Source organism: Bradyrhizobium sp. 142, from assembly GCF_023074015.1.
In the GTDB taxonomy this organism is placed as follows: Bacteria; Pseudomonadota; Alphaproteobacteria; order Rhizobiales; family Xanthobacteraceae; genus Bradyrhizobium.
Map to the genome: position 1 here is coordinate 1 of NZ_JADPKQ010000118.1, position 53,196 is coordinate 53,196.

At 64.2% G+C, this 53,196-nt stretch carries 44 protein-coding genes and 3 pseudogenes; 20 read left to right on the forward strand and 27 right to left on the reverse strand.

Annotated elements, in window-relative coordinates; genetic code table 11:
- Positions 1-132: 132 nt before the first annotated feature.
- The 9 genes from lpdA to IVA82_RS11915 form a co-directional block, all read right to left on the reverse strand.
- Positions 133-1,554 (reverse strand): dihydrolipoyl dehydrogenase, encoded by a 1,422-nt coding sequence (gene lpdA, locus IVA82_RS11875; RefSeq protein WP_247383774.1) that lies wholly within the window; start codon positions 1,552-1,554, stop codon positions 133-135.
- Between the two features lie 17 nt (positions 1,555-1,571).
- Complete coding sequence (locus tag IVA82_RS11880) at positions 1,572-1,805, reverse strand: hypothetical protein (RefSeq protein WP_247383775.1); 234 nt, start codon at positions 1,803-1,805, stop codon at positions 1,572-1,574.
- A 21-nt stretch (positions 1,806-1,826) separates the two neighbouring features.
- Positions 1,827-3,170, reverse strand: coding sequence for a pyruvate dehydrogenase complex dihydrolipoamide acetyltransferase (locus IVA82_RS11885; protein ID WP_247383776.1), 1,344 nt, complete (start codon positions 3,168-3,170; stop codon positions 1,827-1,829).
- Positions 3,171-3,231: 61 nt separating this feature from the next.
- Positions 3,232-3,684, reverse strand: coding sequence for a nucleoside deaminase (locus IVA82_RS11890; RefSeq protein ID WP_247383777.1), 453 nt, complete (start codon positions 3,682-3,684; stop codon positions 3,232-3,234).
- Between the two features lie 2 nt (positions 3,685-3,686).
- Positions 3,687-3,989, reverse strand: a complete 303-nt coding sequence (locus IVA82_RS11895) for a DUF5076 domain-containing protein (protein WP_247383778.1) — start codon at positions 3,987-3,989, stop codon at positions 3,687-3,689.
- A gap of 3 nt (positions 3,990-3,992) precedes the next feature.
- Positions 3,993-5,384, reverse strand: a complete 1,392-nt coding sequence (locus tag IVA82_RS11900) for a pyruvate dehydrogenase complex E1 component subunit beta (RefSeq protein ID WP_247383779.1) — start codon at positions 5,382-5,384, stop codon at positions 3,993-3,995.
- A 29-nt stretch (positions 5,385-5,413) separates the two neighbouring features.
- The gene (gene pdhA / locus IVA82_RS11905) at positions 5,414-6,436 is read right to left on the reverse strand and encodes a pyruvate dehydrogenase (acetyl-transferring) E1 component subunit alpha (RefSeq protein ID WP_247383780.1); all 1,023 of its coding nucleotides are present in this window, start codon (positions 6,434-6,436) and stop codon (positions 5,414-5,416) included.
- Positions 6,437-6,690: 254 nt separating this feature from the next.
- On the reverse strand, positions 6,691-8,208 hold the full coding sequence (gene adh / locus IVA82_RS11910) for an aldehyde dehydrogenase (RefSeq protein WP_247383781.1): 1,518 nt from the start codon (positions 8,206-8,208) through the stop codon (positions 6,691-6,693).
- 184 nt (positions 8,209-8,392) lie between these two features.
- Positions 8,393-9,352, reverse strand: coding sequence for a GAF domain-containing protein (locus IVA82_RS11915; protein WP_247383782.1), 960 nt, complete (start codon positions 9,350-9,352; stop codon positions 8,393-8,395).
- 286 nt (positions 9,353-9,638) lie between these two features.
- On the opposite strand from IVA82_RS11915, the gene IVA82_RS11920 reads away from it, so the two are divergent.
- Positions 9,639-10,655 carry an ABC transporter substrate-binding protein gene (locus IVA82_RS11920; RefSeq protein ID WP_247383783.1) on the forward strand — a complete coding sequence of 339 codons (1,017 nt, stop codon included), beginning with the start codon at positions 9,639-9,641 and terminating at the stop codon, positions 10,653-10,655.
- On the opposite strand, the gene IVA82_RS11925 is transcribed toward IVA82_RS11920, so the two are convergent.
- The 4 genes from IVA82_RS11925 to eno form a co-directional block, all read right to left on the reverse strand.
- Positions 10,656-10,973 (reverse strand): septum formation initiator family protein, encoded by a 318-nt coding sequence (locus IVA82_RS11925; RefSeq protein WP_247383784.1) that lies wholly within the window; start codon positions 10,971-10,973, stop codon positions 10,656-10,658.
- 228 nt (positions 10,974-11,201) lie between these two features.
- Positions 11,202-11,753, reverse strand: coding sequence for an NAD(P)H-dependent oxidoreductase (locus IVA82_RS11930; protein ID WP_247383785.1), 552 nt, complete (start codon positions 11,751-11,753; stop codon positions 11,202-11,204).
- A 210-nt stretch (positions 11,754-11,963) separates the two neighbouring features.
- Positions 11,964-13,097, reverse strand: a complete 1,134-nt coding sequence (locus IVA82_RS11935) for a zinc-binding dehydrogenase (RefSeq protein WP_247383786.1) — start codon at positions 13,095-13,097, stop codon at positions 11,964-11,966.
- 32 nt (positions 13,098-13,129) lie between these two features.
- Positions 13,130-14,413 carry a phosphopyruvate hydratase gene (gene eno, locus IVA82_RS11940; protein ID WP_247383787.1) on the reverse strand — a complete coding sequence of 428 codons (1,284 nt, stop codon included), beginning with the start codon at positions 14,411-14,413 and terminating at the stop codon, positions 13,130-13,132.
- A gap of 176 nt (positions 14,414-14,589) precedes the next feature.
- Here eno and IVA82_RS11945 point away from each other — a divergent pair, with 176 nt between their 5' ends.
- Positions 14,590-15,567, forward strand: a complete 978-nt coding sequence (locus tag IVA82_RS11945) for a lyase (protein ID WP_247383788.1) — start codon at positions 14,590-14,592, stop codon at positions 15,565-15,567.
- A 124-nt stretch (positions 15,568-15,691) separates the two neighbouring features.
- Complete coding sequence (gene queF / locus IVA82_RS11950; RefSeq protein WP_247383789.1) at positions 15,692-16,153, forward strand: preQ(1) synthase; 462 nt, start codon at positions 15,692-15,694, stop codon at positions 16,151-16,153.
- Between the two features lie 23 nt (positions 16,154-16,176).
- On the opposite strand, the gene IVA82_RS11955 is transcribed toward queF, so the two are convergent.
- From IVA82_RS11955 to IVA82_RS11980, 6 genes are all read right to left on the reverse strand, one after another.
- Positions 16,177-17,409, reverse strand: coding sequence for a biotin/lipoyl-binding protein (locus tag IVA82_RS11955; RefSeq protein WP_247383790.1), 1,233 nt, complete (start codon positions 17,407-17,409; stop codon positions 16,177-16,179).
- Entirely contained in the window at positions 17,402-17,854 is a 453-nt protein-coding gene (locus tag IVA82_RS11960; protein WP_247383791.1) for a hypothetical protein, read from the reverse strand. The genes IVA82_RS11955 and IVA82_RS11960 overlap by 8 nt, the downstream gene beginning before the upstream one ends.
- Positions 17,855-17,970: 116 nt before the next feature.
- A complete protein-coding gene (gene glsA / locus IVA82_RS11965) occupies positions 17,971-19,845 on the reverse strand; it encodes a glutaminase A (RefSeq protein WP_247383792.1) in 1,875 nt (624 codons plus the stop codon).
- Positions 19,846-19,949: 104 nt separating this feature from the next.
- Positions 19,950-21,158 carry an MFS transporter gene (locus tag IVA82_RS11970; protein WP_247383793.1) on the reverse strand — a complete coding sequence of 403 codons (1,209 nt, stop codon included), beginning with the start codon at positions 21,156-21,158 and terminating at the stop codon, positions 19,950-19,952.
- On the reverse strand, positions 21,158-22,021 hold the full coding sequence (gene kdsA, locus IVA82_RS11975; protein WP_247383794.1) for a 3-deoxy-8-phosphooctulonate synthase: 864 nt from the start codon (positions 22,019-22,021) through the stop codon (positions 21,158-21,160). The genes IVA82_RS11970 and kdsA overlap by 1 nt, the downstream gene beginning before the upstream one ends.
- A gap of 122 nt (positions 22,022-22,143) precedes the next feature.
- Positions 22,144-22,470, reverse strand: a complete 327-nt coding sequence (locus IVA82_RS11980) for an NIPSNAP family protein (RefSeq protein WP_148740169.1) — start codon at positions 22,468-22,470, stop codon at positions 22,144-22,146.
- Between the two features lie 211 nt (positions 22,471-22,681).
- Here IVA82_RS11980 and IVA82_RS11985 point away from each other — a divergent pair, with 211 nt between their 5' ends.
- The 3 genes from IVA82_RS11985 to IVA82_RS11995 all read left to right on the forward strand — a co-directional run bounded on the left by IVA82_RS11985 (position 22,682) and on the right by IVA82_RS11995 (position 25,492).
- Complete coding sequence (locus IVA82_RS11985) at positions 22,682-23,356, forward strand: response regulator transcription factor (protein ID WP_247383795.1); 675 nt, start codon at positions 22,682-22,684, stop codon at positions 23,354-23,356.
- Complete coding sequence (locus IVA82_RS11990) at positions 23,353-24,729, forward strand: HAMP domain-containing sensor histidine kinase (protein ID WP_247383796.1); 1,377 nt, start codon at positions 23,353-23,355, stop codon at positions 24,727-24,729. The genes IVA82_RS11985 and IVA82_RS11990 overlap by 4 nt, the downstream gene beginning before the upstream one ends.
- 100 nt (positions 24,730-24,829) lie before the next feature.
- Positions 24,830-25,492 (forward strand): rRNA adenine N-6-methyltransferase family protein, encoded by a 663-nt coding sequence (locus IVA82_RS11995; protein WP_247383797.1) that lies wholly within the window; start codon positions 24,830-24,832, stop codon positions 25,490-25,492.
- Positions 25,493-25,496: 4 nt separating this feature from the next.
- Here IVA82_RS11995 and IVA82_RS12000 read toward each other — a convergent pair whose 3' ends face one another.
- From IVA82_RS12000 to tpiA, 3 genes are all read right to left on the reverse strand, one after another.
- Entirely contained in the window at positions 25,497-27,128 is a 1,632-nt protein-coding gene (locus IVA82_RS12000) for a CTP synthase (RefSeq protein WP_247383798.1), read from the reverse strand.
- Between the two features lie 166 nt (positions 27,129-27,294).
- The gene (secG, locus tag IVA82_RS12005) at positions 27,295-27,681 is read right to left on the reverse strand and encodes a preprotein translocase subunit SecG (protein ID WP_148740160.1); all 387 of its coding nucleotides are present in this window, start codon (positions 27,679-27,681) and stop codon (positions 27,295-27,297) included.
- A 154-nt stretch (positions 27,682-27,835) separates the two neighbouring features.
- The gene (tpiA, locus tag IVA82_RS12010) at positions 27,836-28,591 is read right to left on the reverse strand and encodes a triose-phosphate isomerase (RefSeq protein ID WP_247383799.1); all 756 of its coding nucleotides are present in this window, start codon (positions 28,589-28,591) and stop codon (positions 27,836-27,838) included.
- A 222-nt stretch (positions 28,592-28,813) separates the two neighbouring features.
- Between tpiA and IVA82_RS12015 the strand changes: the two genes are divergently transcribed.
- Genes IVA82_RS12015 through moaC form a run of 4 tightly spaced genes read left to right on the forward strand, consistent with a single transcriptional unit; the run spans position 28,814 to position 33,108 of the window.
- Positions 28,814-30,712, forward strand: coding sequence for a peptidylprolyl isomerase (locus IVA82_RS12015; RefSeq protein ID WP_247383800.1), 1,899 nt, complete (start codon positions 28,814-28,816; stop codon positions 30,710-30,712).
- A gap of 18 nt (positions 30,713-30,730) precedes the next feature.
- Positions 30,731-31,744 carry an anthranilate phosphoribosyltransferase gene (trpD, locus tag IVA82_RS12020; RefSeq protein WP_247383801.1) on the forward strand — a complete coding sequence of 338 codons (1,014 nt, stop codon included), beginning with the start codon at positions 30,731-30,733 and terminating at the stop codon, positions 31,742-31,744.
- Between the two features lie 7 nt (positions 31,745-31,751).
- Complete coding sequence (gene trpC / locus IVA82_RS12025; RefSeq protein WP_247383802.1) at positions 31,752-32,573, forward strand: indole-3-glycerol phosphate synthase TrpC; 822 nt, start codon at positions 31,752-31,754, stop codon at positions 32,571-32,573.
- Between the two features lies 1 nt (position 32,574).
- Positions 32,575-33,108 (forward strand): cyclic pyranopterin monophosphate synthase MoaC, encoded by a 534-nt coding sequence (gene moaC / locus IVA82_RS12030; protein ID WP_247383815.1) that lies wholly within the window; start codon positions 32,575-32,577, stop codon positions 33,106-33,108.
- Positions 33,109-33,121: 13 nt separating this feature from the next.
- Here moaC and IVA82_RS12035 read toward each other — a convergent pair whose 3' ends face one another.
- Complete coding sequence (locus IVA82_RS12035; protein ID WP_247383803.1) at positions 33,122-33,715, reverse strand: CGNR zinc finger domain-containing protein; 594 nt, start codon at positions 33,713-33,715, stop codon at positions 33,122-33,124.
- A gap of 137 nt (positions 33,716-33,852) precedes the next feature.
- On the opposite strand from IVA82_RS12035, the gene IVA82_RS12040 reads away from it, so the two are divergent.
- The 3 genes from IVA82_RS12040 to IVA82_RS12050 all read left to right on the forward strand — a co-directional run bounded on the left by IVA82_RS12040 (position 33,853) and on the right by IVA82_RS12050 (position 39,479).
- Positions 33,853-35,262, forward strand: coding sequence for an amidase (locus tag IVA82_RS12040; protein WP_247383804.1), 1,410 nt, complete (start codon positions 33,853-33,855; stop codon positions 35,260-35,262).
- A gap of 2 nt (positions 35,263-35,264) precedes the next feature.
- Positions 35,265-36,518 (forward strand): MFS transporter, encoded by a 1,254-nt coding sequence (locus tag IVA82_RS12045; RefSeq protein WP_247383805.1) that lies wholly within the window; start codon positions 35,265-35,267, stop codon positions 36,516-36,518.
- Positions 36,519-36,758: 240 nt separating this feature from the next.
- Positions 36,759-39,479: an EAL domain-containing protein gene (locus IVA82_RS12050; RefSeq protein WP_247383807.1), complete on the forward strand. Its 2,721-nt coding sequence runs from the start codon at positions 36,759-36,761 to the stop codon at positions 39,477-39,479.
- A gap of 138 nt (positions 39,480-39,617) precedes the next feature.
- Here IVA82_RS12050 and IVA82_RS12055 read toward each other — a convergent pair whose 3' ends face one another.
- Positions 39,618-40,952 carry a S41 family peptidase gene (locus IVA82_RS12055; protein ID WP_247383808.1) on the reverse strand — a complete coding sequence of 445 codons (1,335 nt, stop codon included), beginning with the start codon at positions 40,950-40,952 and terminating at the stop codon, positions 39,618-39,620.
- A 305-nt stretch (positions 40,953-41,257) separates the two neighbouring features.
- On the opposite strand from IVA82_RS12055, the gene IVA82_RS12060 reads away from it, so the two are divergent.
- The 6 genes and pseudogenes from IVA82_RS12060 (at position 41,258) to IVA82_RS12085 (ending at position 47,839) form a co-directional block, all read left to right on the forward strand.
- Positions 41,258-42,385: an alpha-hydroxy acid oxidase gene (locus IVA82_RS12060; RefSeq protein WP_247383809.1), complete on the forward strand. Its 1,128-nt coding sequence runs from the start codon at positions 41,258-41,260 to the stop codon at positions 42,383-42,385.
- 14 nt (positions 42,386-42,399) lie between these two features.
- Positions 42,400-43,024, forward strand: a pseudogene (locus IVA82_RS12065) (HAD family phosphatase).
- Positions 43,025-43,587: 563 nt separating this feature from the next.
- Positions 43,588-44,799, forward strand: coding sequence for a gephyrin-like molybdotransferase Glp (gene glp / locus IVA82_RS12070; RefSeq protein ID WP_247383810.1), 1,212 nt, complete (start codon positions 43,588-43,590; stop codon positions 44,797-44,799).
- A 175-nt stretch (positions 44,800-44,974) separates the two neighbouring features.
- Complete coding sequence (gene lexA / locus IVA82_RS12075; protein WP_247383811.1) at positions 44,975-45,676, forward strand: transcriptional repressor LexA; 702 nt, start codon at positions 44,975-44,977, stop codon at positions 45,674-45,676.
- Between the two features lie 566 nt (positions 45,677-46,242).
- The gene (locus IVA82_RS12080; RefSeq protein WP_187435911.1) at positions 46,243-46,677 is read left to right on the forward strand and encodes a hypothetical protein; all 435 of its coding nucleotides are present in this window, start codon (positions 46,243-46,245) and stop codon (positions 46,675-46,677) included.
- A 220-nt stretch (positions 46,678-46,897) separates the two neighbouring features.
- Positions 46,898-47,839 (forward strand): GAF domain-containing protein, encoded by a 942-nt coding sequence (locus IVA82_RS12085; protein ID WP_247383812.1) that lies wholly within the window; start codon positions 46,898-46,900, stop codon positions 47,837-47,839.
- Between the two features lie 9 nt (positions 47,840-47,848).
- On the opposite strand, the pseudogene IVA82_RS12090 reads toward IVA82_RS12085, so the two are convergent.
- From IVA82_RS12090 to IVA82_RS12100, 3 genes and pseudogenes are all read right to left on the reverse strand, one after another.
- Positions 47,849-48,921: pseudogene (locus IVA82_RS12090) on the reverse strand (ComEC/Rec2 family competence protein); the annotation flags it as partial.
- 119 nt (positions 48,922-49,040) lie between these two features.
- Positions 49,041-49,490, reverse strand: a pseudogene (locus IVA82_RS12095) (site-specific integrase); the annotation flags it as partial.
- Between the two features lie 1,040 nt (positions 49,491-50,530).
- Positions 50,531-52,096: a hypothetical protein gene (locus tag IVA82_RS12100; protein WP_247383813.1), complete on the reverse strand. Its 1,566-nt coding sequence runs from the start codon at positions 52,094-52,096 to the stop codon at positions 50,531-50,533.
- 239 nt (positions 52,097-52,335) lie between these two features.
- Here IVA82_RS12100 and IVA82_RS12105 point away from each other — a divergent pair, with 239 nt between their 5' ends.
- A complete protein-coding gene (locus IVA82_RS12105) occupies positions 52,336-52,707 on the forward strand; it encodes a hypothetical protein (RefSeq protein ID WP_247493308.1) in 372 nt (123 codons plus the stop codon).
- Positions 52,708-53,196: the final 489 nt, after the last annotated feature.

A 53,196-nucleotide genomic window follows, 5' to 3' on the forward strand; every position in this document is an offset into this window, starting at 1 on the left:
TCACCACAAACTCAAACCCAAAGCCTCCCATTGCCGCGACCGCAGTGGCAATCTCACCGACAAAACCCGCAGAAATCGAATGGGTCACAAGCTCTCAGGATGACGGGTCAAGACGGTGTGCCCGTCCGATCGTCAAAGATTCAATACCCTTCCATAGGCATCGAGCACCGCTTCCTTCATCATCTCCGACAGGGTCGGATGCGGGAACACCGTGTGCATCAACTCTTCTTCCGTGGTCTCAAGATTCATTGCGACGACGTAGCCCTGGATCAGCTCGGTCACCTCTGCGCCGACCATGTGCGCGCCGAGCAGCTGCCCGGTCTTCTTGTCGAAGATCACCTTGACCAGGCCCTGGTCCTCGCCGAGCGCAATGGCCTTGCCGTTGCCGACGAATGGGAAGCGGCCGACGCGGATTTCGCGGCCGTTCTCCTTGGCCCTGGCTTCGGTGAGACCGACCGAGGCGACCTGCGGCTGGCAATAGGTGCAACCCGGGATCAGGTTCTTGTCCATGGGATGCGGATGCAGGCCCGTGATCGCCTCGACGCAGATCACGCCCTCATGCTCGGCCTTGTGCGCCAGCATCGGGGGTCCTGCGACGTCGCCGATGGCGTAGATGCCGGGCACGTTGGTCTTGCCGTAGCCGTCGATCACGATGCAGCCGCGGTCGGTTTTGACGCCGAGCTTTTCGAGGCCGAGATTCTCGACGTTGCCGACGACGCCGACGGCGGAGATCACGCGCTCGAACTCGGTCGTGGCCGGCTTGCCCTTGCCGTCGTCGGTGGTAGCGACGACGCTGTCGGCCTTCTTCTCCAGCTTCGTCACCTTGGTCGAGGTCATCATCTTGATGCCCTGCTTCTCCAGACGCTTGCGCGCCAGGGCTGCGATCTCCGCGTCCTCGACGGGCAGGATCTGCGGCAGCACCTCGACCACGGTGACGTCGGAGCCCATGGTGTGAAAGAACGACGCGAATTCGATGCCGATTGCGCCGGAGCCCACGACCAGCAGCGACTTCGGCATCCGCTCCGGGACCATCGCCTCGAAATAGGTCCAGATCAGCTTCTCGTCGGGCTCGAGCCCGGGCAGCACGCGCGGCCGCGCGCCGGTCGCAACGATGATGTGCTTGGCCTGGTAGCTGCCCTCGCCCAGTGCGCCCTTCGGCGCCTCGACGTCGGACTTCTTCACGGTGACCTTGCCGGGTGCGTCGATCGAGGCGGCGCCCCAGATCACGCTGACCTTGTTCTTCTTCATCAGGAAGCCGACGCCGTCGTTGAGCCGCTTGGAGACGCCGCGCGAGCGCTGCACCACGGCTTTTGGATCGAACGAGACCTTCTCCGCCGACAGGCCGTAATCCTTGGCGTGCTGCATGTAGTGATAGATCTCGGCCGAGCGCAGCAGCGCCTTGGTCGGGATGCAGCCCCAGTTCAGGCAGATGCCGCCGAGATACGATTTCTCGACGATCGCAGTCTTGAGACCGAGCTGGGCAGCGCGGATCGCGGTGACATAGCCGCCGGGGCCGGACCCGATGATGATGACGTCGAAGGATGTGTCGGCCATGCGGGCTCCCGTTCAACTCAAGAGGCGCCGCGGGCGCGGCGCCTGATCAGAAAAGACCTCACCAGCCATTCGAGCATCGTCGCCAAAGCCATCACGGCCAAGGCAATCAGAACGATAGGCTGGGCGATGTTCCGTGCCAGTTGTTCACCGGCAAAGAACGCGGAGTAAAGAAAATCGAGCCCAATCGGGTTGAGCGCAACCACAGCTCCAAGCAGCAGCGATATCCATGGCCAGCGGGTACGGACATGCAACGTTGCCCCCTTTGCCGCGCGTCAGACCATCATCATGACTGGATTTTCGATCAGCTGCTTGAAGGCGCCGATCAGCTCGGCGCCGAGCGCGCCGTCGATAGCGCGGTGATCGCAGGACAGGGTCACGCTCATCATGTGCGCGATCTCGATCTTGCCGCCGCGCACGACGGGGCGCTCCTCGCTGGTGCCGACCGCGAGGATGGTCGCGTGCGGCGGGTTGATCACGGCGGTGAAGTGGCTGATGCCGAACATGCCGAGGTTGGAGACCGCGGTGGTGCCGCCCTGGTATTCTTCCGGCTTCAGCTTGCGCGAGCGCGCCCGCGCGGCAAAATCCTTCATCTCGTTAGAGATGGTCGACAGCGTCTTGGTCTCGGCCTTGCGGATGATCGGCGTGATCAGGCCTCCGGGCATCGCGACGGCCACGCCGACATCGGAATGGTGGTGCTTGACCATGCCGGATTCGGTCCAGCTCACATTGCAGTTCGGGATCTTCTGCAGCGCGACCGCCATCGCCTTGATGACGAAGTCGTTGACCGAGATCTTGTAGAGCGGCTTCTTCTCCTTGTCCTTCGGCGCGGCGGCGTTGATCTCCTCGCGGGCGGCGAGCAGCTTGCCGATTTCGCAATCGATAGTGAGATAGAAGTGCGGGACGTTCTGGATCGACGCAGTCAGGCGCTGCGCGATGGTGCGGCGCATGCCGTCATGCGGGACGACTTCGTAGGAGCCGGGCTCGAACAGCGAAAGGATCTGCTTGTCCGACATGGTCGGCGCGATCGCGGGCACCGAGGATGGGGTCGCCGCGGGCGCCTTCAGGCCCCTGCCGGATTTGGCCTGCTCGACGTCGCGCGCGACCACGCGGCCGTGCGGGCCGCTGCCGGCCACCATCGCAACATCGATGCCGGCGTCCTTGGCGAGACGGCGCGCCAGCGGTGACGAAAATACGCGGCCGCCATGGCCGTTGCCATGTGCAGCGGGAGCCGCGGCCTGCGGCGCGGGTGCCGCGGCAGGCGGCGCTTTCGCAGCAGCCGGTGCCGGCGCGGCAGCAGGAGCTTCAGCGGCTTTGGGCGGCGCAGCCGAGGCGCTTGGCTTGGCAGCCCCGGCGCTCGCGGCCTTCACATCCTCGCCCTCGCCGGCCAATACCGCGATCACGTCGTTGACCGGGACGTCCTGCGTGCCCTCTGGCACCAGGATCTTGGCGATCGTGCCTTCGTCGATCGCCTCGACCTCCATGGTCGCCTTGTCGGTCTCGATCTCGGCGATGACGTCGCCGGATTTGACCTTGTCGCCTTCCTTCTTCAGCCACTTGGCGAGGTTGCCCTTCTCCATCGTCGGCGAAAGAGCGGGCATCAGGATGTTGATGGGCATGCTGACCTCACGAAGAACTTTTCAAAACGTCGTCCTCGAAGCGAAGACGAACAGACCAGGGTTAGTTGCCGATGTCGCCCTGCCACAGCCGCTCATTGGCCGGATTGGAACGCCAATTTTTCATCATGGTGATGGAGCGGTCGTCGGCAAGGTCGATCCAGGGGATGCCGAACTTGTCGAGGATGTCCTTCGACCCCGGGAAAGTAACGGATTCTCCGATCACCACCAGCGAGACCTTGAACAAAGCGAGCGCGCCGGCGCACATCGAGCATGGCGACAGCGTCGTGTACATGACGGTGTCGTGGAACGAGATGGTGCCCGCCTCGCGCAGGCAGCTCATCTCACCGTGCAGGATGACATTGTTCTCCTGCACGCGGTTGTTGTGACCACGGGCGATGATCTTGTTGTCGCGCGTCAGCACCGCGCCGATCGGCAGGCCGCCCTGCGCGATAGACGCCTCCGCCTCGCGGATCGCCTCCAGCATGAAATCGAAATGATAGGATTCGATCGCCACGGTCAGTGCCCCTTCCCGCGCGGTGTCGTCGTGCCGGTATCGGTCGGCCGCTCGATCTCCGCCTGAAACATCTCGAGGATCCGGTTCAGGGCATCCTCCTCGGTATACTCGCTCTCGCGCGCATAGGCGCGCGCGGCGTGACGGGCGAGATCGACGAGCAGCAAGCCCCACATGTCGGGCTCGTCGAAGGCGCGCTGGAACGCCATCGACAGCCCGCCGTCCAGCACGAACACGCGCAGGATCTCAACCGCGTCCTCGCGGGTCATGACGTCGGGCGGTAGCGGCTGCTCCTTCGGGCCCGCCATGGTCTACCTGTAGCAGACGGCTTTGGCGGCTTCGACCACTTCGGCCGCCGAGGGCAGCGCGAGCTTCTCCAGGTTCGCCGCGTAGGGCATCGGCACGTCCTTACCGGAGACGCGCGCGACCGGCGCGTCCAGATAGTCGAAGGCGTTTTCCATGATTCGCGCAGCGATCTCGGCGCCGACGCCGCTCTGCGCCCAGCCCTCTTCCACCGTGACCGCGCGACCCGTTTTCTTGACGGAGTTGACGATGGTCTCGGTGTCCATCGGACGCAGCGTGCGCAGGTCGATCACCTCGGCCTCGATGCCGTCCTTGGCGAGTTCGTCGGCGGCCTTCAGCGCATAGGTCATGCCATTCGACCAGGAGATGATGGTGACGTGGCTGCCGGAGCGCACGATGCGCGCCTTGCCGATCGGGATTACGAAATCGTCGAGCTTCGGCACTTCGCCGGTGTGGCCATAGAGCACCTCGTTCTCGAGGAAGATCACCGGATTGGGATCGCGGATCGCGGCCTTGAGCAGGCCCTTGTAGTCCGCGGCCGAAAACGGCGCGACCACCTTGAGACCCGGGACGTTCGAATACCAGGACGAATAGTCCTGGCTGTGCTGGGCGGCGACACGCGCGGCGGCGCCGTTCGGCCCACGGAACACGATCGAGCAGCCCATCTGTCCGCCGGACATGTAGAGCGTCTTGGCCGCGGAGTTGATGATCTGGTCGATCGCCTGCATGGCGAAGTTGAAGGTCATGAACTCGACGACCGGCTTCAGCCCGGTCATCGCAGCGCCGACGCCGATGCCGGCAAAGCCGTGCTCGGTGATCGGGGTGTCGATGACGCGCTTGGCGCCGAATTCCTGCAAGAGACCCTGGGTCACCTTGTAGGCGCCCTGATATTCCGCGACTTCCTCGCCCATGACGAAAACGTCGGCGTCGCGGCGCATCTCTTCGGCCATGGCATCGCGCAAGGCTTCGCGGATGGTCTGCGTCACCATCTCGGTGCCGGCAGGGACTTCCGGATCGGGCGCGGCGACGACCCGCGGCGCGGACGTCGCAGCCTTGGGCGCGGGTGCCTCGGCCTTTGCGGCGGCCGGGGCTGCGGATTCTGCAGCCTTCTGCTGCTGGACAGGTGCCGGTGCCTTGGCGAGATCCGCGGCGGTCTCGCCATCGGCCAGGATCGTCGCGATCGGCGTGTTCACGGCGACGTCGGCGGTACCCTCGGGGATCAGGATCTTGCCGAGCGTGCCTTCATCGGTCGCCTCGACCTCCATGGTGGCCTTGTCGGTCTCGATCTCGGCAATGACGTCGCCTGACTTGATCGTCTCACCCTCTTTTTTCAGCCACTTGGCGAGGTTGCCCTTTTCCATCGTGGGTGACAACGCGGGCATCAGCACTTGAATTGGCATATCGACTCCAAAAGAAAGCTTGCGCGCGTTCAGCGATAAATGTCGGTCCAGAGCTCGGCGGCGTCCGGCTCGGGATCATGCTGGGCAAAGTCGGCGGACGCGTTGACGATGTCGCGCACCTCGGCGTCGATCGCCTTCAGATCCTGCTCGCTGACCTTGGCGGCCAGCAGGCGATTGCGCACCTGCTCGATCGGGTCCTGATCGTGACGGACTTTTTCGACCTCCTCGCGCGTTCTGTACTTTGCGGGGTCGGACATCGAGTGGCCGCGATAGCGGTAGGTCTGCATCTCGAGGATGTAGGGACCCTTGCCGGCACGGCACCAGGCCGCAGCCTCCTCGCCCGCCGCCTTCACGGCGCGGACGTCCATGCCGTCGACCTGCATGCCAGGAATATTGAAGGAGGCGCCGCGCTTGGAGAAATCCTGCTGCGCCGAGGCGCGCGAGACCGAAGTGCCCATGGCATAGCGGTTGTTCTCGATCACGTAGATCACCGGCAGCTTCCACAGCTCGGCCATGTTGAAGCTCTCATAGACTTGGCCCTGGTTGGCCGCGCCGTCGCCGAAATAGGTGACGCTGACATTGTCGTTACCACGATAGTGGTTGGCGAACGCAAGGCCGGTGCCGAGCGAGACCTGCGCGCCGACGATGCCATGGCCGCCGTAAAAGTGCTTCTCCTTGCTGAACATGTGCATGGAGCCGCCCTTGCCCTTGGAATAACCGCCGCGGCGGCCGGTGAGCTCGGCCATGACGCCGTTGGCCTCCATGCCGGTGGCGAGCATGTGGCCGTGGTCGCGATAGCCGGTGATCACCTGATCGCCCAGCTTCAGGGCCATCTGCATGCCGACCACCACGGCCTCCTGCCCGATATAGAGGTGGCAGAAGCCTCCGATCGCGCCCATGCCGTAAAGCTGGCCGGCCTTTTCCTCGAATCGCCGGATCAGAAGCATGTCGCGGAGCGCCTTGAGCTCCTGCTCCCGCGTAAATTCCGGGGGCGAACCGCCGTTGGTCTTATGCTGTGGGGTGCTCGCGGCGGCTTTCTTAGGTGCGGCCATAGGAATTCCGGGTCAGAGAAAACTAAGCCCTCTCTAACCCAGTTCAAACGCGCGCGAAAGCACCGGGGCGGAATGATATGACTTTCATTATGCCGCACTGCAACGTGATCGAAATATTGGAAAATCTTTGGCGCCGATGCGGCAACAAATTTAATCACAGGCGATTGACGGGGCCGCGCCTCGAAGCGCGGCGCTCGTCAGCGCCCGTTTGCCGGAGAGAGCGGCGCCAAATGACGCCGCCCGCTCCTGCCCGATCAGAAGAAGCCGAGCTTCTTCGGGCTGTAGCTGACCAGCAGGTTCTTGGTCTGCTGGTAGTGATCGAGCATCATCTTGTGGTTCTCGCGCCCGACGCCCGACTGCTTGTAGCCGCCGAATGCAGCATGCGCAGGATACGCATGGTAGCAATTGGTCCAGACCCGTCCGGCCTGGATCGCCCGGCCGAAGCGGTAGCAGCGGTTGGCATCGCGGCTCCAGATACCGGCCCCCAAGCCATAAAGTGTGTCGTTGGCGATCGCGAGCGCCTCGTCGTCGTTCCTGAAGGTCGTGACCGAGACGACGGGGCCGAATATCTCTTCCTGGAAGATTCGCATCTTGTTGTGGCCCTCGAATACCGTCGGCTGAACGTAGAAACCGCCAGCAAGGTCGCCGGTCAGGTTGGCACGTCCGCCGCCGGCCAGCACCTTCGCGCCCTCCTGCTTGCCGATGTCGATGTAAGAGAGAATCTTCTCCAGCTGCTCGCCGGAGGCCTGCGCGCCGATCATGGTGTCGGCCTCGCGCGGATCGCCTTGCTTGATTGCGGCAACCCGCTTGAGGGCCCGCTCCATGAAGCGGTCATAGATGTCTGCATGGACGAGTGCCCGGCTCGGACAGGTGCAGACCTCGCCCTGGTTCAGCGCGAACATGACGAAACCTTCAATCGCCTTGTCGTAGAAGTCGTCGTCTTCTGCGGTGACGTCCTTGAAGAAGATGTTCGGCGACTTGCCCCCGAGCTCCAGCGTGACGGGAATGAGGTTCTGGCTGGCATACTGCATGATCAGCCGACCTGTCGTGGTCTCGCCGGTGAAGGCGATCTTGGCAATCCGTGGGCTCGAGGCCAGCGGCTTGCCGGCTTCGAGGCCAAAGCCGTTGACGATGTTGAGGACGCCGGGCGGCAAGAGATCGCCGACGATCTCGGCCCAGACCATGATCGAGGCCGGCGTCTGCTCGGCGGGCTTGAGCACCACGCAATTGCCGGCGGCCAGCGCGGGTGCAAGCTTCCAGCAGGCCATCAGCAGCGGAAAGTTCCAGGGAATGATCTGGCCGACCACGCCGAGCGGCTCGTGGAAATGATAGGCGATGGTGTCCTGGTCGATCTCGCCGAGCGAACCTTCCTGGGCCCGGATGGCGCCCGCAAAATAGCGGAAGTGGTCGATCGCGAGCGGCAGGTCGGCGGCGCGGGTCTCGCGAATCGGCTTGCCGTTGTCCCAGGTCTCGGCGATAGCGAGGCGCTCGAGATTTTCTTCCATGCGGTCGGCGATCTTATTCAGGATCGCGGCGCGCTCGGCGGCGCTGGTGCGTCCCCAGGCAGCCTTGGCGGCATGCGCGGCGTCGAGCGCAGCCTCGACGTCCTGATGGTCGGAGCGCGCGATCTTGCAGACGATCTGGCCGTTCACCGGCGAGGCATTGTCGAAATACCGTCCCGAGACCGGCGCGACGAACTTGCCGCCGATGAAGTTGTCGTAGCGTGCGGCGAAGGGATGCTTGGTGACGCTGAGGAATTCCACCTTGTTCATTGATCACTCCCGATGTTTGCTGTTTGCGCAAATTCGTCGCGTGGTCGCGACTTGCGCCGACGATGTCGCGGGAGTGATGTTCTGTCAGCCCGGGCGGAAACGATGCTGGAGCCGACCTGTCGCAGTTCTGCGACAGTCGCTGCGGCTGCATGAAGGATGGATCGTGGTCCGGCGAATCGAAAATTTAGTGGTTCAGACCGAACCGGTTGAGCTTTCGGTGTAGCGTGGCGCGGCTGACGCCGAGGGCCTTGGCGGCCGCCGAAACATTGCCACCCGCGCGGAGCATCGCCCGCTGCAAGACCGCGCGCTGACCGCCGGCAAGGTGGTCGTGCGCGGTATCGCCGCCGAGGAGATCGGCCGCGGGCACCGGCTGCAACGGGCGGCCGGGTGCAATCCCAAGTCCCACCCGGGCGGACCTTGTCGCGCCGATCACGAGATCATCCGCATCGACCGCGACCAGACCGCCGCACTGGCCGTCCGTGGCTTGCGTCAGCACGATGCGGGCATGGGCGAACGCCTTGCGAAACAAATCGGCCTCGATCCGCCTAGCCGCTTCACCCGCCGCGAGCGCGATCAGATTGGCAAATGCGTCGGTGCGGTCAGCGCGGCAGGAGGAGACGTCGAGCACGCCGGCGAGACTCCCGTCGTGCTCGTAGATCGGAACGGCGGTGCAGCTCAGTAGCGTGTTGCGGGTGAAGAAGTGCTGATCGCGGTCGATCGTCAGCGGACGCTGCTCGACGAGGCAAGTGCCGATGCCGTTGGTACCCTCGTGCTCCTCACTCCAGAGCGCACCGGTCCACAGGCCCCATGACTCAAAGGTGGCATCGTCGGCCGGACTGCCGCGACGATCGACCGGCACGCCGTCGCTATCGGCAAGCAGCACGCAGCAGCCGGCGGCGCCAACCGCCTGGTAGAGCCGGTCCATTGCCCCTCGCGCGGCGGCCAGCAGCGGCGCGATGCGCTCGCGCGCCGCTCGCAACTCCGCTTCGCTCAGCCGCATCGGCGAGTGACGGCCGCCGGGATCGAGATGATGCAGCCGGGACGAGCGGCGCCACGAGGCCACGAGCGCGGAGCGAGCCGCCTGGCCTGACGCGATGGCAGCCTCGACGCGGGCCGCGTGATGCCGGGGGGCTTGCCCATTCATCGCTGTTTCCTCCGGGTGGCAATCTAGAACGTGCCGACGCTGCCTGATTGATCTGCGTCAAAACCTGGTGTGCAGCGTGGAGAAGGCATGAACCCGGGACGTCGTCGCCGTCAAGACACAACTCCTTCCCCACCTACGACCTTCGGCATGGGCGCAAGAACCGAATGGAACGCGTCGTCGCAAAAGTTGGAATGTGCGTTTCACTCAAGCCTGGAAATACAGAATAGAGCCCAGTCGGCGTGTGACCTATCCTGTCGGCACCGAGACCTCTTCGACAGGAACCGCAATGACCAGCCCGTTTGTCCTTTCAAGACGCTCCCTGATCGGCACGCTCGCAGGCGGCCTCGTAGCCTTCGGCGCGCGAGCGCAGAGCAAGCCGGGCGCACAGATCGATCTTGGCAGCACGACGCTGCGCGTGGCCTACTACAAGGGCGGCTGGCGCGCTTTGCTTCAGGCGGCCGGCGAAGACCAGACGCCCTACAAGATCGACTGGAAGGAGCTCAACAACGGCGTGCTGCATATCGAGGCGCTGAACAGCGACGCGCTCGATCTCGGCTCAGGCAGCGAGATTCCCGCGATGTTCGCCGCGCGCAAGAATGCCAGCGTACGGTTCATCGCGGTCACCCATGAGGATCTCAACACCCAGGTGACGGTTGCCGCCAAGGACGCGCCGATCCAATCGATCGCGGACCTCAGGGGCAAGAAAGTCGGCTATGTCCGCGCCACGACCGCGCATTATTTCCTGGCCAAGCAGCTCGAGGAAGCCGGCCTCTCCTTCAACGACATCGAAGCCATCAACCTGACGCCGTCCGACGGCTATACCGCCTTCGCCTCGGGCAAGCTGGAGGCCTGGGCGATCTACGGCTACAACGGCCAGCTCGCGATCTCCAAGCAAGGCGCACGCCTTCTTAAGACCGGCGTCGGCTATCTCTCCGGAAACTTCCCGATCTACGCCAATCCGAAGGCGGTCGACGATCCGCTGCGGCATGCGGCGCTGGCCGACCTGCTGCTGCGCATCCAGCGCGCCTACGCCTTCGCCAACAAGAACTTCAAGGTCTATGCGACAGCCCAAGTCGCCGAGACGCATCTGCCGATCGAAGATATCCTCGATCAGTTCACCCGCCGCAGTGCTGATTTTTCCCTCGTCGGTGTGACGCCGGATGTCCCCGAGACCCATCAAAAGGTCGCCGACACGTTTCTCAAGCTCGGGGTGCTCGACGCGCAGGTCGACGTCGCAAGGTTCTGGGATACGAGCTTCAGCGAGACGCTCGCCAGCGGCGCAGCCAGGCTAGCGACACTCTGATCAGTTCCGGCCGCTCATCCGAACGAGATCATGCGGATTGGCATAGTCGAGCTGAAAGCGGGCGCGCTCGTCCAGCATGTCGGGATCGATCTTCTCGGAGCGCAGCAGCGATACGCGCTGCTCGCTCCTGGCGCGTTCGCGCTTGAGCTGCGCGAGTTCGCTCGTCAGGGCGATGATCTCCTGGTCGAGTTCCTGGCGCGCATTCAGGCCGTATTTGCCGGTATAGGCGTTGACGCCGAAATAGCCGACGATCGCAGCCGCCATCGCGTAGAGGGCGAGACCGGTCAGGATCGATTTCAGGCGCGCGCGGGAGACCATTTTGGCAAGATGGAGCAGGTTGGTTAAGGGAGTGCTAATTTCCCCTGCCCGGTCGGTTGCATAGAAGCGCGATAAACGGGGCTCTTTCTCACTAGCCGTCATGCCCGGCCTTGTGCCGGGCATCCACGTCTTCGTCGCCACAAGGAAAGACGTGGATGGCCGGGACATCTAGCGCGAAGACGCGCTTCGCGCTCCTGCCCGGCCATGACGGGGACTTCGGTGTGGGCTTCAGCCGTGATGCTTCGCCACGTGCACGGCGAAGGCGTCGATATAGGCCTGGAGCACGGGCTTCAGCGAGTCCTTGATCAGGTTGCCGTCCGCGTCGAAGGCGTCGCCGACGGCGTTCAGGTACATCTCAGGCTGCTGCATGATCGGACCGGCAATGCCGGGCAGGATGTTCTGGAGGGTCTTTGCGGCGCTGACGCCGCCGAGCGGGCCCGGCGAGTTGGAGATGATGCCGACCGGCTTGCCGTTGAACGAGCTCTTGCCATAGGGCCGCGAGGCAACATCGATGGCGTTCTTCAACACGCCCGGGATCGCGCGATTGTATTCCGGCGTGACGAACAGGACGCCGTGCGACTTCTGGAGTTCTTCGCGGAAGGCCAGCCAGTCCGCCGGCGGCGCGCCCTCGAGGTCCTGGTTGAAGAACGAGATCCCCGCCGGCGTGACGACCTCGAGCTTGAGAGATGCCGGCGCGAGCTTGGCGAGCGCCTTGGCGATCTTCAGCGAGAAGCTGTCCTTGCGCAGGCTGCCGGCGATGGTGACGATGTTGTAGGCCATGGTTGTCCTCGAAATCTTCAGCGGGAGTGTCGCGCCGGCACTTAAGCGATCCCGGCCGATGCATGCAAGTGCATGAACCGATCCGATTTGGAAACACTGAGTTTCGCGAAAGGAGACCGTCGCCCCAAAACAATCAGGCCGCCACAAGGCGGCCTGATCATCGAATGCGATGTCGGACTGATCAGATCGTCGGATTCTGGGCCAACAGAATCATTTATTCGGATTGATGAGGAATTTTTCGCCGGTCGCCCGTTTGGCGTAGACCGCGATATTGGCGGGATCGAGCGCCTCCTGAAGCGACACCACTTTGGTGTAGTGGCTGGCAAAGGTTGTCTTCAATTCATCGACCACGCGCTGGCGAAGCTTCGCGACGTCCGCCTGCCCGATCTTCATCAGGAACGGAAACAGCAGCCAGCCGCCGACGCCCCAGGCCATGCCGAAGCCGCGCGGCAGCTCAATCGGGCGGACGTCGAGCGCGCCGTAGACGTAGACCTGCTTGTGCACGTTGGAGCCGTAGCGGCTGTACTCCTTGGCGGTCTTGTTGATCGCGGCTTCCATGCAATTGAGGATGTCGCCGGCGAGCTTGCCGCCGCCGATCGCGTCGAAGGCGATGGTGGCGCCGGTCTCGACCAGCGCCTTGGTGAGATCGTCAAGGAAGCTCGGCGCGGTGGAATCGACGACATATTTGGCGCCGAGCTTGTGCAGGATGTCGGCCTGCTCCTTGCTGCGCACGATGTTGACCAGCGGGATGCCGTCCTTGATGCAGATCTTGTTCAGCATCTGGCCGAGATTGGAGGCCGCCGCGGTATGCACCAACGCCTTGTGGCCCTCGCGACGCATGGTTTCGGTCATGCCGAGCGCGGTGAGCGGATTGACGAACCAGGACGCGCCCTCCGCTGCGGTGGTGCCTGCGGGCAGCGACTGGCAGTCCCTCGCCTTCAGGGTTCGGTACTGCGTGTACATGGCGCCGCCGATCATCGCGACGGTCTTGCCCATCAGCGCCTTCGCAGCGTCGGACGAGCCGGTCTTGATGACAACGCCTGCGCCCTCATTGCCGACCGGCATGGACTCGTCGAGCCGACCGGCCATTGCCCGCATCGCGCCCTCCCGCACCTTCGCGGTGATGACTGGAGACTCCTTCGTGCCCGACACCTTCGCCGTGCTCATGTCGGCCGCGCCAACCAAAAGCCCGAGATCGGACGGGTTGATCGGCGCCGCCTCGACACGGACGACGACCTCGTCCGGCCCGGGTTCGGGGGTCGGCACGTCGACCAGCGAGATCTCGAGCTCACCGCTCTTCTTGATCAGCGAACGCAGTTGCAGGCCGTTGTTGCCGTCGCTCATGTCGATCCTCCCTGTGTTGTCAAAGCGCCGGCTTATGCCAGCGCCTTCAGTGCCGCCTTGCCGCCGTAGAGCGCCTGCTTGCCGAGCTGCTGCTCGATGCGCAGGAGTTGGTTGTATTTGGCGGTGCGGTCGGAACGCGCCAGGGAGCCGGTCTTGATCTGTCCGCAATTGGTGGCGACCGCGAGGTCGGCGATGGTGGAATCCTCGGTCTCGCCGGATCGATGCGACATCACCGAGGTGTAACCGGCTTTGTGCGCCATCTCGACGGCGGCGAGCGTCTCGGTCAGCGTGCCGATCTGGTTGACCTTGATCAGGATCGAATTGGCCCGGCCGGCCTTGATGCCTTCCGCCAGGCGCTTGACGTTGGTGACGAAGAGGTCGTCGCCGACCAGCTGGCACTTCTTGCCGATGAGGTCGGTAAGCTCCTTCCAGCCGTCCATGTCGTCTTCCGACATGCCGTCTTCGATGGTGACGATCGGATAGCGCGAGACCAGATCGCCAAGATATTTGGCCTGCTCGGACACCGAGCGGGTCTTGCCCTCGCCTTCGTAGACATACTTACCGTCCCTGAAGAACTCGGTCGAGGCGCAGTCCAGCCCGATCACGATATCGGTGCCGGCCTTGTAGCCGGCCTTGCCGATCGCGTTCATGACGAACTCGAGCGCGGCGTCGGCCGACGGCAGGTTCGGGGCAAAGCCGCCCTCGTCGCCGACATTGGTGTTGTGGCCGGCCTTCTTCAGCTCCGACTTCAAGGTGTGGAAGACTTCGGCGCCGTAGCGAAGGCCCTCGGCGAATGAGGACGCACCCACCGGCAGGATCATGAACTCCTGGAAGTCGATCGGGTTGTCGGCATGCACGCCGCCATTGATGATGTTCATCATCGGCACCGGCAAGAGCCGCGCCGAGGTGCCGCCGACGTAACGGTAGAGCGGCATGTCGAGCGAGTTCGCGACCGCCTTGGCGCAGGCCAGCGAAACGCCGAGGATGGCGTTGGCACCGAGCCGGCTCTTGTTCGGCGTGCCGTCGAGGTCGATCATGATCTGGTCGATCTGGACCTGCTGCTCGGCATCGATGCCGCTCAGGGCCTCGAAGATCTCGCCATTGACGGCGCCGACCGCCTTGGAGACGCCCTTGCCGAGATAACGGGCCTTGTCGCCGTCGCGCAGTTCCACCGCCTCGTGGGCGCCGGTGGAGGCACCTGATGGCACGGCGGCGCGCCCGAGCGCGCCATCCTCCAGCACGACATCGACCTCGACGGTGGGATTGCCACGGCTATCCAGGATTTCGCGGCCGATGATGTCGATGATGGCGGTCATGATGGTGCACTTCCGTTCTTTAGGTTTGATCGGTTCGCCGCGGTCTTACACGGAGCGCAAGCAAATGTGAACGCTTGGGCGGCGCCCTTCGACTGACGCGTGAAGCGGCTCGGACTAAGCTTGACCCTGCCTGATCTGCGCGTCCAACCTCCATCTCAAATAGTCGGGGTAACGCCATGAATCGCCGCCAGTTTCTTGCCTCGAGCGCCGCCTTGTTCGCGATCCGCCCAAGTTTTGCGCAGGAGGGACCGTTCCGGACAAAATATTTCCCGATCAGCCCCGGCATCGGCCTGCACGACGTCACGCCCGCGCCCGACGGCACCGTCTGGTTCACCGCGCAGGGCAAGGGCATGCTCGGTAGGCTCGATCCGAAGGACGGCAGTTTCAAGACCGTCAGTCTCGGCCAGGGCGCCGCCCCCCATGGCGTGACGATCGGCCCTGATGGGGCGCCCTGGATTACCGAAGGTGGCCAGAACGCGATCGCGCGGGTCGATCCGGCGGATTTGAAGGTCACGTTGTTCCGCTTGCCGGAGAAATTCGCCTCCGCCAATCTCAACACCGGCGTGTTCGATAAGGCCGGCACCTACTGGTTCACCGGACAGTCCGGCTATTATGGCCGGCTCGCGCCAACATCCGGCGACATGACGGTGTTCAAGGCGCCGAAGGGCGTCGGGCCCTACGGCATCACGGTCACGCCCAAGGGCGACGTCTGGTACGCCTCGCTCGCCGGCAGTTATGTCGCGAAGATCGACCTGGCGAGCGGCCATGCGACCGTGGTCGAGCCGCCGACGCCGAACCAGGGCTCGCGGCGGGTCTGGTCGGATTCGAGGAGCCGGATCTGGGTCAGCGAGTGGAACAGCGGCCATGTCTCGGTGCACGATTCCGCCGATGGCTCCTGGAAAACCTGGAAGCTGCCGGGCGAGCGTCCCCGCGCCTACGCGGTCTATGTCGACGACAAGGACAAGGTCTGGCTGAGCGACTTTTCCGCCAATGCGATCGTGCGCTTCGATCCCGCCACCGAAAAATTCACCAGCTTTCCCAGCGACCGCGCCAACGCCAATGTCCGCCAGCTCGACGGCCGGCCGGGCGAGCTCTGGGGCTGCGAGTCCGGCAACGACCGCGTGGTCATGATCCAGACGACCGCAACCGGTTGACGACGGCCACAATTGCGTCCATCCCGGCGTCCTCTGGAGCGCGATCCAATCGCGCTCCAGTTTTGATTGAGCATGATCTTTTCGGAAAAAGAGGCATCCACTTTTCCGGATCATGCTCGAAAGGATGCAAACGATGGCGAAAAAATCCCTCCAGCTCGGGCGCGCGGTCGAATGGCCGCACACACCGGAGGAAGCGCAGCTCGACCGCGTGCCTAATCCGCAAATGGGCACCGACTTTCTGGTGCGGTTCACCGTGCCGGAATTCACCTCGCTCTGCCCGGTCACGGGACAGCCGGATTTCGCGCATCTGATGATCGACTACGCGCCGGGTCCGTGGCTGCTGGAGTCGAAGTCGCTCAAGCTCTACATCGCGAGCTTCCGCAATCACGGCGCCTTCCACGAAGACTGCACCGTGATGATCGGCAAGCGCATCGCCGCCGAGATCAAGCCGAAATGGCTGCGCATCGGCGGCTATTGGTATCCGCGCGGCGGTATACCGATCGACGTGTTCTGGCAGACCGGCCGCGTGCCGAAGGGGTTATGGGTGCCGGAGCAAGGCGTCGCGCCGTACCGCGGGCGGGGCTGATCTCCGGCGTGCTTGCTGGCCGATCAATGCCCGCTCAGCACGAGCGTCTGGATCGGCAGCAGCAGGGCCTGAATCCGCAACAACATGGCGTGCACAAGCCCGGTCGCATCAACGACATGCAAACCGAAGCTCTTGAACGAGCCGAGCTTTCCCGACGAGATCAGTTCGTGATTGCTGGTATAGGCGTTGGCGATACAACTGCTGCCGGGCGTCACGCCCTCCAGCCCGCCCTTGTAGATCGGCTCCATGAAAACCAGGATGGTGCCGGGACGCACGACCTGCTGCGCGTCGATCAATTGTTCGCCGCCCCTGAACTGCCCCGCTGCGATGTAGTCCTGCACGTTGGTCACGACCATCGGAATGATCGTCCACGGCTTGGAGATGCAAGTGGCCTCGGCCACCATTCCAACCTTCATGACTTGAGCCTCGATCTGCCCAAACCCTGCCATGAGCGCGCGCCGTCCCGCTCCTTCCGGGATCAGAACACCGGCTGACCGGATCATCGGATTGACGATATCGCCCGGCCGCAGGCCGAACTGCTCGACCCGCCCGTCGACACCGGCCCGAATGAACGTCTTGTCCAGATCGACCTGCGCTTCAGCCAGCGCCGCCTCGGCGCTGGCCTTCTCCGCCGGCAGCAGAGCGCTCAGTCGCGTCATGGCGGATTGCCTGGAAGCAGTCGCGGCGTCGAGAGTGCCCTGGCGCCCCGCGGCAACCACTTCGAGCTTTTCGATGTCGCGTTGCGGAACGATGCCGGGGTTGCGCTTCTGCAATTCGCGTTTGGTGTCGAGTTCGTCCGTCGCCTGCTGCAACAAGCCCTTTGCCTCCTGAAGCTGCCCATCCGCCTTCATGATATCGGCTTGCGCCGCCAGCATCGCGGCATCGACTTCGGCGATTTTGCGCTTGGCTGTCAGCAGCGAGGCTTCCTGCTTGGCGCTGTCGAGCCGGAAAAGCACATCACCTTTTTTGACGGACGCGCTGACATCGACATGAACCTCGGCGACCCGGCCGCTAACTTCCGGGACGATCGGAACGGTCCGATAGAACAACGTCGCCGACGAGGTCGACGGATGAAAATAGAAGATCATCGTGATCAGCGACACCGTCAGCATCAGGCAGGCGATGATGCCAAATCGCAGTTCAAACCAGACCGAATAGAGCGTGATTTCGTGCCCGATGCGCTTACCCTGCCGATAGCGGCGGTAGAGGTAGTCCGGAAATATGGTGAGGAGCGAACAGAGGAGCAGCTCAAGCATGGCCGTGCACCTCGCTCTTGGCGCTGCCCTTGGCATCGGCGGCTGCAGAAGTGTGCACTGCAGCGGCTTCATGTGGCGGCTCGGTCGAGGCTTGCTCCGGCGCAACACCAGCCATCTTCTCCACCGATCCGGCAATCTTGCGCAGCGGCGTGCTGAAGTCCGGCAGATCGATCATGGCGAGGAACAGGCCGATCACCCAGAACAGGTGGTTGTGCGTGAATAGCGCCAGCAGCCCCAGCACGGCCACGATCTCGAACTGCAGCTTCTGCGATTTGTGCGCCATCCGCTCCGGCAGAGTGTGCAGATGCAGATAGAAGTTGCCGACCGCGAGAACGGCGCCGATCAGAAAGATGCCGACGACAAGCATCAGGACATCCGTGTCGCCAGGTGCAGTGATGAAGGACGGCAGGTGATGGGGAGCAGCGGGATGCAGCGGTTCACTCACGCGTCACTCCCTGAAATTGTATTGGGAGCTCACCGCTCCGCGTTCATTGTTTCACAATGCGGGAACTTGGCAAGCACAAAGCCGGTGTCGGCCAAGGGCAGGCTTGCTTGCCAATTCTAATAGGCGCTCAGCAGATCGACCTTCGCATTCGCGAGCACCAGCCGCCGCGCCAGGATGGCGGCGAGGTTGCGCATGATCTTCAGCGAGGTCTCCGGGTGGAGGCGACGGTAGTCGGCGAAGCTGTCGAGCGGCAGTTCGAGGCAGGTGACGGGCGCATCGGCGAAGACGTCGGCGCTGCGGCTTTTCTCGAGCATGGCCATCTCGCCGAACGCCATGCCGGGTCCGAGCGAAGCCAGCCGCACGCCACTTCGCAATTTAACACTGACCATGCCGCTCTGGAGGAAGAACAGCGAATTGGCGGGCGCGCCAGCCGCGATGATGCGCTGGCCGGCCGCGTAGTGCCGCATGGTCGAGAGCTTGACGATGGCGGCGATCTCGTCGGCCTCGAGCTCGGCCAGCAAGGCCTGCTCGCCGAGATGCGCGCTCTCCTTCACGTCGGTGAAGCCGCCGAAGCGGTAGATCACCTGGTCCTCGGCCCACTCGATGGCGTCGTCGAGCAGCGCAAAGCGACGCAATCGGCGCGGCTCCGCGGTGCGCGCCGAGATCGCCGACCACACGGCGGACGTCTCCTCGAAGCCGGACAGAATTGTGGTGATATCGCCATTGCGGAGAGCGGTCAGAGTCTCCCCGAGCAACTCGGCGCCGGCCGCGGTGATGTCGGGGACGCGGCGGAAATCGATGATCAGCAGCGGCGCATTCGGCGGCTCGCTGGCGAGCCTTCGCGTGATGTAATCGATGGTGCCGAAACTGAGCGCGCCGACCAGTTCGAGGATGCGGACGTCGCTGTGGCGATCATCGAGGATCTGCTGCTCGTGCGGCGGGCGGCTGCGGCGCGAGGAGATGCCGTAGGCGTCGTAATCCGCCATGATGCAGGTGCGGACGTCGGCATTGCGGTTGAGCATGTGCAGGTCGAACCGCGCTGACAGCGCCTCGCAGACCTTCAGGCCGCGCACGCTGTTGAAGTGATTGTCGAGCAGCGGCGAGAAGGTGCCGAGCCCCAATTGCGACGGCAGCGCCGCGACGATGCCGCCGCCGACGCCGCTCTTGGCGGGGATGCCGACGCGATAGGTCCATTCGCCGGCATAGTCGTACATGCCAGAGCTCGTCATCACCGACAACGTGCGGGCGACGATGTGCGGCGTGATCACCTGCGCACCCGTCACCGGATTGATGCCGCGATTGGCGAGCGTAGCCGCCATCACCGCCAGGTCGCGCGCAGTCACCAGGATCGCGCATTGCCGGAAATACACATCAAGCACCGCATCGACGTCATCCGGCAGCACCGCGTAATTGCGCAATAGCCAGGCGATGGCGCGGTTGCGGTTGCCGGTCGCGGTTTCCGAGGCATGCACGGCCTCGTCGACGCCGAGCTCGCGCCCGGCGAACTGGCTGAGCTTGGAGCGCACGCGCTCGAAGGCGCCCTTTTCGTCCACCTCGTAGATCAGGCCCGAGCAGGCGATGGCGCCGGCATTGACCATGGGGTTGAAGGGACGGTTGTCGTTGGTGAGCCGGATCGAATTGAAGGCCTCGCCGCTCGGCTCGACCCCGATGGTGGCGGCGACGCGCTCCTCGCCGACCATCTCCAACGCCAGCGCGAAGACGAAGGCCTTCGAAACCGACTGGATCGTGAACGGCACCGCGCTGTCACCGACTTCGTAGATGTGGCCGTCAATGGTGACGAGCGCGATCCCGAAATGGTCGGGATTGGCGCGCTTCAGCTCCGGAATGTAATCGGCAAGTTCGCCCGAACCGTCGAGCCTGAATTCCGCGTGGCAATCGGTTAGGAAGCGCCGTAGCGGTGGCCTGGTAGGATATCCGGTTGGTCGGGTCGCGCCGGCTGCGCTGGGCGAACGGCTGGGCTGGGCGTCCACGGTCTCTCACCTCGATTTGCTCAAAATCGAAGCAATCCTCGTGCCATGCATGCGGGAAGCGGCCGTGACACTCAAACACGATGAGCGGTAGCTTGATACTTCCTTCAAGCCCGCGCGTCGGATGGTGCACGCGGCTTGAGCAACCGGGCGCAGACGACACCGAGGACCACCATGATCGCGGCGCTCGCGAACAGTGTCGGTATCTTGCCGCCATGCTGGAGTCCGAAGCCATAGGCAAGCGGCCCGACGGTCTGTCCCATGAAGAAGAAGAACGAATGCAGCGACAGCGCGGTGGCGCGCGCCTCGACCGAGAGCTCGCTGGCAAAGACCTGGAGGCAGCCATGGGCGATGTAGAAGCCCCAGCCCATCACGACGAGGTTCAGCGCCTGCACTTCCCAACGCGGACCGAAGGCCACAGTGACGAGCTGCGAGGCCACCAGCGTCATGCCCGCGATCATCATTCCCTTCATGCCCAGCCACGGCAGCAGGCGTGACACGGTCATCGTGTAGAACAAGCCGCCGACCGCAAAGCCTGCGATCACGATGCCGGCAATCGAGAGCGAGGTCTGCCCGAGCTCGAACAGGAACGAGGCGATGTAGGGAAACAGGCCGAGCACACAGCAGCCTTCGACGAACACCGCCGAATAGCAGACATAGGCGTTCGGATTCGTGAAGATGGTGCGATAGCCGGCCTTCAACGCCGACAGGCTCGTCTTCGGCGGATGCTTGACCTTCGCACCATGAAAGCCGGCCCCCACCGCGATCGATGCGACGATCACCAGCACGCCGAGCACCGCCAGCACGCCGCGCCAGCCGAGGAAATCGCCGATCAGGCCGGAGGCCGAGGCGCCGAGCAGGTTTCCGGTCATCGCGCCCGCGAGCGTCCGGCTGATCGCGACCTGCCGCTTCTCCGGCCCGACGAGATCACTGGTCAGGCTCAGCGCGACCGGAAACACGCCGCCAGAGCCGATGCCGGCGAGGATGCGACTGGCGAACAGCAGCGAGAACGAGGTCGAGAGCGCACCGAGAATATTGGCAAGACCGAGCAGCGCGAGGCAGCCGATCATCAGCCGGGTCTTGCCGAACAGGTCGGCGGCAGCGCCAACCAGCGGCTGGATGATGGAGAAGGTGAAGGCAAACACAGCGGCAAAGCCGGCGGCAGTCGCGATGCTGACGCCAAAATCCTCGGCGACATGCGGCAGCACCGGATCGAGCGCCCGCGCCGACAGCGCCGCAGCGAAGCTCGCGCCGGAGATGACGTAGAGCGCGGCCGGCAAACTGTGCTCGTGCGGCCGCGCCTCGCCTTGCTGCATCAATGCGCGCCCGCCTGAGACGAATGCTTGGCCAGCGCGTCGAACGCCATCAGCGTGCGGATCAAGCCTTCGAATTCGCGGAGCGGCACCATGTTGGGACCGTCGGAAGGTGCACGGTCGGGATCCGGATGGGTCTCGATGAAGACGCCGGCAACGCCGACCGCAACGGCCGCGCGCGCCAGCACCGGCACGAATTCGCGCTCGCCGCCCGAGGACGTCCCCTTCCCGCCCGGCTGCTGCACCGAATGGGTAACATCGAAGATCACGGGCGCGCCGGTGGTGCGCGCCAGGATCGGCAGCGCGCGCATGTCCGAGACCAGCGTGTTGTAGCCGAAGGAGGCGCCGCGCTCGGTGACGAGCACGTTCGGATTGTTGGCGCTGGTGATCTTGGCGACGACGTTCGCCATGTCCCACGGCGCCAGGAACTGGCCCTTCTTGACGTTGACGACCTTGCCGGTCGCGGCCGCCGCCAGCAGCAGATCGGTCTGCCGGCACAGGAAGGCCGGGATCTGCAACACGTCCACCGCCTGCGCCACCTCGGCGCACTGCGCGGCGTCGTGCACGTCGGTCAGCACCGGCAGGCCGAGCGACGAACGGATCTCCGCGAAGATCGGCAGCGACTGCGCAAGCCCGAGCCCGCGCGCGGCCGACGCGCTGGTGCGGTTGGCCTTGTCGAACGAGGTCTTGTAGACGAGGCCGACCTTCAGCCGCGCCGCGATCTCCTTCAGCGCAGAGGCCACCTCCAGCGCATGCTGGCGGCTTTCGAGCTGGCACGGCCCGGCAATGATCGAGATCGGCAGATCATTGCCGAATTTGACCGAACCAATGGTGACGACCGGCGCCGCTGAATTCCAAGAGCTCAAAGCCAATTTCCCTCGTTTCGCCGCGACCATAGCGGCCGAACGGGTCGGATCAACCCCATTCGGCCCGGCCATTCGAATATCATGGTTGCGCCAAAGCTCGCAGCAAGCCTGCCCCGAGCGCGCTACTTCACCGACGAGAAAGCGGTCGGCGTCAGGAGCTGGCTGACGATGTTGCCGACGATCTGGCCGTCGGCTTCAGACTTGGCCCGCGCATCCATCCAGTCCGGATCGGTCATGAACGCGCCCCATTTCTTCTCGCGCTCGGCAAGTGACTCCCAGGCCAGGAAATAGGTCAGCTCCTGGTTGGATTCGCCGATCAGCGTGGTGAAGAACCCGGCCTGGCGGATGCCGTGCTTCTCCCACAGCTTCAGTGTGGCCGTCTCGAACCGCTTCAGCAGCGCCGGCAAACGGCCCGGCACGCAGCGATACTGGCGCATTTCGTAGATCATTCTTGTTCCTCCCAGACGACGTCCGGGGGTTATAACGGCTGGCCGTGACGGTGTCTTGGGCCCTGCCCGACGCAGACCGTGGCGTCTGGCGCATGGCTCCCGGCGAATGGCCGCCGGCCCGTCTAAGGCCATCACGTCGCGCCTGGTTCCCGTAATGCTGCCGCAATGATACTGCCGCTAGAACGACTCGGTCGAGGCTCAGGTACCGATCATGCGGATTTTGCTCGTCGAGGATGAGGCCGAAATGGCCGGAGCGCTAACGTCTGCGCTCAAGCGCTATGACATGATCGTCGATCACGTGCCCACGCTGGCCGAGGCGGAAGAGGCCATTTCCGCCGACGTCCACGCTGCCGTCCTGCTCGATCGCCAACTGCCCGATGGCGACGGTCTCGCCCTGATTCCGAAACTGAGGGCGCGCGCCGACGGCGTGCCGATCATCATGCTGACGGCACGCGGCGAACTCGCCGACCGCGTCGCCGGGCTCGACCGCGGCGCGGACGATTATCTGGCAAAACCATTCGCGGTGGAGGAATTGCTAGCCCGCCTGCGCGCGGTGTTGCGCCGGCCCGCCGGGCTGCAGCCCGACATCATGCGCGCCGGCCGCCTCGCCTTCGACTTCAGCCATCGCGAGGCCAGCGTCGAGGGGGTTCCGCTCGAACTGCCGCGGCGCGAGCTCCTCGTGCTGGAAGCCCTGGTCCGCCGCATGGGCCGCACCGTGCTGCGATCGGCGCTGGAAGAAGCGGTCTACAATTTCGACGACGAGATTCAATCGAACGCGCTCGATACGCATGTATCGCGGCTGCGCCGCAAGCTTGCCGAAGCCGACGCGCGCGTGGAGATCCACGGCATCCGCGGCGTCGGCTATCTCCTGAAGAAACTGCCGTGAGCAGGCACGCCGACCCATATTACCTGCGCTCCCGGCTGAGCTGGCGCCTGCTTTCGCTCCAGGCCGCGCTGCTCGTCGCTTTGGTCGTCGTCATCATCGGCGCGCTGTGTGCGTCAGGCTTCGTGCTGGTCCAACGGGACGAAGATCGCGTTGTCGAAATCGTGCAACGCGCGCTCGCGCGCGACGCACAGGGCGGACTGACGCTGCGGCCGACGGCCGAGCTGAAACAATTGCGTGAGGAGACGCCCGACCTCTGGTTGCTGGTCCGCGACAGGCAGGGGCATTCGCTGAGCGAAGGCTCCGTGCCGGCCGAATTCGCCGGAATCGGCGGCGCCCTCGACCAGATCAGTCAGGCCCGCCTCGGCTGGCAGCTCTTCGAGGACGATCCACGCAAGCCGCCGGCGCGGTTGAAGCGCATCGAAACCGACGCCGGCAACGTCCAGGTCATCACCGCGACACAGGGAAAGCTCACCGGCGCCAAGGCGGTGTTCACGACCTCGCTCGTGTTGCTCGGCATCGCGCTCCCCGGCTTGCTCTTGATGGGGACCGCCACGTTGATCGCAACGCCGATGATCATGCGGCGCGCCTTCAGAGGCCTGGATACGACGGCGGACCAGGCGCGGCGGATCGACATCCATCAGCGCGGCGCACGATTGTCGGTGGAGCAGATTCCGCTTGAGGTCGTGCCGCTCGTGGCCGCGGTCAACGACGCGCTGGCGCGCCTCGATCAGGGTTACGCCCGCCACAAGCGCTTCGTCGCCGACGCCGCGCACGAGCTGCGCACGCCGATCGCGATCCTGAATACGCGGCTGGAGTCGCTTCCATCGGGACCGGACAAGACCCGCCTGATCGAGGACGCCGCGCGGCTGGCAACGCTTGCCGAGCAATTGCTGGACATCCAGCGGCTGGACCGCTGCGGGCATCCATTCGCGCCTGTCGACTTGGTCTGCGTCGCGCAAGCCGCCGCTGCCGACCTTGCCCCGCTGGCGATCGCCGCCGGCTACGAACTGGCCCTCGATGCGCCGGCGACGCCGATCGAGGCGGTCGGCGATGCCGCGGCGCTGGAGCGCGCGCTGACCAACCTCGTGCAGAACGCGATCCAGCACGGCCCTCGCCGCGGCACCATCGGCATTCGCGTCAGCAAGCCCGCGACCATCGAAGTCACCGACGAAGGCGCCGGCATTCCGGCCGATCAGCGCGAACAGATCTTCGAGCCGTTCTATCGGCTCACGCCGCTCGATCGTGGCGCCGGGCTCGGCCTCAACATGGTGCGCGAGATCGCGCTCCTGCATGGCGGCCACGTCTCCGTGCTGGACACAGCGAGCGGTGGCTCCTGTTTCCGGGTCACACTGCCGCCGATCCGGCAGAGCTGATTCAATCAACATGCGCAATGCTGTCGCAATGCACTCCCGCGACATTGCGAGCTGCCTCGCCTTCCGATTTGCGAGGCGCAATCGAAATGCCGGAGTGCGCATGCGCAACGATTTCTTCTCATTCTTCCTGTCCTGGATGTCGGCCCCACGTCGGGTCGGCGCGATCGCGCCGTCGGGCGCCGCGCTCGCCGATCTCATAACCCGCGAGATCACCGCAACGACCGGTCCGGTCCTGGAGCTCGGCCCCGGCACCGGCGCATTCACCTACAAGCTCATCAAATGGGGCGTGCGCCAGCAGGACCTCACGCTGGTCGAATACGGCTCGGACTTCATGAAGCTGCTGCAAGTGCGCTTTCCCGGCGCGCGCGTCTTGTGGATGGACGCGGGACGGCTCACCACAGAACGCCTCTATGACGGCGCGCCCGTCGGCGCCGTCGTCAGCGGCCTGCCATTGCTCAACATGTCGACGCGCAAGGTCGTCTCGATCATCGGCGGCGCGTTCCGTTACGTCCGCCCGGGCGGCGCGTTCTATCAGTTCACCTACGGCATGAGCTGCCCGGTGCCGCGGCCGGTGCTCGACCGGCTGGGCCTGCGCGCAAAGCTGGTGGATCGCGCCTTGCTGAACGTGCCGCCGGCCGCCGTCTACAAGCTGACGCGACGGCCGCAGATGAAGATCGTCACGGGATCGCTGGCGCCTCAGGCTTCAACGCCAGTCACGCCGGAGTCAATGCATCCCGAGCGTGGCTACATCGCCGCGCCCTGAGGCATCACACCAGGCGGCTCTGCACCATCGCTGCCTGAATGAACGAGGCGAACAGCGGGTGCGGTTCGAATGGGCGCGACTTCAGCTCGGGGTGGAACTGCACGCCGATGAACCAGGGATGATCCTCGTACTCGACGATCTCAGGCAGCACGCCGTCGGGCGACAGGCCTGAGAATTTCAGGCCGTGCTGCTCGAGGCGGTCCTTGTAGGCGGTGTTGACCTCGTAGCGGTGGCGGTGGCGCTCGGAAATCTCCGTCGCGCCGCCATAGACCTGCGAGACGCGGCTGCCGCGATTGAGTGCTGCTGGATAAGCCCCTAACCGCATCGTGCCGCCGAGATCGCCCGCCTTGGAGCGCTTCTCGAGCTCGTTGCCGCGCAGCCATTCCGTCATCAGACCGACCAGGGGCTCCTTGGTCGGGCCGAACTCGGTCGAGTTGGCTTCCTCGATGCCGACGAGGTTTCGGGCAGCCTCGATCACCGCCATCTGCATGCCAAAGCAGATGCCGAAATACGGCACGTCGCGCTCGCGCGCGAACTGCGCCGCGCGGATCTTGCCTTCGGCACCGCGCTGGCCGAAGCCGCCGGGCACGAGGATGCCGTTGACATGTTCGAGGAACGGCGCAGGGTCTTCCTTCTCGAAAATCTCGCTCTCGATCCAGTCCAGATTGACCTTCACCTTGTTGGCGATGCCGCCATGCGAGAGCGCCTCGATCAGCGACTTATACGCATCCTTCATGCCGGTGTATTTGCCGACAATGGCGATGGTGACGTTGCCCTCGGGATTGCGGACGCGCTCGTTGATGCGTTGCCAGCTCTGAAGCGCCGGCGGAATCCGCGAGCCGATGCCGAAGGCGGCGAGCACTTCGTCGTCGAGGCCTGCGTTATGGTAGGCCTCGGGCACTGCGTAGATGTTGTCGACGTCGCGCGCCTCGATCACGGCGCTTTCGCGCACGTTGCAGAACAGCCCAAGCTTGCGCCGCTCCTCCTTCGGGATCTCGCGATCGGTGCGGCAGAGCAGGATGTCGGGCTGGATGCCGATCGAGCGCAGCTCCTTCACGGAATGCTGCGTCGGCTTGGTCTTGAGCTCGCCGGCGCTCGGAATGTACGGCAGCAGCGTGAGATGGATGTAGACCGCGTGATCGCGCGGCAGCTCGTTCTTGAGCTGGCGGATCGCCTCGAAGAACGGCAGGCCTTCGATGTCGCCGACGGTGCCGCCGATCTCGACCAAAACGAAATCGTAATCATCGTTGCCGGAGAGAACGAATTCTTTGATGGCGTTGGTGACGTGGGGAACCACCTGGATGGTCGCGCCGAGATAGTCGCCACGGCGCTCCTTGGAGATGATGTCCTGATAGATGCGCCCGGTGGTGATGTTGTCGGCCTTGGTCGCGGGCCGTCCCGTGAAGCGCTCGTAGTGACCGAGATCGAGATCGGTCTCCGCGCCGTCATCGGTCACGAACACTTCGCCGTGCTGGTACGGCGACATCGTCCCGGGATCGAGGTTGAGATAGGGATCGAGCTTGCGGAGGCGGACCTTGTAGCCCCGGGCCTGCAACAGAGCACCGAGTGCCGCCGAAGCCAGACCCTTGCCGAGCGAAGAAACCACGCCGCCGGTGATGAATATGTACCGCGCCATGGGACTTAACCTCTAATCCCTCGAACCCGATTCGCCAAAGCGATTCGTATTCCGCCCCAAAGAATCTGCGGGCCTGTGGGTGAGCCAAAACAAAGTGTGGTGACAGAGCCTTGATGGGGATTGTTGATGCAGGACGCTAGCCGCCGTCCTGCATGGCCCCCCTGCTTTATTGCGAACGCGGTACCTGCGGGCCGGCGGGCGCCTGGTTCTGCTGCTGCTCGTCGGCCTTCTTCAGCGAATCCAGGATGCCGCCCGAAGTCGGCGGCGCGACCGGCGCACCTCCGGCCGGCTGGGTCTGCGACGCCGGCTGGCCAATGATCGAGGAAGGTTTGCGGTCGTAGCCGGCATACCAGGACAGGAACAGGCTGGTAAGGAAGAAGCCGGCGGCCAGGACCGCCGTGGTCCGGGACAAAAGATTCGCGGTGCCGCGGCTCGACATGAAGCCCGCGCCTCCGCCCATGCCGAGGCCACCGCCCTCCGACTTTTGAAGTAGGACGGCACCGATCATGACGGCGACGATCATGAGGTGGATGACGATGACAACGGTCTGCATAGTATCCTTCCGTCACAAGCCGATAGCGCCGGTACCGGCAGCCGATCGCGCTTCGCGGGTTTTCCTGAAGTTGCGCGGTGTTACACGATCGGAAACGGCATTGCCACCCCCGATCAGCGGGACAGTATTTGGACCCATCCCGCTCCAGCGTCAGCTAGGGGCAGCCCCTGGCAATCGCAAGGAAATCGGCCGCCTTCAGGCTGGCGCCGCCGACCAGCGCACCGTTGACGTTTTTCACCGCCATCAGCTCGGCCGCGTTCGAGGGCTTGACCGAGCCGCCGTACAGGATGCGCATCCTGGCCCCGTCTGCCTTGAACCTGGCGGTCAAAAATTCCCGGATAAAGCCATGAATCTGCTCGACATCCTTGGCGGTGGGGGTCAGGCCGGTGCCGATCGCCCAAACCGGCTCATAGGCCACGACCAGGCTGGCGGCGGTCGAGCCGTCCGGCAGTGAGCCATCGAGTTGGCCGCGCAGGATGTCCAGGGTCTGACCGGCATCGCGCTGGGTCTGGGTCTCCCCGATGCAGACGATCGCGGTCACCCCCGCCCGCCAGGCCGCTTCGGCCTTCTCCTTCACGAGGGCATCGCCCTCACCATGGTCGGCGCGGCGTTCGGAATGGCCGACGATGATGGCGCTCGCGCCTGCGTCCGTCAGCATTTCAGCTGCGATATCGCCGGTGTGAGCCCCCGAAGCCTTGGGGTGGCAATCCTGAGCCCCGACCGCGACCGCCTTGCCGCGGGCCCTGTCGGCGAAGGCCGCGATCAGGGTTACCGGCGGGCAGACCAGCAGATCGGCTCTGCCGGCCACCTCTGCCGCACTGTTGAGCATGGCGTCGAATTCGGCAGTCGAGGCCTTCAGGCCATTCATTTTCCAGTTGCCGGCGATCAGAGGTCGGATGGCATCGGTCATGTCGAATTCCAGCGAAATTGGGTTTGTGCATGCGCTAGCAGAGCTGCCGTGGCAGTTCCAGAGACCAGGGGCCTTTAACCGCAGGGCTCGAGAGCCGCCTGGCCTGAGGTTGCGGGGGGAAAGCCGCCACTTTATGATGATCTATCAATTTGGTGACGCGCTTTTGCGGAATCTGCATTAAGACGCGCTCCCGTTCCCCTCCTGCCAAACAAGTTGGACCAAATGCTCCGAGGAATGCGCAAGGCCTCATCAAACTGGCTCGGCAAGACCATTATGGCCGTGGTGATGGGCGTGTTGATCGTCAGTTTCGGCGTTTGGGGTATAGCCGACATCTTCAAGGGCTTCGGGCAGTCCACGGTGGCCAAGGTCGGCAGCACCGAGATTTCGCTGAATGAGTTCCGGCAGACCTATACTGACCGCCTTCAGCAGATCAGCCGCCAGTTCGGCCGGCCTCTCACGCCTGAGCAGGCCCGCTCATTCGGGCTCGACCGCCAGGTGCTGCAGCAGACGATCGCGGAAGCCGCTCTCGACGAAGAGGCGCGCCGGCTAAGGCTCGGCCAGTCAGATGACCAGATCCGCCAGTTCATCATGAACGACCCCAACTTCAAGGGCGTAGGCGGCAGCTTCGATCCGAATCGCTTCCAGGCGGTGATCCGCAATTTCGGCTACACCGAGCAGCGTTACGTTGCCGACCAGCGCAAGGTGTCGGTGCGCCGTCAGATCACGGGCACGATCGGCGCAGGCCTCGAGCCGCCGAAGGCGATGATCGACGTGCTAACGCGCTTCCAGAACGAGCAGCGCGCAATCGAGTTCGTCAGGCTCGACGCCGCGCAGGCCGGCCAGATCGATGCGCCCTCGCCCGAGGCGCTCGCTGCCTATTTCGAGGACCACAAGGTCCAGTTCCGCGCGCCCGAATTTCGCAAGATCGCCTTCGTCGTGATCTCGCCCGAGGAGATCGGCAAATGGACCGAGGTCTCCGATGACGACGCGAAAAAGCTGTTCGACCAGCGCAAGGACCGGCTCGGCACGCCGGAGAAGCGCCAAATCCACCAGATCGTATTTCCCAACGCCGCTGACGCGCAGGCCGCACGCGAGCGCCTCGCCGGCGGGCTGTCGTTCGAGGATCTCGCCAAGGAGCGTGGGCTCAGTGCGTCCGACGTCGACCTCGGGCTGGTGACCAAGTCTTCGCTCGACCCCGCTGTCGGAGATGCCGCCTTCGCACTTCCAGCGGGTGAGATCAGCCAGCCGATCCAGGGCCGTCTCGGCACCGCAATCGTCAAGGTCGACAAGATCGAGCCGGGTGTTGAAGCCAATTACGCCAGCCTCGCCGGCGACATCAAGCGCGAGATCGCCACCGAGCGCGCGCGCATCAAGGTCGCCGACCTCCGCGACAAGATGGAGGACGAGCGCGGCGGCGGCGCCAGCGTGATCGACGCCTCGCAGAAGCTCGGGCTCACAGCTGTGACCGTGGATGCGGTCGATCGCTCCGGCCGCTCGCCGAACGGCCAGCCCGTCGCCAGCATCCCGCAGGGCCTCGACGTAGTGTCGCAGGCCTTCAACAGCGACGTCGGCGTCGACAATGATCCGATCTCGTTCCGCGGCGGCTACGTCTGGTACGACGTGCTCGCCATCACGCCCCCGCGCGACCGCAATCTCGACGAGGTGCGTGACCAGGTCGAGGCGCGCTGGCGCCAGGACCAGATTGCCGCCAAGCTCAAGACCAAGGCGACGGAGATGGTGCAGAAGCTCGAGCCGGGCGACAAGCTCGCTGATGAAGCGGCCGCAATCGGCGTCAAGATCGAGACCGCGACCGGCTTCAAGCGCGACGACTCGCCCGCCGACGTGCCCTCAGCCGTCGTTGCGGCCGCCTTCCGCACCGCCAAGGGCGGCGTCGGACAGACGCCCGTGAGCGGCGGCAGCGAAGTGATCGTCTTCCGCGTTACCGACATCATCGATCCCGCGGCCGACGCCGCCTCCGACGCCGTCAAGAAGCTGAAGGACAGCCTCGATCGCGCGCTGACCGAGGAGCAGGTCGCTTCCTACGTCAACAAGCTTGAAACCGACATCGGGACCACCATTAATCAGGCCGCCTTCGCGCAGGTGACGGGCGCGAACCAGTAAAGCAATTGAAAGCACGCGATGGACGACCTGAAATCGATCATTGGAAAAGTGGCGACCGGCGCCAGCCTGTCGCGTGACGAGGCGGCCTCCGCCTTCGACGCCATGATGTCCGGCGAGGCCACGCCCTCGCAGATGGGCGGGCTGCTGATGGCGCTGCGCGTGCGCGGCGAGACCGTGGACGAGATCACCGGCGCGGTCTCCGCGATGCGCACCAAGATGCTGACCGTGACGGCACCGCCTGAGGCCGTCGACATCGTCGGCACCGGCGGCGACGGCTCCGGCTCTGTCAACGTCTCGACCTGCGCCTCTTTCATCGTCGCGGGGGCCGGCCTGCCCGTCGCCAAGCACGGCAACCGCGCACTGTCGTCGCGCTCTGGCGCGGCCGACGTACTGGCCTCGCTCGGTGTGAAGATTGACCTGAGACCCGAGCAGGTCGGGCTGTGCGTGCGCGAATGCGGCATTGGCTTCATGTTCGCCCCCGCGCATCATCCTGCCATGAAGAACGTCGGCCCGACCCGGGTCGAGCTTGCCACGCGCACAATCTTCAATCTGCTCGGACCGCTTTCCAACCCTGCCGGCGTCAAGCGGCAGATGGTCGGCGTGTTTTCGCGGCAATGGGTGCAACCGCTGGCGCAGGTGCTGAAGAACCTCGGCTCGGAATCCGCCTGGGTCGTGCATGGCTCCGACGGTCTCGACGAGATCACCCTCACAGGCCCGACCTTCGTCTCTGCGCTCCACAATGGCGAGGTCAGGAATTTCGAGGTGACGCCGGAGGATGCTGGTTTGTCGCGCTGCGACGCGGGGGCGCTCAAGGGCGGCGACGCCGACGCCAACGCGACCGCGCTGCAAAGCGTGCTCGACGGCATGCCGAGCCCCTACCGCGACGTCGCGCTGATCAACGCCGCCGCCGCGCTGGTCGTGGCCGGACGTGCCAAGGACCTCAAGGAAGGCGTTGCGATTGGCGCCAAGTCGCTCGACAGCGGCGCCGCGAGCGCACGGCTGAAGCATCTGATCGCGGTCTCCAACGGCTGAGTTTCACATGTCGGATATCCTGACCAGGATCGAAGCGTACAAGCGCGAGGAGATCGCAGCCGCCAAGCGCGCGCAGCCGCTGTCGTCTGTCGAGGCGAAGGCCCAGGCGCAGGGTGCATCGCGCGGCTTCGTGCGCGCGATCAGGGCCAAGCACGCGAACGGTGACTATGCGCTGATCGCGGAGGTGAAGAAGGCTTCGCCGTCGAAGGGGCTGATCCGTGCTGATTTCGATCCACCGCTGCTCGCCAGGGCCTATGAGGCCGGCGGCGCTGCCTGTCTGTCGATACTGACCGATACGCCTTCGTTCCAGGGCCATCTGGATTTCATGGTGGCGGCGCGCGCGGCGACATCACTGCCGGTGCTGCGCAAGGATTTCATGTTCGACACCTACCAAGTGGTCGAGGCGCGCGCGCATGGCGCCGATTGCATCCTCATTATTATGGCCGCGCTCGACGATGCCACAGCCAAGGATCTCGAAGACGCCGCCCTCGCTCACGGCATGGATGTGCTGATCGAGATCCACGACCGCGCCGAGCTCGATCGCGCGCTGAAGCTGCGTTCGCCGATGATCGGCGTCAACAACCGCAACCTGCGCACCTTCGAGACCACGCTTGCGACCAGCGAGGTACTGGCGCCGCTGATCCCGCAAGAGCGGCTGATGGTCGGCGAGAGCGGCATCTTCACGCCGGCAGACCTCACCCGGCTCGAACGTGTCGGCATGTCGACTTTCCTGGTCGGCGAAAGCCTGATGCGGCAAGACGACGTGACCGCGGCGACCCGCACGCTGCTCGCGCGCGAGAACGCGTCGCGTGCGACAGGTACGCGCTGACATGGCGCGCAAGCCGTCCGAGACGAAGCCCGCCAGGACGAAGTCTTCCAAGACCAAGGCCCGCCCCGCCCTCACCCACATCGGCGCCTCCGGCGAGGCGCGGATGGTGGACGTGTCGGACAAGCCCGCGAGCCAACGGCTCGCGGTCGCGGAAGGGCGCGTCATCATGAGCAAGGCGACGCTCGATCTGATCGTCTCCGGCAATGCCAAGAAGGGCGACGTGCTCGGCACCGCGCGGATCGCCGGCATCATGGCGGCCAAGCGCACCTCCGAACTCATTCCGCTCTGCCATCCGCTGGCGCTGTCGAAGGTGACGGTCGACATCGAGCCCGACGCAAAGTTGCCGGGCTGCCACGTCCGCGCCAGCGTGAAGGTGACGGGTCCCACTGGCGTCGAGATGGAGGCGCTCACCGCAGTGTCGGTTGCCTGCCTCACCATCTACGACATGATCAAGGCGGTCGAGCGCGGCGTGCGCATCGAAGGCATCCATCTCGTCGAGAAGCTCGGCGGCAAGTCAGGCCATTACCGCGCCTGAGCGCGGGCCCCGATTATCTCGCCTGGCGCTGACGCTCGCGGTAAGCGCGCGTCTTCATCCGATTGCCGCACAGCGTTGACATGCACCATCGCCGCGTCGATGGTTTCGACCGGTCGAAGAACACCCGGCGGCATTCCTCAGATGCGCACATCTTCAGCCGGTCCAACGTCCCCATAAGCGTTGCATCGTGCAGCTCGACCGCGATGGCCGACAGGCCTGCGAGCGCATCCTCGCGTGCCGCCGACAATATCGCGCCCCGCCCGGCACGCGCCTCCACCCGTAACGGAAACGGCGCCAGCGCGTCATCGAGCGCGCCGAGCACATCCTCGTTCCGACGCCGCTCGGCCGGCTCGCACTGCAGATAGGCGCGTAGCGCCTCGCGCAGCCGCAGCGCGGTCTCGAACATCGGGAGTGTGACACGACCGGCCCCAGTATCGAGCCCGCGTTCCTGCATCCAGTCCGCAAGCTGCTTCGGCCCGGCGAGCTCGTCGCCCTGCGGGTGCTCTACGCCGTATTGCAAGAAACGGCGAAGATCGAGTGTGTTGGCGAAGTCGTAGACGTTCGCCAGCTCATCGGGAACTTTGAATTTGCGCGACTCTTTCGACATCGGAACACCAAAGATTGGAACACCAGTAAGACACGTTTATTTACTGGTTGACAGGATTGACACCAGTATATCATTTATACTGGTGTTGAAATTCTTATCGAGTGATCATCGCAATAACAAGACGGAGATCGCGAGTCGTGGCTGATGCCCTGCACTATCTCGAACTTACAGAGCTCGCTGCACTCCTCAAAGCGCGCGCAGTTTCCGCGCTGGATGTGACGCGTGCGCAGCTCGACCGCATCGGTACGCACGACCCTGAACTCGACGCCTATGTTCACGTGACGGCGGAGACGGCCATCGCCGACGCGAAGACCGCGGACGCCGAAATAGCCCATGGCCGGTATCGAGGGCCACTGCATGGCGTGCCGATTGCGCTGAAGGATCTGTTCTGGACCAAGGGCATTCCGACGGCGGCCGGCACCACGCTGCATCGCGATTTTCGTCCCAGCGAGGACGCAACCGTCGTGCGACGGCTCAAGGACGCAGGCGCCGTTGTGCTCGGCAAGCTGCAGCTTACGGAAGGCGCATATTCCGATCACCATCCGTTCGTAACTCCGCCGAAGAATCCGTGGAATGCGGATTATTGGCCGGGCATTTCATCCAGCGGCCCTGCGGTCGCGACGGCCGCCGGACTTTGCTTCGGTTCGCTCGGCTCCGACAGTGGCGGCTCGATCCGCTGGCCCTGCGCCGCCAACGGACTGACCGGGCTGAAGCCAAGCTGGGGCCGCATCAGCCGCCACGGCATGTTCGAGCTGGCGGCGAGCCTCGACCATGCCGGACCGATCGGCCGCAGCGCTGCCGACGTCGCCGCGCTGCTCGGCGTCATCGCTGGACACGACCCGAACGATCCGACCTCGTTGGTCGATCCCCTGCCCGACTATTTGGCCGAGGCCAAACAGGACGTGCGGGGCTTGCGGATCGGCGTCGACGCAGCCTGGAACAGCGACGACGTGGACGTTGCGACGCAGCGTGTATTGACTAACGCCGTCGATACTTTCCGCGCACTTGGCGCTGACATCGTCGATGTCCAATTTCCCGACGTGATGCAGGCGATCGCCGATTGGACGCCGAATTGTGCGGTGGAAGCTGCCGTCGCGCACGAGGCGACCTATCCCGCCCGCAAGGACGAGTATGGCCCAATCCTCACCTCGGTCATCGAGGCCGGTCGCGCGCTCTCTGCTCTCGATTATCAAAAGATCCTGCTGCGGCGGCTGGCGCTGCGCGGGCAGGTGACTGCGCTGTTCGAAACCATCGACCTGCTGCTGATTCCGGTGCACCCATTTCCGCCTGTGACGCTCGCGATGATCCGAACGCTCGGCGAGCAGCCGGACCTGATCGCGAAAATGCAGCGCTACACCTGCACGTTCGACATGACCGGTCATCCCACGATCACACTGCCGGGCGGAGCATCGGCGGACGGATTGCCGATCGCGTTCCAGCTCGTCGCTGCTCATCTCGACGAGGCCATGCTCGTGCGCGCCGGCGCGGCGTTCCAGCGCGTCACGTCATGGCATTGCCGCCATCCTGCCCTCACTTGGCGGAGGTAACATTGACCATTCAATCCACATTGGCTCATCGGAGCATTTTTCGCGGCTGGTTCGTTGCCGCTGGTGCGTTCGCGGTCACGCTTGTCGGCTTCGGCTGCGCCTACACCTTCAGTGCATTCCTCAAGCCGCTACAGCTCGAGTTCGGCGTCTCGCGCGGCTCAGTCTCGCTGGTGTTCTCGCTCGCCGGCTTTCTCTATTTTGGCCTCGGCATCATCAGCGGCCCGCTTGCCGACCGCTTCGGTTCGCGCGTGTTTGCCGTGATCGGCATGCTGCTCACCGGTCTTGGTCTCGCCGCCGCTGGCTTCGCGCGCAGTCTCGCCGAGGTCTATCTCGCCTACGGGCTTGGGGTCGGGGTCGGGGTCGGCTGCGCCTACGTGCCGGCGATCGGCGCGGTGCAGCGCTGGTTCGTGCGCCGGCGCGGCTTTGCCTCCGGCCTTGCGGTCAGCGGGATCGGCGTCGGCACGTTGGCGATGCCGCCGCTCGCGACACTCCTCATCGAGATGCTGGGCTGGCGCGGCGCCTATCTGGCGCTAGGGCTGCTGGCGGCGGCCATTGGCGGCGTCCTGGCGCTGCTCATCGAAAACGATCCTCGCGATCGCGGCCTCGGCCCCGACGGCGATCAGGCGCTGGCGACGGGCTCGAGCCGCGCGGCCGGCGCATCTATTGCCGAGGCGGTGCGCTCGCGTAATTTCGTCGCGCTCTACGTCGCCTGCTTGATCTGCGCATTCGGCGTGTTCGTGCCGTTCGTGCATCTCGTCCCTTATGCCAGCGACCACGGCGTGGCACCGACAACCGCAGTGCTGCTGCTCGGCGTGATCGGCATCGGCAGCACCGCCGGCCGGTTCCTGCTCGGCGGGCTTGCCGATCGCATGGGCCGAACCTCGGCCCTGCTGCTGATGTTTGCGGGCATGGCGGTGGCGCTTGCGATCTGGGCGGTGTCGGTCAATGTATGGGCCCTTGCGGCCTTTGCCTTCGTTTACGGCGCGTTCTACGGCGGCTGGGTCGCGGTCCTCCCCGCCGTCGTCATGGACTATTTTGGTGGACGCAACGTCAGCGGGATCATCGGTATTCTCTATACCAGCGTTGCGTTCGGGACGCTGATCGGACCCAGCGCTGCCGGATTCGCGTACGACCTCATGCACAGCTACACGGTACCGATCCTGATCAGCGCCACCGCGAACGTCCTCGCGGCGTTGATCGTGGCGGCGGTCCTGGCGCCGGGCGGCCGGGGAACGGTTGGCGCAGCGAGACGCTGATCGATCGGAACTTGGTGCCTTGCGTGCCGGCGGGGAGCATCGCCGGCAGGTTAGGCGGTAGCGAACATTTGCGGCAGTTTCTGCACGTCTCCGTCTCGTGCATCACTCGCATTTGCGCGGGTCTATTCATGCTGAATTAACCGCGCTTCCTAACTTCGCCTCCATACCGTTCCCGTAAACCAACGGATGTTTCCGGGCCAAGAATTGACCCTGGCGTGTGCACGACAGCGATCGAAACCAATGACGAAATTCTGCAGTCGCCTTTTCGACCAGGCCGCGCTCGTGCGCAGCGGACCAATCCGCTGGCTGGTCGTGGGCGGGATATTCCTGATCGCGGCGATCGCCGTCGGCGCGACGCTGATGGCGCAGAATTTCCGCGAGCGTGCGCTACGCAATTCGGGCCGCGAGCTCGATAACACCGTGTTGCTGCTCGCCCATCATTTCGATCAGCAATTGCAGGATTTCGCCGTCATCCAAAGGGACTTCTTCGACTACGTGCGCGCGACCGGCATTGCGAGCGCGATGGACTATCGCAAGGGTCTCTCCGGCCAGGACGTTCACCGGATGCTGCGCTCGAAGATCGAGGCGTTGCCCTACATTGGCGGTGTCAACATCATCGATGCCGACGGCAATTTGATCAATTCGTCGACGGCATGGCCGGCACCCAAGGTCAACGTTGCCGATCGCGCCTATTTCCGCACCTTCCGATACGATCCCCATTCACCCGATGTCCTGATCGAGCCGCTGCACAGCCGCATCTCCGGCGCCTGGACCATCCTCATCGTCCGCAAGATCGTCGGACCGAACGGCGAGTTCCTGGGCGTCGTCGGGCGCGGCATCGAGCCGGCCAATTTCGAGAAATTCTTCGAGTCCGCCGTGCTCGGCGAAGGCGCCACGATCTCGATGCTGCATCGGGACGGTACGCTTCTCGCCCGCTATCCCCACACGGATGAATTGATGGGGCGGAACTTCAAGACCGGAGGGTTCGCGCAGCAGAGGGTCTTCGGGCTCGATCACTTCGCCGGACGCTTCATCAGTCCGGTCGACGGCGACGACCGACTGATTTCTGCGCGGGCCCTGCCCCACTTCCCGATCCTGATGATGGCCACCACGACGCGCGCGGCCGCGCTGACCGACTGGCGCGAGCAGATCGGCATTTTGATCTCGGTCGCCGGCGCATCCGCGCTCGCCATCGCCGGCGTGCTGATCGCGATCGTGCGCAAGCTGCTCGAACAACACCGCGCCTCCCGGAAACGGCTGACGCTGGAGAAGCAGCGCCTCGACCGCGCCGTCAACAATATGACGCAGGGCCTGCTGCTGTTCGACGCCTCGCGGCGGCTCGTCGTATGCAACCAGCGCTACGTCGAGATGTACAGCCTGTCGGCCGAAATCGTGAAGCCTGGTTGCAGCTTCCACGACATCATCGCGCATCGCAAGGCGACGGGCTCCTTCACCGGCAACGTCGACCAGTATGTCGCGCGCGTGCTGCGCGACGTCCATGTGCGCAATTCCATGGTGGTCGATACCGCCGACGGCCGCTCCATCCAGATCGCCAACGAACCGCTCGCCGACGGCGGCTGGGTGGCGACGCACGAGGACATCACCGAGCGGCGGCGCACCGAGGAGCGCATCGCCCACCTCGCCCATTACGACGCGCTCACCGACCTGCCCAACCGCACCATGTTCCACGAGCATCTGCGCGGGGCGCTGGCGGGCACCGTCCACGGCGAGGAGCTCGCGGTGCACTGTATCGACATCGACGAATTCAAGGGCGTCAATGACGCCTTGGGGCATCTCGTCGGCGACGAGCTCCTGAAGTCAATTGCGTCGAGCCTCAACCGCTGTGCCGGTCCGACGGATTTCGTGGCGCGGCTCGGCGGCGACGAGTTCGCCATCGTGCAGAGCCCGGTGACGTCTGCCGATCAGGTCACCGACCTGGTCGCGCGGGTCTTCGAAGCCATCCGCACCCCGTTCGACTGCATGGGCCATCATCTCACCACCGACGCCAGCATCGGCATCGCGCTGGCGCCGCGACACGGGACGGCGCTGGACCAGATCCTGAAGAACGCTGACATGGCGATGTACGCCGCCAAGTCCGCCGGACGGCGCACCTATCGCTTCTTCGAACCGGAGATGGACGCCAAGGTCCGCGAGCGGCGGCAGCTTGAGACCGACCTGCGCTACGCCATCGCCCATGGCGGCCTCGAAGTCTACTATCAGCCCTGCCTCAGCCTGAAGGACGATCGCATCACCGGCTGCGAGGCACTGGTACGCTGGCGCCATCCCGAGCGCGGGACGGTTTCGCCGGCCGAGTTCATCCCGATCGCGGAAGACACGGGCCTGATCAACGAGATCGGCGAATGGGTACTGGCCACCGCCTGCCGGGATGCCGCGAACTGGCCCGACGACATCCGCCTCGCCGTCAACATCTCGCCGGTGCAGTTCAAGAGCGGCACGCTGGCGCTGAAGATCGTGGCGGCGCTCGCCGCCTCCAATTTTCCGGCAAGCCGGCTCGAGCTTGAGATCACCGAGGCGGTCCTGATCCGCGACGACGATACCGCGCTGGCGATCCTGCATCAGCTCCGCGCGATCGGCGTGCGCATCGCGCTCGACGATTTCGGCACCGGCTACTCGTCGCTGAGCTATCTGCACCGCTTCCCATTCGACAAGATCAAGATCGACCGCTGCTTCGTCAACGACATCGCCGGCCCCGACGGCTCCGCCAGCATCGTGCAGGCCGTGGTCAACCTCGCCAGCGCCCGCCGCATGACCACCACGGCCGAAGGCGTCGAGACCGAGGAGCAGCAGCGCCTGTTGCGCGCGCTCGGCTGCTCGGAGATGCAGGGCTATCTGTTCAGCGCGGCCAAGCCAGCCGACAAGGTGCTGGAGCTGTTCGCGACCCATCGCAGCCAACTTGCCAAGCGCGGCGACACCGAGCTCCGCCGCCGCGAGGCAGGCTAGCTACTTTCCGGCGCAAAAATCGCGGTTCTGATGGGCGCGGTCAACCATGCAGACAATAAGAAGCCCCGGCGGGGGGCGGCGGGTGAGCCTTGGGCCCGAGGGTGGCCTTCCACCCTCGGGCGACGTTTCAGGAGTGGGCTAGTTCGGCAGCGCCTTCGGCGCCGGCTTTGCGGCCGCGGCATTCACGGTGACGCCGTGCAGGAAGTCGTAGGCCGCATGCAGGGCCTTGTCGTCCTTTTCTTCCGGCGGGACGTAGGACTGCGAGCCCGTCTGCTCGCTGCCGTCGGGAGCCGAGAGATGACCGCGCATCGAGGCTTCGCCCATGGTGTCGACGCGGCCTTTCAGCTCCGCCGGTACGTCCTGGAGGATCTCGATGTCGGGGGCGATGCCCTGGGCCTGGATCGAGCGGCCCGACGGCGTGTAGTAACGCGCCGTGGTCAGCGCCAGCGCGCCACTGCCCGCGCCGAGCGGAATAATCGTCTGCACCGAGCCCTTGCCGAACGAGCGCGTGCCGATCAGCGTCGCACGCTTGTGGTCGTGCAGCGCGCCGGCCACGATTTCGGAGGCCGAGGCCGAGCCGCCGTTGACCAGCACGATCAGCGGCTTGCCCTTGGCGAGATCGCCGCCATGCGCGGTGAAGCGCTGCGTCTCTTCCGGATTGCGGCCGCGCGTCGACACGACCTCGCCACGCTGCAGGAACGCACTCGACACCGACACCGCCTGGTCGAGCAGTCCGCCCGGATTGTTGCGCAGATCCATCACGTAGCCCGCGAGCTTCTCCGGCGGGACCTCCTTGGCGATCGCCGCGATCGCCTTCTTCAGACCGTCGGTGGTCTGCTCGTTGAACGAGGTGACGCGGATATAGCCGATGTCGCCGTTCTCGACGTGAAAGCGCACCGGGCGCACATGGATGATCTCGCGCGTGATCGCGATGTCGAGCGGGGCATCGGCGCCCTTGCGCACGATGGTGAGCTTGGTCTTGGTATCGACCGGCCCCTTCATCTTGTTGACGGCCTGCTCGAGCGTCATGCCCTGCACGGCGTCGCCGTCGATCTTGCTGATCAGGTCGCCGGACATGATGCCGGCCTTGGACGCCGGCGTGTCGTCGATCGGCGAAACGACCTTGACCAGGCCCTCCTCCATGGTGACTTCGATGCCGAGCCCGCCGAATTCGCCGGAGGTGGTCTCCTGCATCTCGGTCCAGGCCTTGTCGTTCATGTAGCGCGAATGCGGATCGAGAGAGGTCACCATGCCCGTAATCGCGCCTTCGATCAGCTTGGAATTGTCGGGCTTCTCGACATAGGTCGCTTTCACGCGCTCGAACACTTCACCGAACAAATTGAGCTGTGAATAGGCGTCGTTCGCGCTCACTGCCGCCCGTGCCGCCCAGAGTCCGCCATGCGGACCGGATACGAGGAGGGTCAGACACGCGCCGGTGAGCGCGCCCAGTGGGAACAGCAGGGTTTTCCGCATGGGTGGACTGGCCTTTTTGCTTAGCGGTTCTGTTGGAGCTTGGGAGCCGCCATGCAAATGGCGATCCAGCCCGTTTCTCACAATACCATTCCGGTTTCTTCAAGGCCGGCGAGCCCGCCCGGCGGGTACGCCGCAAAAATCCCTTCGCCCCGACCTAAACTTTTGGCAACGTTCGAGGACCGCCTCTTGCACGCCGGAATTGGCCGGCCGGCCCACGCCTCACAGCCATGCGATTTTAGGATAGTTTTGGAGCCCCGGACGGGATAGGCGATGGCATAAGGCTTCAAATTCTCGGGAGGACAACAATGAACGAAGGGATCCGGCCGCAACGGAACGTCGAACTCGGCGCCAGCAATGAGCTGTTCCAGAACCTGCACGAACTCATTCGAAAGGCGCGCTCCAACCTCAACCAGAACGCCTGGGACTATATCGTCGGGGCCGCCGAGACCGAAACCACGATGCGCCGCAACCGCATGGCGCTGGACGAGATCGCCTTCCGGCCGCGCGTGCTGCGCGACGTCCGCAACGTCGACGGCTCCGTCGAGCAGTTCGGCCGCAAGCTGCGCCTTCCGGTGGTGCTGGCCCCTGTCGGCGCGCTCGAAATCTTCGATCCCCAAGGCGCCGCCAGCGTGGCACGCGGCGCCGGCGCCTTTGGCGCGGCGCACATGCTGAGCTCGGTCTCCGAGCCCGGCCTCGAGAACACCGCCGAAGCCGCGCCTGATGCGCTGCGCTTGTTCCAGCTCTATGTCCGCGGCGACGACGATTTCGTCGCGGATGTCGTCAGCCGCGCCGTGAAGCACAGCTACGCCGGCTTCTGCCTGACCGTCGACACCGCCCATTACAGCCGTCGTGAACGCGACATCGCCAAGCGTTACGTTCGCGAGAGCCGGCTGCGCGCCACCGGCGGCGACTTCCAGAAGGGTCTGGAGTGGCGGACCGTGAAGATGATCAAGGACAAGTTCAGGATTCCGCTGATCCTCAAGGGCATCGCGACCGCCGAGGACGCGCAGATCGCGGTCGATCATGGCGTCGAGTGGATCTATGTCTCCAACCATGGCGGCCGCCAGCTCGATCACGGCCGCGGCGCCATGCATGTGCTGCCCGAAATCGTCGAGGCCGTGAAGGGCCGCGCCAGGATCATGGTCGACGGCGGCTTCTGTCGTGGCACCGACATTGTCAAGGCGATCGCGGCGGGCGCCGACCTCGTCGGCATCGGCCGGCTGCAATGCTGGGCACTTGCAGCAGCCGGTGAAGCCGGCGTGACGCGGATGCTGGAGCTGCTGGAGGATGAGGTGCTACGCTGCCTCGGCCTGTTGGGGGCCACCTCGTTCGCCGAGATCAACAAGTCCTGCCTGCACCCGGCGGCCGCCACCAATGCACCGAGCGTGTTCGGCGCGTTCCCGCTGTTCGACGTCGAGCCGTATCGCTACTGACCCGAAAGGATGCAATGACCCCACTCTCTCCCGGCAGCGCGGATGCGCTTCTGTTCGACCTCGGGCGCGTCGTGCTCGACATCGATTTCTCCAAGGCGATCGCCTGCTGGGCTGGACATGCCGGCTGCCAGCCGGAGGCCATCGTCGCGCGCTATGTGCGTGACGAGGCCTACCGGTTGCACGAGGTCGGCAGGATCAGCGATGCGGAGTATTTCGCCTCGCTGCGCGCTTCGCTCGGAATCGGCATTTCGGACGCACAGTTCCTGGAGGGCTGGAACGCGATCTTCGCAGGAGAGATGCCCGATATCGCAGAGCTGTTGCCGCGCGCGGCCACGCAGATGCCGCTCTACGCCTTCTCCAACACCAACCGTCCGCATGTCGACTACTTCTCGAAGGAATATGCCGATCTGCTCGGCCATTTCCGCGAGGTCTACCTGTCGTCCAGCATCGGCCTGCGCAAACCCGATGCCGAAGCCTTCGACCATGTCGTGGCTGCGATCGGCGTGCCGGCAAAGCGCATTGTGTTCTTCGATGATCTCGCCGAAAACGTCGAGGGAGCGCGGGCACGCGGATTGACCGCGGTACACGTCATGTCCGCCCGGCGACGTCGGAGAGGCGCTCAGGGCCTTGGGGATCTGATCGGGAACCCGGTTCCCCGGAACCAAATTGTCCCAAATGAGGAACCAAATCATTTTGCGCAATTTTATACGGAGTTCCGGGAACGGAAGCCCCGCCTCCGGACTATTGAGTCCGTCGGTATTTCTACGGACGGACACATCATCGTGTTGGGCAAGACCTACCTTACCAAGCAGGCCTCTCTCCTTCTTGAATTCGCCAGAACCACCTCGGACTCGGAGCTCTCGGCCAAGCTGATCAGTAAGGCCGCCGATCTGAAGTCTCAGGCGGATCCGCTGCCCGACAAGGATCAGGGTCTCCAAGCTCCTGACGTCCGTTCCAACGGGCCTACAGGGAGTTGATCGATGCTGGCCGTGGCTCTGGTCGTTCTCGTCCTTGCCATGGCCACGCTGGTCCCCGTCGTTCTCGTCGTCTGGATCATGCCGCGCCGGACCTGACGGCTACTCTTACCGGGCAAAGTCAGGCACGATGATTCATCCTGCCTCGCCGTCGTTTTGCCTCTGCGCTCGCGCTCGGCTAGAACTTCGCCGTTCTTCGTCCGACCGTGCCCTGCAGGAGTTTTCCCCGTGGTCTTGATGCCGGTTTCTGACGCGCTCGCAGCGGTGCTGGCGGGGACAGAGCCTCTGGCCGAAGAGGTGATCCCTCTCGCCGATGCCTTCCATCGCGTGCTCGCGCGCGACGTCGCGGCGCGGCGTACGCAGCCGCCGCAGGCGATGTCGGCGATGGACGGATATGCCGTGCGGACAGCCGATGCGGCAAAGATCGATGCAGAACTCCACCTGATCGGCGAGGTCGCCGCGGGCCGCCCGTTTGCGGGAACGGTCGGGGCAGGCGAAGCGGTGCGAATCTTCACCGGCGGCGTCGTTCCCGATGGCGCTGATGCCGTCGTGATCCAGGAGGATACGGGCGCGGATGGCAAGCGCATCACGATCAAGGAAGCCGCAATCGTGGGGCGTCACATCCGCCCCGCCGGCGTCGATTTTCGCGAGGGCGACGTGTTGCTGCGGACGGGCACCCGCCTTACCGAACGAGATCTGGCGCTCGCCGCCGGCATGAATCAGCCCTCCCTTCCGGTCCGCCGCCGTCCGAAGATTGCGATTCTCGCGACCGGCGACGAGCTGGTGATGCCGGGAACCGCACCCGGCCCCGGACAGATCGTTTATTCCAACGGCTTCGCCCTGCACGCGCTAGCGCGCAGCGAAGGCGCTGAAACCATCGACCTTGGAATTGCCGCGGATACCCTGGACGCCACCACCTCCGGCATCCGCCGCGCCCGCGACAGCGGCGCAGACATCCTGATCACGACGGGCGGCGCATCTGTCGGCGACCACGACCTGGTCAAGCCGGCGCTGGAGGCCGAGGGCATCTCCATGGCTTTCTGGAAGATCGCGATGCGGCCGGGCAAGCCGATGATGCACGGACGGCTCGGCGCGATGCGCGTGATCGGCCTGCCCGGCAATCCCGTGTCATCCTACGTTTGCGCGTTCCTGTTCCTGGTTCCGCTGATTCGCGCGCTGTCTGGCGGCTCAGTGATTCATCACCGCCGCGAGCGCGCCGTGCTCGGCCGCGATGTCGGTTCCAACGATGCGCGCGAGGATTATCTTCGCGCGCATCTGGAGGTGCGGGAGGACGGAGCGCTGGTCGCCCTTCCCGTCAACCATCAGGATTCTTCGCTGCTTGCGAATCTGGCTGCGGCGCAGGCACTTCTCGTGCGCGCGCCGTTCGCGCCGAAGGCCGAGGCGGGCATGCCTTGCGAAGTGCTGCGGCTGCCGGCTTGAACGCGCCGACCGCACGCGTTTCCATAACTTTGTCGCGTTCACGGTAAATTAAGCAGTTGCGGAACACATATCGAACATATAGTGTCCGTTCATGATTTGTTTCGAGCATCTAGCGGCTCGCCGCTGAATTCGCCGTCTCGGAATCGAACGACATCAACCGGGGGATTTGGTCGAGATGTTAACGCGCAAACAATACGAGCTTCTGCGGTTCATCAGCGAACGTTTGAAGGAAAGCGGCGTGCCGCCCTCTTTCGACGAGATGAAGGACGCGCTCGATCTGCGCTCGAAGTCGGGTATCCATCGCCTGATCACCGCGCTCGAGGAGCGCGGTTTCATCCGGCGTCTGCCCAACCGCGCCCGTGCCATCGAGGTGATCAAGCTGCCCGAGCTCCAGGCCGCCGCCGGCACCCGCCGCGGTTTCACGCCGAGCGTCATCGAAGGCAATCTCGGCAAGGTGCGCGCGAGCTCCAGCGCGTCTACGGACGACGGTGAACGCCCCGTTGCCGTGCCGGTGATGGGCCGCATCGCGGCCGGTACGCCGATCGAGGCGTTGCAGACCCGCAGCCACACAATCAGCGTACCGCCCGACATGCTCGGTTCAGGCGAACATTACGCGCTCGAAGTGCGCGGCGATTCGATGGTCGAGGCTGGCATCCTCGACGGCGACATGGCGCTGATCCAGCGCAACGAGACTGCCGATACCGGCGACATCGTCGTCGCGCTGATCGACGAGGAGGAAGCAACGCTGAAGCGCTTCCGCCGCCGTGGCGCCTCGATCGCGCTCGAGCCCGCCAACGCGGCTTATGAGGTGCGCATCCTGCCGCCGAACCGGGTCAAGATTCAGGGCAAGCTGATCGGGCTGTACCGGAAATACTGAGCGTACCCGACGGTCACGCGATACCCATTGGAGCGGACGGATTGTCCGCTCCGGCTGGATGGTCTCTCTGGTTCTGCACAGATGATCCGGCCACCCCTCCAGCGCTACATCCTCGGCACGCCGCACGAAGCAGTCATCGCTTCGCGGCCTTGTGAGACCGAGGAGACAACCATGCGCAAGATCATTCTGAGTATGCTCATGACCGCTTTGATCGGGGCGCCGCTTCGCAAGCCGTCGCCGCACAGTCGCATCATCATGCCCGCAAGGAGACAGCGGTGAGCACGCAATTCCGCAATGCCCACAGCGCGGTCGAACAAACGTCGCAGCCGAATTGGCCGTATTCCGGCTGGTCTGCACCAGCGGGCCGCTGACGTTCGAGTCCGCGCAAAATGCACGGACGCAGGCTTTGTTCCTACTGGATTCGGGAAAGATAATGTGATCGCAGCCTGCGGCGGCGAGCCGCAGATTTGCCTACAACCGAGCAGATGCTTATGTACTTTCCACTCTGATAGAGGCCTGCGCCTCAGAAGAGGCGCGGGTTGCTATCTTCGAATGAGGAGCACCCGATGTGTGACTACAGCCTGCATGCCGTCGCGACGCGCCCGGCCGAAGTCGGCGAGACGATCGTCACGACAACCTTCCGCGGCACCTCGACGCGCGGCTTCGCCTCCGAAGCCGATCTCTCCGTCGCGGTCTGCCTGCTGCCGGGAACGGAGCTCGCCTTCGCCGACAACGTCCGCTACGACAATCGCTGGATCTGGACGCGTACCGTCAACTCGCGCGTCGGAAAGTTCGGCAAGATCGATTCGCACATTCCCGATCGCCACCACGACGCGATCGAATTTCCCGACGGCAAATACGTGTTGGTCACGCAACTCGTCGAAGGCCAGCGCGCAACCGTGCTGCAGCTGCCGGTGAGCCAGCCGGTCGGCGAACGCGAGCACAAGCCGCAGATCATCGCCGACAGGCAGCCGACCGTCACCCGCTTGCCGATCGGCTGACACTGCCGTCCCCGGCCGCAAGGTCGAGGCCAGGATTGAAATTGCCATCGCCGGCCGAGGCCGGCGAGATGGAGTGTTTTGCGGCCCTCGAATTCAGATGGGCGGCTCCTGCCGCCCGTACACGTCGCACGAAGTTTGGGCCGCCCTGCCTGAATTTTGAACGCCCGCTCCGTGGCCAAATGGCCGATGCTGATGCAGCTTGAGGCGGCGGGCACGCTCGATGAAGACCTTCATTCGCGTCGTTGAACTCTGGGTGCCTGACCAGACGCGCATGCGGCTGGAATTCGGCGGCGGCCTCTACAGCGAAGGCCTGTGCGCGTTCAGGGCCGTAAGCGAAAACTTGCGCTTCGGATATGACGAGGGCCTACCAGGCAAGGCCTGGTCCAGCGGCCACCCCGTGATCCTCACCAAATTCGCCAACTCGTATTTCAAGCGGACCGATCAGGCCATCGCGGCGGGGCTGACCTGCGGCGTGGCGGTGCCGGTGTTTGCCGGCGAATTTTTGCAAGCCGTCATGGTGCTGTTCTGCGGCGACGACGAGGCGCATGTCGGCGCGATCGAGCTCTGGCACAACGATCCGGACGTCTCCCACGAGATGGGGCTCGTCGACGGCTATTATGGCGCCGCGGACATGTTCGAGTTCAACTCGCGCCACACCAAATTTCCACGCGGCTTCGGCCTGCCCGGACGCACCTGGAAAGCGGGCGCACCGCTGATCATCAAGGACCTGCACGACGCCAAAAGCTTCCTGCGCTGGGAGGACGCCGCCAAGGTCGGAATCAACCTGGGCGTCGGCGTGCCCTACCGGACCGGCGCCGACCACACCTGGGTCCTGACATTCCTTTCCGCGCAGGCCACGCCGATTGCGCGGCGCTTCGAGATCTGGGTGCCGGACGCGGCCCGTTCGGCGCTGGTCTTTCGGGCCGGCGATTGCAGTGCGCAGACCGACCTTGCCGCGCTCTATGCGACGAAATCCATCGTCAGAGGCGAAGGAAGCATCGGCGGAGCCTGGGCAACCGGCATGCCCGCGCTCAACGACGATCTCTCGCATGACGCCTCGATCGCGGCCTCGGAAGCTCGCGTATCGGGGCTGAGCCGGATGGTGGCGCTGCCGGTCATCGGCAATGCTGGACTCGAAGCCCTGTTGGCCTGGTATCTGTAGCCGTTCCGCTCAATCCTCGGCCTGCAAGTCGGCCTCCGATGGTGTTGCGTCCTTGCTGCGGGGCGCGGCCGTCTTCGGCGCAAGGCTCGTGTCGAAATCACCCTCGCCTGCGACGGCCGGCGACCATGGGCGGCTCGTGCCTCGCGCCCTCACCGCTTGAACCGCAAAGCCGTCGCCGCGCTGCGTCAGCGCCAGCGCGCCCTGTGCGGTGAGGCGTTGCCGATCGACCACCATCGCCGCGCAATCCGGCGGCGCAGGCCGAGCGGTGACCACCAGCGCAGCGCGACTGCAATCATCAGCCAGCGCGTCGACGCGCAGCGCTAGCGCAACCAGGCGTCCGTCGGCAAGCGGCGTCACGCAGCCCAAATCGTCGCACGACGCGCCATCGCTGAGTGCGGCGTTGCCGGCGTTGCGAGGATCGGCATCCGCCGCGAGCCATTCCTTGAGCAGAAAGGCGTCCTTGCTCGTCCTGATCAGATGCATCTGCCCGTCCCTGCTCCGCACCGCAATGCTCTGGCCGTCACCGGCAATCAGGACATCGGGCTGCCGGGCAGAGAGTCCCCAGGCGATCGAAGCCTGCAGCACCAGCGCGCCGGACCAGCGCAGGGGCGTGCGCAACAGGCCCATCAGGATGGTCCCGAGGCTTGCCGCGACCAGCGGCGCGATGCCGAAAGCCGGGATGCGGCCGACCGCGCCCGGCAGCGACGCCACCCAGCGCGAGACCGCGACCATCCAGTCGATGCCGATTCCCATCAGCCACCAGAACACGCCGTCGAGCCGAACGGCGCTGCCAGCAAGCCCAACAGCCCCGCGGGCATCACCAGCGCCGATACCACCGGCATCGCGCCGAGATTGGCGAGCACGCCGAACGGCGTGACGCGGTGGAAGTGGAAGGCGGCATAAGGCGTGGTCGCAAGCCCCGCAATCAGCGAGGCCAGGAACAGCATCGCGATCTCGCGGCCGCCCCACATCGCAATCCGCGCGGTCGCCGAATGGTCGGGCGATGCGAACAGGTTCGGCATGCCCACCTGCACCAGCGCCACCAGCCCGAGCGTTGCCGCAAACGACATTTGGAATGTGGGACGCGGATTCCTAATTTCTGCAGAAAATCAAATGCTACCTTCTGGATCTTATTCCGGGATTTTTTCCGGGACTCCGCGAGTCGCTCGACAGCAACAGCTACATCCTCGTCCAGCACATGCGCGTAGCGGAGCGTGCTCTTGATGTCCCGATGATTGAGCGCCTTTTGCACCAGCTTGAGGTTACCGCTCTCGCGCAGCAACTTAGTTCCGAAGTCGTGCCGGAAGTCGTGAAACCGGGCAATGCCTGAGTTCGTGCGGAGGCGCTGCCAGGCGGTCTTGGCTCCCGTGTAGGTCAGAGGGTAGCGCTGTCCTCTAACCCGGCCCAGCCGCTTGTTGCCGTAGACCGCAAGGTAGGTGAAGCAAAACTCGGGGTTCTGCCCCTGCAGCGGGAACAGGATCTCGCGAACGGCCGGCGTGATCGGAAACACCACGCGCCGCCCGCCCTTGCCGAGCCGGACAATTTGCCTGGTGCCGAAATCGACCTCAGACCAGCGCAGCGTCACGCACTCCTTTAGCCGCATCCCGCTGGCGCGGACGAAATCGAAGAACGGGCCATAATCGGGGCGCATCGCGTCATCGAGCGCGTCAGCCAACACGGATTCTATGAAGCGCCAACCCGTGATAACACGGAAAAAGCGAGGGCCGCCCGCAACCGGCAAAGGCACGCTAGTTGGCGTTCGCCTGCAGCCCGACGATCTGGCTGCGGTTGATGATTGGATCGCGAAGCAAGACGACGCTCCGACAAGGCCAGAGGCAATCCGCCGGCTGGTCGAAATCGGGCTGAAAAAGAAATGACCGGCGACTCACCAACCGACAAAGTCGCGCGGGGCCAAAAGTGGTTCCCTTATTTTGAACCCCAAACAAAGAACGGTCGCTGGTTCGTTGCCGTCAAAACCGGGGTTGGCCCAGTCTCCCACATTGGGGACTTCGCAATGGAAGCGGAAGCCAGTAACTGGATTTCGACTAAATCGAAATACTGGCCAGGCAAGCCGATCTAAGGGGGTCGTCAAAAAAGCTACGCCGCTGGGCTCGAAATACGATGTCCCAACGGCGCCCTGATGCTAGGCCCCTAAAATCCCCTAGCGGCTGCGTTATAGCAGCCATCGCGGCGCGCAGGTGTGAGCTGCTTCACAATTGGCGTCCCGTAAAAACACGGCTCCTAAGCGCCGCTGCTTGGCAAAAGACCAAAGACTGGTTGTCCTGCCCGATTGGCTCGCTCATCTAGCCGCGCGATCTCAGCACCGGAGGCCTCAGCCACAATCACGACCGTGCCCGCACCACGGTCGTAATCAGGATCGCTAGCGATATCCCGAGCGACACGGGCGCCATATTTGACAGCTAGTTCAGCAGAGCCAAATAGCTCCCCCACATCGTCCGCCTGTGTCTCTCCGTTGTGGAGAATCGGGAAGAAGTAACGTCTCATAGCCGCGGCCCTCGCCTTAACTCGCGATCATGCCCACGTCTCGGGACGGCGCGCACCTGTCAAAAACGACAGGGTTCGTCATACAGCTGCGCTTGCAAACGGCGTCGTCGGTTGCCCCCTCACCCCAACATCCTTCGCGACTTCGCGTTATTCGCCGCGCGACAGCTGATGACGCTTGGTCATCGTCTAAGGTGTGCGGCGGATCTTATAGAGAACGAAGCGCGCGGACCTATCCAATTCCTTCAGCATGTCTGGCAGCGGGTTCGCCACGCCGGTGCCAATCAGATAGAGATAGTCGTAATCTCGATTCCAAGTGCGGATGAAGGCGGCGTCGTCGGAAGCCATCGTCCGGCCTCCGGCAATTGCACTCAGCAGTCCTATCGGCACAGGCCCACCGTAGGGGATGGCGAGACGGCGGACCTCGGTCCGTGCCTGAATCGGCTGCTTGCCGGCCTCGGTGAATACGTTCGGTACGAAAGCATTGGCGTAATGCACCGCTAGGGTCGGCGCATAGTACATTGGATACTGACTGAGGTCCTTGAAAGGGGGATCATCGCCCTCTCCGCTGGTCCCAACTAGTATCTTCGAACCTCGATCAATCTTCTGAAAGGACTGAATCAGCGCTGAATAGTCTGCGCCATAGGACTGCCAGACCACAAGCACGACCGCCAGATTGGTTAGCGTGATGCCCCCGACAATGGCGAGCGCAGCCATCGTCCATCGTCCGCTCGGCAGTGACAGCGAGCAGAAGGCAGGAAGGATCAAAGCGGCCGCAGGAAGAACCCGAATATCCGCGAACGCCGTGCCAAATAGCCTTGGCGGAATCGCAAGATAAAGGAGCGCGAAGCCAGTTGCGATCCAGATCCCTGCAGGCTGCAGCTTTAGCGCGCCGGACCTGGCGGCGACATATAACGCAACCATCAGCACGATCGCGCTCGCCCCTGAGATAGCCATGCTGTAGCCGTTCATGATGAAAAATGGCCACAGCAGCTTGTAGTCAAAAGACCAAAATGTGCCCTCGCTTCCGACAGAGCCGGCGGTCAGTCGCATGACAACCAACAGCACCACGGCAGGTATGGCGAGCGTGACGAACCGGAGGGCGGCGTCGCGGTATGGTAGCTTCCGGTCAAAGGCGCGCCAGGACTCATAGAATCCGAGCGTCGCGCCATAGATGCCCAAAGCAAAGAAATGCGCGGTAAACAGCACTACCACAAAAGCTGTGTTGGCGATGAAACGTACCGGAGTTGGTTGCTCGGCTGCCAACAGATAAGCGGCAATGCCCCAGAGCGCGATGCCGAGAGCGCATTCGAAGTTGACGAACCCCCACGTGAACGGGAGGCAGTAAAGGAACAAGAGCGCCGCGAACCCGGCGAGGTGAACGCGCCGCTTCACGGCCCATTCGAGCGCAACCGCACCGCCGATGATCAATAACTGGCCGAAAAGAAGAAACAGCCGCGTCGCGTTCTCGGCGCCGATCAGCCGCGCCATGGGCGGGACCACCAAGTCCATCGCCAGATTGGGATAGAAGGCCCAGGTCGCCTCATAATATGGATTGGCATCGATGCTGCTCATTTGGCTCAGAAGATACATGCGGGCGAGGTGGTTGAGGTAATCGACCATCGCCGGAATGGAAGTAAGCAGCGTGGGGAGAAGTGAAGTGATTACGAGCAGGGCGAACACAGCGGTCGCGACCGATCGATCTGAGCGAGCACCGTGATCGACCTCTGGGATCAGGAGAGCAGGTGCCTTCACGCGATTACTCCGGATATTGGAACGCAGCAAGATTGTTGTTTTGTTGTAAACCTAGTTAAGATAGAGCGTTCTAACAATTGGTCAAAACATCGGAACAGTTTCAATTTTGTTGGGTGAGCCGTTTCGGTCACGAGCCGGAATGCTTTACCCTAAGTGACGTTTCCGTTCGGCCGTCAAAAGCGGACACCCACGCCTTTACAAGTGCGCAGCGAGGCGGCGAGGTACGCTGGATCAGCGCGATGAAGTCCGACGAACTGATGGTCGATGGTCGCAGCAATCTCACCAAAGAGCCGGACGGCCGGCTACGCGCGTCACCGCTCAGTCAGCTGTTGTCGCCGAGGTCTGCCGATCGATCCGCCTCAGCTGTGCTAGCAGCATTCGGTTGGCCTCTGTCAGGCGGACCAATCCATCGGCGCCGGCTGAATCGTCTTGCCGGGTTGATCCTCAGGCCATACGTGCGAGACGCGCTGCGTCACACCGCCTGCCGTGATCGTCGTCAATATCGCGTGGCCGCCGACAACGTGGCGTCCATCAAAGCGTTTGCGACGCTGAATCTCCATGCAGTGCAGGAGTTACGATTCAGGATCGACCTTCTCGAAGTCGGCAATTAAGTCAAAGCCTGCCTCTTGAAACTCCTCGCGCGACGGCGGCGAAGGCATTTGTTCTTGGCGTATCGCTCAGCACGCAATAGGCCGGGCACCTACTAGGTCATCCCACGCTCGCTTCCGCGGAACCTTGACCTGCTAGGATGCCTCGCGATGCGGCGTAGGCTATCAGCGCCGCGTCGCGCGCAGCTTTCATTAAGTATTTCCGGCTATGCGGATACCATGTGCGCGCGTTGGGGCAGTTGCTATTGCGAGGTGCGGTAAGCGTTGCGGGCGCCGCTTTGACGGCCCTCTGCATCGTCGGAGTCCTGTGGTTGGCCGCGACCCACTTTCGGGCCAAGAAGCAAACTGTCGCCGTACGCATACGACGAAGACCGCCTGATTGACGCATGCGCGCGGGCACGGCGAGCTCTATGATGGCGTTGCGAGAAGGTCAGGCAGCCTGCTGATCGGCGGGCTTGTCGGCTCGGCGCAGGAGCTTCCATTCCCAGGGCA

Bases quoted from the DNA above. Each gene is read 5' to 3' on its own strand.
- lpdA (WP_247383774.1), bottom strand. From the start codon at position 1,554: ATGGCCGACACATCCTTCGACGTCATCATCATCGGGTCCGGCCCCGGC.
- IVA82_RS11885 (WP_247383776.1), bottom strand. From the start codon at position 3,170: ATGCCCATCAACATCCTGATGCCCGCTCTTTCGCCGACGATGGAGAAG.
- IVA82_RS11895 (WP_247383778.1), bottom strand. From the start codon at position 3,989: ATGGCGGGCCCGAAGGAGCAGCCGCTACCGCCCGACGTCATGACCCGC.
- IVA82_RS11900 (WP_247383779.1), bottom strand. From the start codon at position 5,384: ATGCCAATTCAAGTGCTGATGCCCGCGTTGTCACCCACGATGGAAAAG.
- pdhA (WP_247383780.1), bottom strand. From the start codon at position 6,436: ATGGCCGCACCTAAGAAAGCCGCCGCGAGCACCCCACAGCATAAGACC.
- adh (WP_247383781.1), bottom strand. From the start codon at position 8,208: ATGAACAAGGTGGAATTCCTCAGCGTCACCAAGCATCCCTTCGCCGCA.
- IVA82_RS11915 (WP_247383782.1), bottom strand. From the start codon at position 9,352: ATGAATGGGCAAGCCCCCCGGCATCACGCGGCCCGCGTCGAGGCTGCC.
- IVA82_RS11920 (WP_247383783.1), top strand. From the start codon at position 9,639: ATGACCAGCCCGTTTGTCCTTTCAAGACGCTCCCTGATCGGCACGCTC.
- IVA82_RS11925 (WP_247383784.1), bottom strand. From the start codon at position 10,973: ATGGTCTCCCGCGCGCGCCTGAAATCGATCCTGACCGGTCTCGCCCTC.
- IVA82_RS11930 (WP_247383785.1), bottom strand. From the start codon at position 11,753: ATGGCCTACAACATCGTCACCATCGCCGGCAGCCTGCGCAAGGACAGC.
- IVA82_RS11935 (WP_247383786.1), bottom strand. From the start codon at position 13,097: ATGAGCGACGGCAACAACGGCCTGCAACTGCGTTCGCTGATCAAGAAG.
- eno (WP_247383787.1), bottom strand. From the start codon at position 14,413: ATGACCGCCATCATCGACATCATCGGCCGCGAAATCCTGGATAGCCGT.
- IVA82_RS11945 (WP_247383788.1), top strand. From the start codon at position 14,590: ATGAATCGCCGCCAGTTTCTTGCCTCGAGCGCCGCCTTGTTCGCGATC.
- queF (WP_247383789.1), top strand. From the start codon at position 15,692: ATGCAAACGATGGCGAAAAAATCCCTCCAGCTCGGGCGCGCGGTCGAA.
- IVA82_RS11955 (WP_247383790.1), bottom strand. From the start codon at position 17,409: ATGCTTGAGCTGCTCCTCTGTTCGCTCCTCACCATATTTCCGGACTAC.
- IVA82_RS11970 (WP_247383793.1), bottom strand. From the start codon at position 21,158: ATGCAGCAAGGCGAGGCGCGGCCGCACGAGCACAGTTTGCCGGCCGCG.
- IVA82_RS11980 (WP_148740169.1), bottom strand. From the start codon at position 22,470: ATGATCTACGAAATGCGCCAGTATCGCTGCGTGCCGGGCCGTTTGCCG.
- IVA82_RS11985 (WP_247383795.1), top strand. From the start codon at position 22,682: ATGCGGATTTTGCTCGTCGAGGATGAGGCCGAAATGGCCGGAGCGCTA.
- IVA82_RS11995 (WP_247383797.1), top strand. From the start codon at position 24,830: ATGCGCAACGATTTCTTCTCATTCTTCCTGTCCTGGATGTCGGCCCCA.
- IVA82_RS12000 (WP_247383798.1), bottom strand. From the start codon at position 27,128: ATGGCGCGGTACATATTCATCACCGGCGGCGTGGTTTCTTCGCTCGGC.
- secG (WP_148740160.1), bottom strand. From the start codon at position 27,681: ATGCAGACCGTTGTCATCGTCATCCACCTCATGATCGTCGCCGTCATG.
- tpiA (WP_247383799.1), bottom strand. From the start codon at position 28,591: ATGACCGATGCCATCCGACCTCTGATCGCCGGCAACTGGAAAATGAAT.
- IVA82_RS12015 (WP_247383800.1), top strand. From the start codon at position 28,814: ATGCTCCGAGGAATGCGCAAGGCCTCATCAAACTGGCTCGGCAAGACC.
- trpD (WP_247383801.1), top strand. From the start codon at position 30,731: ATGGACGACCTGAAATCGATCATTGGAAAAGTGGCGACCGGCGCCAGC.
- trpC (WP_247383802.1), top strand. From the start codon at position 31,752: ATGTCGGATATCCTGACCAGGATCGAAGCGTACAAGCGCGAGGAGATC.
- moaC (WP_247383815.1), top strand. From the start codon at position 32,575: ATGGCGCGCAAGCCGTCCGAGACGAAGCCCGCCAGGACGAAGTCTTCC.
- IVA82_RS12035 (WP_247383803.1), bottom strand. From the start codon at position 33,715: ATGTCGAAAGAGTCGCGCAAATTCAAAGTTCCCGATGAGCTGGCGAAC.
- IVA82_RS12050 (WP_247383807.1), top strand. From the start codon at position 36,759: ATGACGAAATTCTGCAGTCGCCTTTTCGACCAGGCCGCGCTCGTGCGC.
- IVA82_RS12055 (WP_247383808.1), bottom strand. From the start codon at position 40,952: ATGCGGAAAACCCTGCTGTTCCCACTGGGCGCGCTCACCGGCGCGTGT.
- IVA82_RS12060 (WP_247383809.1), top strand. From the start codon at position 41,258: ATGAACGAAGGGATCCGGCCGCAACGGAACGTCGAACTCGGCGCCAGC.
- lexA (WP_247383811.1), top strand. From the start codon at position 44,975: ATGTTAACGCGCAAACAATACGAGCTTCTGCGGTTCATCAGCGAACGT.
- IVA82_RS12080 (WP_187435911.1), top strand. From the start codon at position 46,243: ATGTGTGACTACAGCCTGCATGCCGTCGCGACGCGCCCGGCCGAAGTC.
- IVA82_RS12085 (WP_247383812.1), top strand. From the start codon at position 46,898: ATGAAGACCTTCATTCGCGTCGTTGAACTCTGGGTGCCTGACCAGACG.
- IVA82_RS12105 (WP_247493308.1), top strand. From the start codon at position 52,336: ATGAAGTCCGACGAACTGATGGTCGATGGTCGCAGCAATCTCACCAAA.